This is a genomic window from Methylobacterium sp. E-046 (assembly GCF_022829625.1).
GTDB lineage: Bacteria > Pseudomonadota > Alphaproteobacteria > Rhizobiales > Beijerinckiaceae > Methylobacterium > Methylobacterium longum.
The window spans coordinates 1-53,293 of record NZ_JAKSYP010000251.1 but is presented as its reverse complement, the minus strand read 5'-3'; the positions used below and the strand labels follow the sequence as shown (position 1 = coordinate 53,293).

The following is a 53,293-nucleotide window of genomic DNA, read 5'->3' as shown; positions in this document are numbered from 1 at the left end:
CGCCCCCTGCGTGACGGGGACCGGCGACTGATCCGACGCGATGGTGACCGGCGTTGAAGCCGCCATCGCGGCCTGCCCCTTGGCCGGAACCTTGCCGTCGATGTTCGAGAGGCTCGTGTTGCCGGCGGTCTGCAGGGCGCTCGTGGATGCGCCGGCCGCGAGGTTGCGCACCTGCTCGATGATCGCGCCCGCTGCCGGGGCTGAGGCCAGGGCCGCGCCCGTGGTCAGGTTGTGCCAGTAGGCCGCCGCGATGGTGTTGGTGCGGGTGTCATAGACGATGACGCGGGCGACGATATCGCCCACCGACGTGCCGGTGCCGCCCGTGGTCACGTCGAACAGCGCGGTCTCGACGACCCGGGTATTGCCGCTCGCCGCCGGCACGAGGTTGGCGACGACCGGGCTGGCCGCATTGCCGGCCATGTCGGTGAAGGTCACGGTGATGACGCCCGTGCCCTCGTTGGCCGTCTCCCGGCGCACGTAGAAGCTCGCGCCATCGGTGACGAGGCTGCTCTCGAAATCGACCTGGGCGAGCAGCGCGGCCTTGATCGCCTGCAGGGTCACCTCGGTCGCCGCGCCCGATGCGAGGACTGGGGCGCCGAGCGCCGTCAGGATCGACTGCAGCGTGGCGTCCTGCGCACCCGTGTTCGGCGCATCATAGAGCACCATCATCGCATCGCCGTTGGCGTGCGCGCTGGTGTCGAAGGCGAGCGTGACCACGCTGCCGGTGAGGGCAGAGTACCCGAGCCCGGCGGTGCCGACGGCGTAGACCACGGCACCGCGGGTCAGGTTGAGCACGGCGAGCAGGCGCCGCACGTCGAAGCCGGTCGTGCCGGAGAAGTCGAGGGTCTTGGCCGACGCGGTGAACGTGTAGCCGGAGGTCAGGACGGTCTTCATGGGGCTGGCCTCAACCGAAGATCAGGGCGTTGACGATGGCGGTGCTGGGGCTCGGGCCGGAGCCGCCGGAGCCGCCGCCGCCGGAGTTGCCACCGGCGCTCAGGAAGGCGGCGAGGTCGGAGACGGTGAAGCTGCCGGTGACGCCGCTGCGGGTGCGCCCGAGGACGTCGTTGGACTGCACGGCGGGCGGCGTCGGGATCGCGGTACCGGCGTCCACGAGGCGGACGACACCATCCCGGGCGAGCGCGAACGTGAACTGGTCGGCCGGCCACAGCGCGGTGCCGTCGGCGTTGAAGCCCGTGCCCTCGGGCTGGTGCTTGAGCGTGAGGTAGCGGGCATCGGTCGCCTGGACGGAGACCAGGGCGGGATCGGCCATGACGAGGGCTCTCCTGGACGGCGGGCTGTAGGGTCCGGATCGGCGTGCGGGTCGGCGCTCAGCCGAAGATCAGGGCGGTGACGATGGCGCGTTGCGCCGCCAGCGTGTCGGGCGATCCCGGCGGGCCCTGCGGACCGGTCGCGAGTGCGGTCGCGGTGATCGGCTGAAAGCCCTGTGCGGACAGGACTGCCTGGAAGCTGCTGGCGGCCGCGGCCACGGCGGGCGAGTCCGTGCCGGGCACGACCGCGAAGCTCGCGCGAGTGAGCAGCTCGGGGTCGCGTGCGGAGCCCGCCACCGTCCGCTTCACGTCAGCGAACAGCGTGACCAGCCCGGGCAGACCGTTTGGGCCGGCGGCGAGCCAGGATCCGCGCATGGCCCGCGTGACGGTGAGCACGAGGCGGTCGGTGAGGTGCGTGACCGGGTCGGCGGTCCAGGCGATCTGGTGGGCGCCGTCGTATCCCGGGACCTCGACTGCGCTGTCCAGCGCCACCACCGCGCCGCCGAACCGATCGGCGAGGGCGGCGGTCAGACGCGAGCCGGTGAGATCGAGCGCGGGCTTGAGCGGGACGACGACCTGCCAGACCGCGGTGTCGATGACCGTGGTGGCCATGGCTGGAGACCTCGTTGGCGCGAGCGGGCGGCGGGGAACTGGGGCGGGCTCCCAGCGGGTGAGGTCGGCGGTGCGGGCGGCGCTACTCGGCCGAGAGCAGGAGGGCGCCGGCGGCGGTGAAGAAGGCGACCAGCGACGCGGCGGTGAGCCCGTGAGCGCCGGAACTCGTCGCCACGACCTTCAGCCCGCCCGCCCCGAGGTTCTGCGTCGCGAAGGTGAAGCCCGACTGCGCGGCGCCGTTGACGGCCACGCCGTAATCGGTGCCGAGCGTGCCGACGAAGGCCGCGCTCGCGGGCGCCGCCCGCATCGGCGCCGGGTACGGCACCGCGAAGGTCAGGGTGTTGGCGGTGAACGCCACCAGCGTGCCGACGACCTGGTTGGCGCCGGCGGGGTCGCCGATGCGCTGCAGGTGCTGCCGGGCGATGGCGCGCTCGATCGCGGGCGGGCGCCGGTCGAACTGCGTCGGTCGGTAGCCGCGCTCGACCTGCGGCTCCTTGAACGCGGCCGCGCCGCTGGTCGGGGCCAGGGTCACGGCCAGATCGCCGGTCAGGGTGGTCGGGATCTGGAACACCGCGCCCACGCCACGGCCCCGAGCCGCCTGGAGGGTGGACTGGAACTGGGTCGGGTTGCCGGGCGGTCCGACGTAGACGTTGAGCGCGCCGACGAGGTTGGCCACCGAGACCACGAGGGCCGATCCGGCGACTGCGGAGCCGAGATCGCGGACCGTCTGGCGCAGGAAGCCCGCCGACAGCGTGATCGTGCCGTCGGCAGCTCGCGTCACGCTGGTGGCGTCGGAGGTCGAGACCCAGCCGTCCCAGGCGCCGACGCCGGTGGCCGCCGCCCCGCCCGCGAAGCCGCGGGTGTTGAGGGCCATGTCGGCGTTGTACAGCAGGTTGACGAGAGACTTGCCGGCGAAGGTGGTGGTCTCCGCTGGGGGGCAGAGCCAGTAATCCCGCACGTAGCCGCCGAACGGCGTCCAGGTGCCGTCGCGCAGCTTGAGGCTGTTCGGATCGTGGACACCGAGGCCCGGCACGTACCACGAGCCCGAGAAGAACGTGATGCCCGAGAACGCGGTCTCGCGGGCCATCCGCCGGGCCCAGCCGAGCAGGTCGATCGTCCAGTTGTAGTGGCTCGCCAGCACCGAGGGCGAGGACACGGGATAGGTGGTCGTGTTGGCCGTCGGATCGAGCGCGGGATCGCGGATCGTGCCGTCGTGCGACAGCCCGACCTCGTCCATGATCAGCGGGAACACCCCGGCATAGGCCACCCACGCCGCCTGCAGCGAGGCCAGCCGTTCGGCGAAGGTCGCCTCCGCACCCTGGTAGGTGTGCACGCCGAGGATCAGGTTGGGGTCGTTGGCGAAGGTCGCGGTGTTGAACAGCGCGCTCGCGACCGCGTTGACCGCCTCGCCGTAGTTCGTGGCGTTGAGCACGATCGGGCCGGCGAACCCCGCGCCACGGATGGCGGCGACGTACTGGGCCTGCTCGGCCGCCCACACGGTCGGGTTGGTGCAGTCGGCGCCGCCAGTCGAGCAGTTGATCTCGTTGGCCGGGTTGATCCAGACGTTGCGGCGGCCGGCGTACCGCGCGGCGAGCTGCGCCAGGAAGGCGACGTTGAGCGCGGTCGGGACCGCATCGTTGCCGTTCTGGAGCTGGACGACGAGGCCGAGCTTGTTCGCCTCGTCGACCACGATGTCGAGCATGGCCCAGTGCGACGAGTACCCGCCGGCCGCCGTGGTGTAGGCCACCGCCGGCTCGATGCCGACGCGCAGGAGGTTGACGCCGGCGGACGCCCAGGCGCGCATCCGGGCGCGGACGTCGGAGCCGTCCGGCGCACCCCACACGGTCGGCTCGTAGCCGGTCTGCGAGGACAAGCCCGAGGTGACGGTCTGACCCGGCACGGCGCGGTAGTGATAGTCCGTCCGCGTCTCCAGGCTGATGAACAGCCCGTCGAGGAAGGTGATGCCGCGGGCGATGAACCGCTGGCCGTCCGGCCCGCGGATCGAGCGGTCCGGCTGGACCTGATAGCCCGCGCCCGCAGTGCGCAGGACCGGCTGGCCGGTGCTGGTCAACGCGGTCAGCAGATCGCTCGCCGGCTGGAGGCCAGCGATCGCGGCAGTGAACACGCTGGAGACGACGGCGGGGTCGGAGGCCGGCGAGGAAGGCTGCAGCCCAGCCGCTAGCGCGGCCACGCGCGCCTGCAGGGCGGACGTAGAGGACATCAGGTGCCTTGGGCTGAAGTAGACTTCGGAGCGCCCTGCAGCGTGTCAGCGCAGGCGGTGAGCGAGTGAGCAGCCGGCGGTCAGCCCTTGATCTCTTCGGCCACGAGCGTGGCGGCCCCGGACCCGCCGAAGAGGCGCCCGATGCCCGTGCCATTTAGGCGGGCTGTGCCGCTGTCGGGTCCGATCCGCACCGTGTACGTCACGGCCGCGGTCGTGGCTGGCGCGTCGTCGACCTCGAGCGCGATCACTTGGATCCCATTATTCGCGACGATCGACACCGCTCGGGCGCGGATCGCGTCGGATTGGCCCACGCGGAAGATCGCCACGATGAGCGTGCCCGCCGAGGCCATCGTGCCATCCATGACGAACCGCAGCCGCACCTTGCTCGTCGTGCTAACGGGCGTGATCGGCACCGAGAGGATCTGCGTACCCTCGGTGATCTGCGGGATCGTGTCGTCCAGCGGGATCGCGGCGGTGAAGTTGGCGTTCGCTGTGTAGGGCGAGGCGGACTGTGTCTGGAGCACCCGCCCGGCCTCGGCGCTGTAACGGCCGGCTAAGCCGACAGCACCGGTCGAGACGATCGTGCCGCCGGGCCCCTCGTAGTACGGCGCCGATCCTGCTCCGACGCTCACCACGTTCGCGTTCGCGGCGTCGATGCGCCCGGCCGCGCTGGCCACGAAGCCGTTGAACGTCGGCGCCGTGATCGTGAACCCGCCGTTGGCGTCGGTCTGGCCGCCGTTGATGGTGACGACCGCGTTGACCTGCGCACTCGTGGACGACCCCGCCGTGATGATCATCCGGCCGTTGTCGTTGTGGAAGTCGATGATGTTCCAGGCGGCGATCGCGCCCTCGTCCTGCAGGAAACCCCACAGGGTGGCGAAGCCGCGGACGTTGCCGACCGCGCGCGCGGACTGGCCGGTCTGGTTGAGGATCGTACCGCCGGAACGTGCGAACTGGCCGTAGCCGGCGTTGCCGTAGGCCTCGAACGAGACCGCGTAGACCGAGGAGGTGTTCTGGCTCAGCAGGCCGTTACCGCCCCCTGCCGGCAGGTACGTGCCGTTGCCCGATGCGAGGCACCCGAACAGGGCCATCTGGCCCTGGTCGCGACCCATGAAGCCGTTGTTGCCGTTCGAGGACGAGACGACGCCGGTGGCGTCGATGCCGCCGACGTAGTTCGAGCGCACGCCCTCGGCGCCGAAGCCGCAGACCGCGAGGTTCGGCCCCAGGATCGCGCGACCTTGACCGCAATTCTTGGTCGACTTCGACCAGAGGCCGATGGTGTTGTCGTTGGCGAACTGGCCGAGCACCGCGACGTTGGTGATGCCGCCGAGCGCGGCGACGTCGAACGCGTTCACGCCCGTCGCGAAGCGTAGGTGCGACTTGTAGACGGTCGCCGTCCCGGTGATCGCCCCCGTGGGCGGCGTCAGGTTGTAGACCGTGCTGGTCAGGACGGCGGTGGTGCCGTCCGTGATCGCGGCCACCCGCCACGCGCCGCGGTGCAGGTCGTGCAGCGGCGACGCGCCCGCGGTGCCGGTAAGCTGCACGATCCCGCCGACCAGCATGCCCGCTATCGAGCCGAAGCTGGCGGTAACGGACCACGCGCCGGCCGAACCGGTGACGCCCGAGATGCCGGTGAGCGGTGTGGTGCCGGGGGTCTGGCCCTGGATGACGATACGCGCGGCGTCGGGCCGGTCGCTGAGGACGGTGGCCGCGTGGTCGATGAAGCCGGCTGCGAGTTGGATGGTGACCAGCCCGGTTCGGCCGACAAACTGGCCGTCAAGGCTCGCAAGCGCGGCTTGGACCGTCGGATAGGACGACGGGGCCGGTCCGACCGTGAGCGTGATGCCGGTGAGGAGTGCGTCCAGCTTCCCCCCGAGCGCCGTCAGGGTGTCTTGCGCGATGCCGAGGAGGTCGCCGGCGCCGGCGGCGCCCATGGCTTGGCGCTGACCGGCCGCATCCGTGTTGAGCGCCTTGAAGCCGGGGGTGGCATCCGTGAGCGCGGAGACTGTCGATGCGCCGTTGGTGCTCTTTTGCGCCGCCACGAAGTCGGCGAGCGACCCGACATTGCCGAGCGCGAGCCACGCCGCGTAGGTGCTCTGCCCAGGCAGGCCCGCCGGGCCACCGACCGGGATACTCGGGCCAGCGAGCGACGAGGCACGGATCGCCATGGTTCAGGCTCCCTGTCCGATCTGCGCCGGCACTGCGGTGTGGTGGATGAGGCCGTAGAAGGCCGGGACCGCGAGGCCGGTCGCAGGGTCGGTCGCCGTGATGCCGTAGGCGTAGCCCTCGGACTTGACCGGCAGCCGGGCCATCGCCGCCCGGGTGACCACCATGGCGATCGTGCCGAGCGCGCCGCCGTTGGCGATCGCCGGGTTCGCGCCGCCGCTCGAAGCCTGCAGCGCGATCGTCGCCGCCCCGACCGAGGCGCGCGCGTCGAGGTCGAAGCGCAGGCCGGTGATGTCGATCGCCTGCGGCACGACGCCGATCGCGAAGCTGTCGCCGATCGCGAACGGGATGGCGCCGGGCGTGAGCAGCAGGGTGATCCCGCCAGCGTAGAGCGGCACGCCCGCCACCCCTTGCGCCGTCACCGTTCCGCTGGGATCGGTCACGCAGATGTAAGTGAGGCCGCCACCGATCGCGGTCACCGCCGCGACGTGCGCACCGAGCGCCGCGCCGGGTGCGACGCCCGGGACCGTCAGCGAGCCGTTGCCGACGTTGCCCGAGCCGGCGAGCGAGCCGGCGAAGCCGGGCGTGCCGATCATCGGCAGGCCGTCGAGCCAGTCGGTCCCCTGCGTCGTGTCGAAGTCGACCCGCTGCGGTTGGATCAGGGCGAGGTTCGACACGAGCAGCGCACCTCAAGCGGGCATGAAAAAGCCGCCCGTGGGCGGCGCGACGGTCGTGGTGCGGGGCGGGCGACGATCAGTCGAATTTCGGCCACACGATCCCGCCGAGGACGGCCTGCGCGCCGCGGGTGTCCGTCTCCGCCTCAACCGCTGCCTTGGCCGCGAGCCGGGCGCCGCGGATCGCCGCCCCGGCCCGCTGGTAGGAGTCGTAGGCGGCGAGCACCGCGCGCGCCTCACCGGCGATGTCGGTCGTTGGCCCGCCCGTCAGCGGGTCGTCGTCGTAACCGAGCGAGGCGGCGAGCATCGGGTAAGCGGGCGGATCGAAAGTCGCGCCCGGGTTGGCCTTCACGGCCGCGTCGACCTGCACGGCCTCGGCGTAGGCCTCCTGGTACTCCATCGCCTGACCGGAGCCGGGCGTGATCAGGGTCAGGCGCAGTGCCTCGGCCCGGGCGTCGATCTGCGCCTTCAGGTCGGCCTTCAGGCGCGGGAGAGCGGCGGCGACCCCATCCGCGTAGCCCTCGGGGCGGCCGTCCTCGCCCAGCGTCAGGTCCGGGCTGATCTCCAGGGCGGTGAGCACGGACCCGTCGTAGACGTGGCCGATCCCGAACCCGTCCGGGTGCTGCGCGCGTCCGAGGGCTCCGATTACGCCCTCGTCGAGTGTGGCGGGCAGGCGCATCACGAGGTCTGCTCCAGTTCGTCGGCGTCGAAGCGCGAGGGGTTGGGGGTCGGCAGGCCGGACAAGTCCGCGCCGGTGGCGCCGAAGATCGTGGTCCACGTCCCGCTGTCGTCGCGCTTGAGCCCGATGGACAGGCTCAGCGCGCCCGCCGGCACGCCGGTGAAGTAGAAGGTCGGGCTGTTGCCGCCGGAGCCCGCCGCGCCGCCGCCGGAGACGAGGAACGTCGAGTTGACGATCGCGTCTGAGGTGAAGGTCGCGCCGGTAGCGACGACCGTCACGGTGGCCCGCACGGTCACCGCGCCGTTGCCCTGGCCCGGGATCGTCGGGGAGTGGCAGTAGTAGCTGCCCTTGATCCGCAGGAGCGAGTTCGCGCTCTTCTTGACCCAGGGCTTCCCGGCGGCGTCGGTGGTCAGGCCGGAGACCACCGGGACCACCGAGCCCGCCGTCGACGCGCTGGCGCTGAACCGGGCGTTGGTCGGGAGCGCCGTGGTGTTGAACGGCGCGCCGGCGGCCTTCACGATGGTCAGGCTCTGCCCGGGTGTGGTGCCTGCGCCCGATGCGATCTTCGCGATCGCCTGCGCGAGCTGCGTCAGGTCGTCGTTCGAGGGGGTGAGGCCCGCCGCGGTGATGGCGTTGACGATCTCGCGCTGAGGATATTCCAGGCCCTCGGCGCACGGGATCGAGCCGGCCGTGTTCGTGGCCGGGTTGCCGTTGACGTAGCCGGCCGCCGGGCTCGTCTGATCGAAGGGCTTGTTGTACTTCACGAGCGGGCGCTCCGGACGCGCGCGGCCGCGCCCGGCCCGCGCGGCGGGTCAGCGGCGGCCGAACGATCGGTTGAGGGGCTAAGGCTAGTAGAGGGGCACGCTCTCGGCCGGCAGCGGGTCGCCGCCGTGGTCGATGATCTTCAGGAGCGGGTCAGTGCCACAGTGGTTCACGCCGGCCCGGAAGGGCACGTACTCCTGGTACTTCGGCGTGACGTTGGCGTAGTCGAACAGGATTTCGGTGTGCGCTGGCTTGTACCGCCGGAACAGGCATTCGAGATCCATGGCCTGGCTGAAGCGCACCATGGGGTCGACGCCGCACTGGCCGGCGCCAGCCCGAAACCACGACACGCGCGAGCCGTAGACCCGCACGGTCCAGTAGAACCGGATCTCCGGCGGTCCGACCTGCCAGCGGTACTGCTCGCCGTTCACGCCGGTCGCCCGCGTGTCGCCACAGCGCGAGATCCCGGCCATGAACGGCGAGTACTCGACGATCCGGATCACGTAGCCGAGGCGCGAGGCGATGTTGTAGAAGTAGGCCCGGCTCTGGCCGCCCTCGGCCACGATGCGCTCGAGGAGGGCGAGGCGGCGCTCCTCCAGGGTGTACTGCTCCTGCACGCACGGATCGGGCAGGCCGAAGGCGCGCTCCCACTCCGGCAGCAGCTCGATCGTGAACCGGGGGTCGAGCTCCAGCTCCAGGAGGTCGGCGGCGCGCGGGTCGACCACCGCGCCCCAGATCTCGGCTTGGGCCCGCACGAGCCGCATCAGATCGCTGTCGGGATCGCGCGACCACGCCTCGCCGGTGGGCAGCAGACGGGCGAAGGCCTGCGCGTAGTCCTCGCCGTCGCGGCGGATGAACCCGTCGCTCATGGGTACGCGATCCCGCCGCCGGCCGAGGCCGCGAGGCTCGCCATGTGGCCGGGCGAGGCCATGACGGCGTCGGCGAAGTCGAGGTCGAAGTAGCCGTCGCCGACCACCTCGGAGATCGCCGCTGACACCCATGCCGCGTAGATCGTCTGCCCGGGCGCGGCGCGCTCCAGGAGCAGCATCTGGAGCGCCGCCTCGATGGCGAGCCGGGTCGAGGGCGTGTCGTCCGACAGGTTGCGGATCTTGATCGCGAGCCGCTGCGGGATCGGCGCGACCACGAAGAAGTCCTTCACGCAGACCGGGCGGACCGTGTCGAGGTAGGCGCGCACCGCCGCGAGGTCGGCATCCGTGGGCAAGCCAGCATTGCCGGCCCGCAGCGCGTCGCACAGGAAGCGCACCACCACGGTGCCGATGCCCATGCCGTTCGGGCTCGACCAGGCGCGGGTGACGCCGGGGACGGCGAGAGCCCACTGCACGTAGTCGTCGGCGTCGCCGCCCTGGGGTGGGCGGCGCAGGCGCAGCAGCACGCGGGTGCGCAGGTCGTCGTCGCTCTCGGTATCCGCTCCGCCATCGATCCGAACGACCTTGGCGTCGGCGTTGACGTTCGAGACGGCGACCGAGAGCGACAGCGGCGCGCCGGCATCGCGGTTGCCGATCGCCCCGGCGGTCAGGCAGGCGACCGCGACCTCGGTGGCGAGGCCTGAGAGGTAGACGTCGGCCTTGGTCTGGTACTCGACGGAGTCCGAGGTCGCGAGGATCGACTCGGCCGGCAGGAGCGTCCCCTTGACGCCGGTGACCGCGATCGTGCCGGAAGCGAAGGTCGCCGCCTTCGGGCCGCCGAACAGGATGTAGGCCCAGCGCAGCAGCCAGTCGCCCTCGGCCTTATCTGGCAGGGCGTTCTTGGCGATGTAGGCCAGGTACTTCAGGTTCAGGAACGCGCCGCCGGCGTTCTGGTCCGAGAGCACGCGCAGGGCGTTGTTCGGCACAGAGGCGTCCGCGCCCTTCAGGAAGGCGGCCAGGTTGTCGCGATTGGTCCGCCGGACGGTCGGCAGGTCCGGCAGAGCGAAGGGCATGGATCAGCCTCAGGCGCGCCGCGCGTGCGGCTTCCGGCGGGACGGCTCGGGCGGTGGTTGAGGTGGCGGACGGTCAGCCGGTCGGCGCGGACACAGCGACCCCAGCCCAGAGGTCGGAAAATCTCAAGTCGAGGAGGATCTCGTCGCCGCGATACATGACGATGGTCGCCGCGATCCGCTCGACACCGGCGCGCACCACGGTGACGTCGAGGCGGGTGGCGATCTTCCGGTCGAGAAACGGCTGAAGCGCTTCGCGGATGTCATCCTCGATCTGGACCGTCGTCGATCCCTTCCGGGCGGCCGTGCCGGTGATCGTGGTCCGGGATCGCAGCCAGAGCTTCGAGCCGATCGGCCAGCCGTCCCAGATCTCGGCCGCGTCGACGTCGCCCCACCAGCCGCGTCGGTCGGTGTCCCGGCTGTCCGGCAGCTCGTCGTCCGGGCCGGCGAGCGCGTCGGTCATCAGCGCGATCGTCACCGCGGTGGCGAGCTCGTCCGAGGTGTCGAGCTGACCGGCCGGGGTGAGCAACAGATCGAGGTCGACAGCCTGGAAGGGCTGGCCCGCGGCCGAGCCGCGCTGGCCGATCCGGACGTCCGTCATACCGCGCCTCTCAGCCCGGGCCGCCGAAGCGCATCGACTTCGTCTGGCCCTGCACGAGCCGCTTCTGCGGCTCCAGGAAGTTCAGCGCCGGCCCGGCCTGGTCGGCGAGCCGCTGGAGCTGACCGCGCAAGGCTGCGATCTGGCCGATCACCGGGTTGGCGCCGGTGAGCTGCTGGATCCGGCCCGTCAGCTTGGCGGCCTTCGCGGCGATCGCCGCCTCAGGGCCGCCGCTGGAGCCCAGGGCCTCCAGCTCGTCGACCAGGTCGTCGACCGCCGAGATGATCGGATTGTTGGCGATGAGGCCGGCGATCTGCGCCTCCAGGCCCGCGATCAGCCCCTCGACGTCGCCCGACAGCAGGCTCGCCATACCCATGAGCCGGCTCGGGTCGAGGAAGGCCTTCAAACCGCGCTGGATGGCGTTCTGGAGATAGCCGGTGAGCTTGCCCTCGGCGAGCTGCTTCATGGCGTCGAGGCCGGCCGGCAAGCCGCTCAAGGCGTCCGTGACCTTGGTGGCGAGGTTGAGGGCCTTCAAGCCCGGGACCAGCTGCTCGACGTTGTCGCGCAGCATCGACGCCACGTTGTGCATCGCGTGGTGCGAGTCCTCCATCTGGGACACGCGGGCCGCGAGACCCTTCAGCTGCTCGTTGAGCTCGAAGTCCTTCGTCGCCGGCTTCGGCCCGGCGGTCAGCGTGAGCTTCTTGCCGGTGGTGTTGATGCCGTCCCGGGTGAGGTGGACGTGCTGCTTCTGATCGTCGTGGTGGGCGCTCTCGCCCGGCTTCATGTTCTTTGGGCGGTGGCGCCGGTCGGCCGTGGCGATCACGACCGGGTGGTCGGGATTGCCTCCCACGGCCGCCACCAGGACTTCCGCCTGGCCTTGCTCCTGATCGGTCGGCTTCAGGGGAACGCTGCTGAAGCCGTAGGGGTGCCAGTGCTCGACGTTGGTGAACTGGTCGCCGAACCATGCTCGGACCGTGTGCTCCTGGAGCTTGGTCGAGTCGTCGACGGAGACGAGGGTGCCGCGGGCGATGCCGAGGTAGGCGCGGCGGGCGCCGTCGTCGCCTCCAGCGCGCAAGGTGCTCATGCGCTGCCCCCCTTCATGTGCGCGCCTCGGGCTGCGCCTGGGTCACGGGTTGGTTGTAGAAGCCGTCGGACGCCTGCCCGTCGGGGTTCTTCTGCTGGAACGCCTTGGCGTTCACGAGCTCGATGGCCGTCGTGGTCTGGCCCTCCGGCGTCTGCCCGTAGGTGTAGGCCCACAGCTTCAGGTCCATCAGCGGATCGGCCAACGGGAACAGCATGGCCGAACGGACGCTGACGAAGTCTGACAGCGCCCACAGCTCGCCATTCGGGTTGAGCCAGCCCTGGTAGGCCAGGGTCACCCGCAGGAGGTCGGCCTCGATCGCCTGCGCCTCCATGTTGGTGCGCAGCTGCAACTCCTTCTGGGCGAGCGGCATCTCGGCCAGCACCTTGCGGGAGAGGCCGGACACGCCGTTGCCCATCTGCGCCTTGGCGGAGATCTCGGCGGCCTGACGACCGAACAGGCTGTCGGAGCCCGCGACCTGCGAGCGCGCCACGATCTCCTGGACCGAGGGCATATCGATAGAACAGTTCGCCGAGAGGATGTTGACCCCCTGCTCGAACATCGCCGCCTTGCCGCCCTGGCGCGCGCCGGCGACGAAGTCTCCGTTGGCGTCAGCGCGCAGCCACAGGCCGCGCTGGCGGCATCCACGCGAGATCGCGTCGAAGGGCGTCTCGCCGTGCCGGATCGTGAAGTTCGGGAACGGGGTTTCCCACCCGTCCGGACCGCCCTCCACGCGGAACTTGAGGCCGTGCGGCTTCAGGAGCCTGTTGGCGATCGCGTCGAGCTTGTAGCCGCGGAACTGCCCCGTACCCCCGTCGGCGGATGCCTTGCGGGTGAGCTCGGCCTTGGAGAAGCCCGACACTTGCACGCCGTGCCGATTGGCGTCGAAGGCTACCTGCCGGTTGCCGATGTAGCCTTCCTGGATGACCACCTCGCCCGCGAGCGCGATGTCCACGCGCATGCCCGGCAGGAGGCGCTGGGCGGCGATCTGCGCCGCCTCGCCCCAGGAGGAGCCCGACGTCGTCTGCCGGCGGCTGTTGGGATCCTCCGGCTCCGCGCAGGTCAGGCGGAAGGTGCGTTGCCATGCGGCGTCGAACGACTGGGCCACCTGAACGGTCAGCCAATCCTGGTAGACGCCGCCCTCGGTGCGGACCTCGCAGATCAAATCGGGGTTGGGCACCGGACGCTCTCAGCCGGAGAAGGCGTTGCCGGAGGCCGGCATGAACAGGGGATGGACCGTGTCGCGGTTCTCCGCCAGCAGCTGCTCGGCCCGGCCTGCATCGCCGAACAGGCGGTTGGCGAGCGTCAGGAGCGGCATGCGGGTCGCGAAGGTGTAGGGCACGATCCGCGGCAGTGGCCGGGCCCGGGCGGTGAGGTCACGCACGCACGCCGCGTGCAGCGCGGTGAGCGTGCGCCACGCGATGTTGTCGAAGCGCTCGGCCGCGAACTCCTCGGCCGGGGCGAACGCGAGGTTCACGCGGGCGAGCGCCGCGTCGACGTCCTGCCGGGACGCGAAGGCGGTGGCGGCCAGGATGTTCACCATCTGGGAGAGCGCGAGACGCGCCGCGATCTGGGCGACGCGCTGCACTGGCAGATCCAGGATCGTGACGGCCTGTGCCTCCTGCCGGACTTGATCCATGCCGACGAAGGTGGCGCCGGCCGCGGTGGCCGTGGCGAAGCAGGCCCGCAGCGGCGTCCCGAAGGTGCCGGACTGAACTCGGCCCACCGCGTCGGCCGAGAGCGTGCCGCAGAGCTGTCGGAGCGTCGCCCCCTCCTGGCTCGCGGCGTCGACGCCGGAGGAGAGAAGGGCTTCGAGGACGGCCCGCAACGCCGCGACGGCGACGCGGCGCTGGGCGAAGGTCATCCGGCTCTAGCTCCAGTCGTCATCGGTACCGGCGGACAGCTCGGCTGCGGAAGCGTTCTGCTCGGCCGCCGTGCGTGCCGCAGCCTGCGTGTTCTCCCGGCCCGACGGGGCGGCCGCCCCGACCTGGGATCGCACGAAGGTCATCTCAAAACGGGCGAGGCCGCCCTGATCCTTCGTCTCGATGCGCTGGTAGGTCTCGCAACGCATCGTCGCCTGTCCCATCGTGGACAGGACGAGGAGGCCGGCGCCTTCCCGCTGAAGCGCTGCCTCCAAGTCATCGGCCTGATCGAGGTAATTTTCGCCGATGACGTAGGCCGAGATCGCGACGCGGGTGACGCGGCGCCCGAGATCCTCGTCCGAGCTGCGCTCGGACTTGGCGAACTCGTAGGTGAAGCCACGCCGCCCGCCGAAGCGGGTGTTCGCCTCGATCTTGAACGGCACGCCGCGGAACGACGACGGGCGGAGCTCGTCGCGCCAGGACATGGATGAAGCCTCGGTTCGTCGGTTGGGCCGGCCGCTACGCTCGGTCCATGTCCATCTGCGACCGGCCCTTCGACACGGTCGTGTCCCGGAACAGGCCCGCCGTGTCGGCCCGGTGGGTCATGCCGGCGGGCGCATTGTCGAACTTGATGTGCAGGGTACCTTTGGGATCGGCCGCAACGCCGGGCATCTGCATGCCCGGACCGCCGCCGGGCGTCCCTCTGCCGTAAAACCGATCCATCAGCGCGTCCCCGACCGGGGTCTTCGGCCTCGCCGCGGCTTCCTTGGCTGCATCGGCCCGATCGACAAGGCCATCACGGTGGGCCCGCCGCACCCAATCAGGCGCGTTCACGGAGCGGCCGCCGGCACCCCACGCCATCGACGGACCACCGCCGATGTGGATGCCGTGCTCGCCCATGTAGCCAGGCCCCGCCCCAACACCCGTCGCACCGTGGCGCACGGTCCCGCGGATGAAGCCCTCCATGACCTTGCGGTCGGCGGGGTCGTTCATTGATAGGTAGCGTCGCTGGCCATCGGGCCCGAGGGTGTAGAGCCTGACGTCGGCCGAGCGGCCGCCGTCGTGGCGGTGGCTGCCCGTCCGGTGGGAGCCGTGCTCATCCTGACCGCCGGAGTAGATCTCCGCGTTGATGCCCGCGGCCTTGGCGACCTTGGCCAGCTGGTCGCGCAGCTCGTCCGTGATCGCCTGACGGCGGATGCCCCCGCCCTGGCGCTGGTCGACGCCGCCGGCGCCGTCGACCGGCGCCACGTCCGCGCCGCTGCGCGACATCGGACCGGAGCCCTCCCCCCCGCCTCGGCCGAGCGCGGCCTCGGCGGCCCGTTGCAGCGTGTCGTCCTTGTAGAGCAGGTTCGACGGTCCGTGCTCCTGCCACAGCAGGCCGCGCAGGAACTTCTGCATCTGTCCCGGGTCGCGCAGGTCGAGCCTGTCGTTCGGCCCGATCCCCATCGTCTTCGCGATGTTGGCCGGTGCGGTCGGGTGACCGGGCGTCCAGCCGCCGGCCCCTGCGATGATCTTCTGGAGCGTGTCAGCGCCACCGTCGAACTTCGATAGGGCGAGACGGGCCGCGGCTCGCATGCCGGCTTCGGGGCTGTTGAACACGATCTGGGGCGAACCCTGATCCGTGTTCTGCGACGGTCCGACCATGCCCGGGAAGTTGCGGCGCTGCCACTCCGAGCCCGAGTATTTCAGGTTCCCGGGGTTGTTGTTGCGCATGCCGGCGGGAAGGCGCGAGACGTCGACGTCCCCACCGAAATACTCCTTCGGGTCCTGCGCCTGAGGCGTGTCGCCCAGCGGCCCAGTGCCCGACGTGATCGGGCCGCTCCCGCGCTGGATCACCCCGGCGTTTGGGACCGGCGCGCGTGGTGAAGCCCCGCCGGAGTAGCCGCTTCCCCCAACGGCGGAACCGCCGCCGCCGAAGCCGCTACCGCCACCAGCGCTGCCGAGGCCGCCGCCGCCCCAGCTGGCTTTCTGGATCAGCGAGCCGCCTCCACCCATGGAGCCGCCGAAGCTCGATGGGCTGACACTCGCCCCGCCGTTCTCCCGGACCTTCTGCAACTCGTCGGCGACGCGCTTCAGCTCCTCGACCATGCGGTCGTGCTTGCGTTGGTAGTCCGCCCCGCGCGGGCCGGACTCCAGGAGCTTCAACTGCTGCTCGACCTGCGCGCGGCGCCCCTCCAGCTTGTCCCGCGGGGAGGCCTCTGGCCCGCCGAACGGTGAGATCTGGTTCCGGAGCGCCTGCTCGCCGTCGTTGCCGCGCAGGCCGTTCTTCTCGGCGTCCTCGATGAGGTCGGCCGTGCCCTTGAGCATCGGCCCGAGGACCTTGAGCTTCAGCCGCTCGGCCGCGGCGCCGATGCGCCCCATGCTTTGCTCGAAGCGGGCGGCGGCCTCCTCAGTCTGCTTGTCGAGGTGCCCGACTTCCTTCTGGACCTGTGCCAGCGCCTCGGAGAACTTGCCCGTCATCGACCCGGCGATGCGCGCGATGTCGTCGGTGCCGAACAGCATCCGGGACACGCGCCGCCGCACCTCCGGCTCGGGGATCGCCTGAATGCCGTCGACGGCGCGCTTGAGCGCCTCGTCCATGTTGGGGGCGTTGACGAGGTCCTCGGCCAGCTTGCCGAGGTTCATCGCCTGCAGGCCGGAGTAAGCCTCGCCCCAATGCCGACGCAGGTCGAACATCGAAGTCGCGAAGGACGCGACCGAGCTCTTCATGCTGTCCGCCGACACGCCGAACCGCTCGCCGAGCGCCCCGAACGCGCGCAGCTTGTCGACAGCCACGCCCGTCTCCCGGGACAGCATAGACAGCTGCTGCGTCGAACCGCTGAAGCCGCGCAGCGCCGACACCATGCCGGTGATCGACATGGCCGCGCCGAAGCCCGTCACCCCGACGGCGGCAAAGATCGGGTCGAAGCCGCGCAGGACGCCCTGGAACTTGCTGGCTTCCTCTCGGACGCCAGCCCAGTCCTTCTTCCAAGTCGCGCCCTGCTTAGCCGTCTCGTCGCCGACCCGCTTGATGCCTTTCTCAAGCTTGGACAGCGGCCCGGTGAACTGATCCTCGACGGTGGCGACGATCTTGAGCTTGTCGTCAGCCATCCTCGTCCTCGCGCGGAGCGGGGCGCGGCATCAGCGCCAGGGTGCGGCCCATCAGGTGTGTCACGGTCGCCGCCGGCATCGCAGCCGGCGGATCGCGGAACGGCCACGCGTGGAACGCGAGGCCTAGGCGGAGGCAGTCGTCGACGGTATCGGCGGCAGGGCCGCCCAGACGAAAAAACGGCTGAGGATGGTCCCCAACTGCAGGATGTCACGGGCGCCGATCTTCATCAGCACCGGGGGCGGCGTCGCCGACAGGCTGGCCACCAGCGGGAAGAACTGGTCGGCCGACAGGCCCTCCAGAAGGCCGAACTTGAGCACCTCCTCACCGGTCGGCTCGCGCAGGATCAGCACCTGCAGCGTGTCCTGGCCGACGACGATCGGCTTGGCGAGCGGATGCTCCAGCGGCCAAATGATCTCGTGCGGGTCGCGGGTGGGGGCGGCAGCGTCCGTCATCGTCGGGCTCACAGCTCGTCGCAGGAGAGGCCGCGCCACTCGACGGCGACCTTGCCGTCCGCGGTGCCGATCTCGTGCGCGCCGGCCGACCACGCGCCGGACAGCACGTAGTTCTTGCCGTTGGCGAGCTGGGCGGTGACGGTGATGTCCACCATCGCGTCGAGTTCGGCGACGGTCAGACTGTCGGTGGTCGACAGGTCGGCTTTGATGAACGGCACGAGCTGGGTCTCGATGAACCCGTGCACGCCGTCCTGGCCGGCCACGGACTCGCGCTTGATCCGCGAGGGCGAGACGATGAGCCCGCCGCGCAGGTCGTACATCCGGCCGCCCGCCGTCAGGTAGGCGGTGCCGGCAAACCTCTGACCCATGGTCGGGCCTCCAAAGAAAAACCCGCCACGAGGGGCGGGTCAGATGGCGGGAATGGGTGGAGGTCCGATCAGGCCGTGGCGGCCAGCGGGAATTGCAGGCGGAACTGCGCCTTGATGTTGAGCCGCCGCAGCTGGTTCACGACATCCGGCGGATCCAGGATCTCGACGGTGTTCTGCTCGTTCGCGGACCGCGTGACCGACAGGTTCGCGATGTACAGATCCGCGTTTTCGACCAGACCGTCGAGCTCCATCGCCCGGTAGTCGGCGACCATCTGGCCCTTGATCATCAGGGGCGTGACGATCGGCTTGCCGGCGCCGAATTTGGTCCCGTCGTTGGCGAGTGCGTGGCGCGGGAACTTGTTCGTGAGCGACTGCCGCACCCGGGTGTAGCGCTCGTCGAGGGTGGCGAGCGTGGTCACCAACTCGTAGGCGTTGTCGGCCTGGCCGTAGCTGTTCTTCTGGTAGTTGGTCTGCTCGCGCAGGATGATCGGCTGGCCCGTGGAGCCGCCGTAGACGTCCGTGCCCTGGATCGCGATGCCGACCTGGGCGAGCGAGTTCAGCTGCGCCTTGTTCCAGCGGTAATCCGCCGGCGCCGGCAGGACGCCGAACAGCGGCAGGGTCTGGAGCGGCTGCGCGGCGTACGCGTTGATCGAGAACGCCGCCGCGGCGGTGTAGGCCGCCGTCCACTCCCAGCTCGGGGACGGGGATTGCACCTCGAAGCCCATCGTCGAGATCAGCGCCGAGTTGTTCGACTGCCCCCACAGGAAGGTGTCGGCGTAGGTGCCGCGCCGCGCCGAGAAGATCTGGCCGTAGCTCTGGCGGTACGGGCCCCAGCGCCCGCTGTCGGAGAAGCCGTACTCCTGATCCCAGACCGCGTAGGAGCCGCTGTCGTGGAACGGCAGGCCGACGAACTTGAACGGCCGGTCCAGCAGCGCGGCGATCGCGTTGGTGAAGTCCGGGGTGCCAGTCCCGCCCGAGAGCAGGTTGCCGGTGGGATAGGTCAGCGCCAGGCCGGCCGGCAGCTGCTCGCCGCCGTAGGTGCCGAGGTAGCTGTCCAGCACCGTGATGCCGGTGCCGGTCAGACCCTTCCACTTGCACGTCAAGGTGACGACGGCAGCCGCCACGGTCGCGGTGACGGGCAGGTCCGGGGTCGCGTTGATCGCCGCCGCGATCTTGGTGGCGACGGTCGCGGTCGTGTCCGCCGAGACGATGCCGACCGGGACCTTCTGGCCGGCGATGTACAGCGCCAGCGTGCCAGCCACGGAAGGTGCGTTCGTCACGGTGATCGTGCCGGTCGCCGCCACGCCCGCGGCCGGCTCCGGCACCGGTAGGCAGATGATCGGCACGCTGGTGACGCCCTTGAAGGCGGTCTTGAACATGCGCGCGAGCATCGAGCCCGGCCCGAAGGCTGCGTCGGCGTCGTTGTTCGTGCCGCAGGCGACCGCGACGTTGGCCTTCACGGAGCCGGCCGCGGTCGCGTGCCCGACGAGCAGGATCCACTTCGGCGAGACCGGCGTGCCGGCCTGCGAGGGATCCATCTGAACGTTGGGGCCCGGGAGCTTGTAGTTGTCCGGGATCGTGGTGATGCCCATCGCGGCTTACTCCTGGGGCTCGGTGGCGGCGGGAGCGCCGCTGTCGTGCAGGTCCTCGAGGAGGCGGATGGCGCCATCCCGGGCGAGCGCGAACGTGAACTGGTCAGCCGGCCACACCGCGGTGCCGTCGGCCTCGAAGCCGGTCTGCGACGGGTAGTGCTTGAGCGCGCGGTAGCGCTCCTCGGTCGCCTCGACGGCGACCGTGGTTTCACCGGCCATGGCTGGATCCTCGGGGGTGGAGCGGCGTGGGCCGGCTCAGGTCGTGGGGATGTCGATCGAGAGCCCGATGCCGGGTGTACCCGGGCCGGCGCCGGCGGGCCGGGCGGTGATGACGACGTGCTCCAGCACGTCCGGGATCACCGGCTCGAAGGAGACGCGCTTGGTGAAGGTAATCTCGACGCGCAGCTCGCCGAGGTACGTCTCACCGTCCTGCGGGAAGAGCCGGCGGCGCTGGAGGCGGGTGACCGCTTCGAACAGCGGGTACCGCTCGGGATCGTCCTCGGGCTTCGACGGGTCTACGCCGCGCACGAAGGTCGGATCGGTGAGCAGCGCGGTCTCGATCAGCGTGATCATCTCGTCGATGTCGCCGTCGATCCGCTCGGGCGTGTCGTAGCCCTCGACGAGGGATATGCCGATCATGATGTCCGCCTCGAACCGGGGTGGGCCGGCGTTGGCATCGCCGTCGGGCGAGAGCGTCTCGCCCATGATCACGACGAGGAGGCCCGGCAGCTCGTCCTCCTGCAACTGCGGCACAGGCTGCGTGCGCAGCGTCATCACCGGCAGGCCGGGGAGCGCCCGCAGTCGCTCTACGATGCCATCGCGGATCCGCAGGGCGTCCGTGCTCATGGGGCGGTCGCCTCGTTCTTCGGTGGCACGCCACGCTTCAGGAACAGCGTCGCGCCGCCCTGGCCGTCGAGATCGACGTCGTCGATCCACAGCGTGTTCTCGGCCGGCAGGCTGCGGTAGGCCGGCACGTCGATCAGATCCCGGGTCTTGGGCGGGACAGTGAACTCGGAGAGCCGGATCCCGAGCGAGAGGGTGCGACTGTTGAGGAGCCGGTTGTCTTCGGTCGTGACTTCGAGGTTGCGCGAGTTCCAGACGCCGCGCGCCAGGTAGGCGGGCTTGCCCGGCTGCGAGCGCACGGGGCGCACGCTGATCGGCCGCGCGAACGTGGCGATGCCGGGTCCGAGCGCGAGGGCGGCGAAGTCGATCACGCGGCAGCCTGCGACTTCGGCTTCGCGGGCTTGGCCTCTGCGGACGCGTCGCCGGCGTCGGCGTCCGCCTCGAACCGGCGGATCACCTGCTCCTGCAGGCGGCGCTCGGTGAAAGCGTCGTGCGTCCAGTCGCTGCCTTCGGCCGCCAGCGGGCCGTCGTGGGGATGGACGAGCCCGACCTCGGCCTCGGTGACGGGCAGGACCTTGATCTGGACCGACATGCGGGCGGCTCTCGTGAGGGGGCGGCGATCCGACCCGCCACCGCATGCGCGCTGGCGGGTAGGCTCCAGTAGCGGCGTCAGGACGCCGCGCGGGCGAGCAGCACCAGGCCCACGGACGAGGGGTTGGCCGCGACGTCCGCCGCGTAGCCCACGAACAGCAGCGAGCCGGAGTTCACGTTGGTGACGACGGAGTTCGCCGCGTCCCAGTACAGGGCGTCGCCCTGCGCCCAGGCCTGCGCGTAGGTCTTCGGCAGGGTGAAGACGCCGGTCAGCTCGAAGGCGAACGGCACGCCGGCCGGAACGGTCACGTTGGCGACGCCGAACAGCTTGCCGATCGGAAGACCCTGGCCGCTGACGACGCCGCCCGCGGGGGCGATGGCGGTGAGGGACTTACCCCTCTGGACGTAGTTCTGCATGGTGGCGGTTTCCCGGGGGAACGAGGTGCGCGGCGACCGGCCCGCGGATCGGGCCGGCCGGGTGGCGTCGGGGATCGCGTCCCGCGAGGCCGGCGACCGCAGGTCTCACCCGCAGCCGCACGAGGCGGGGTCGATTACTGCGGCAGCGCGCCCGGGTTCCGGTAGGCGCCGCGGAAGTCGACCGCGCCGCAGGCGAAGTCGTGCTCCAGGGAGATCTGGACGCCCTGCGTGCCGAAGGGCTCGAAGGTCTTCACCCGCGGGCCGTTCGAGCCATTGAGGAAGCCGTGGACGAAGCACGGCAGCTGGGCCGGGTCGGCGAGCAGCGTCCAGCTGTTGTCGGTGATGTTGGCGTCCGAGACCGACTGCAGTTTGCCCGAGAACGGGTTGACCGAGGACGAGAGCTGCGGGGTGATGCTCGCGACCAGCTGGTCGGCCGAGGTCTCCTGGTTCGGGCCGGTCAGGATGATCCGCGGCGGCACGTTGAGGAGGAAGCCCGAGAGCGACTTCATCCCGCGAAGCGCCGCGCGGCCCGCGCCGACGTTGGCGACGGTGATCGCGCCGGCGGCGGCCGCGAGGTTCTTGTGGTTGGCGTGCCAGACTGCGGTGCCATCCTGCTTCAGCACCGGGTTCGCGTTGAACATCGCGAAGAAGGTGGCGTTCTCAAACAGCCGCACCGCGTCGCCGGACGAGCCGAGGATCTGGTCGATGGCGCCGAGCTCGTCGTTGACGATCATCTGCCGCGAGATCGGGAAGATCACGCCGTAGGGCACGAGCGTGATGTCCTCGCCGCTGTCGGCCGACTTGCCGACCTTGATCTCGCCGGCCTGGGTCACAGGCTGCAGCATCGGGAACTCGCCCGCGCGGATCTGCGGGTGCGGGCGGAAGTCGTTGAACTGCCGCTCGATCGAGATCTGCTTGTAGGTCGGCTCGGCGAGCTCGTAGCGCGCGAGCAGGCTCTTGTTGAGCACGTTCTGGAAAATCGCCGGGAAGTCCGAGGTGGACTGGAAGGCGCGCTCCACGATCTCGATGGCCTGGTGGGAGGTGCGGATATTGCCGCGGTGGCCGATGCACTCCGCGGCGATCTCCACGAAGCCCATTCCCATGTAGCTCTCGGCGCGGGCGGCGTGCTTCTCGACCCACCGCTTCTCGGCCTTTCGCTTCGGCGCGTAGTCCATGCCGTCCGAGCCGCGGGAGGCCAGCACCCGGCTGGTGAGCGCGAGCGTCATGGCGTCGGCACGGCCCTCACGCTCGTCGCGACCGACCTGGATGCGATCGTGGGCGGAACCCGGCTGCGAACCCCTCACGGCGGTCTCCTTGCTCTTCTCGGCGAGCTTGTCGAAGGCGATCTTGCGGAAGGCGGCCGGGCTCAGGCCGCGGTCGATCGCGCTGGCGAGGTTCAGCTCGACGCCGTGGGCGCGGGCCTGGTTGGCGATGCTGGCGAGTTCGGACGCCTGCGCCTGGCTGAAGCCGGGCTTGGCGCCGCGGGCGCCGGCGGCAGGAGTGGCGCGACCGGCCTTACCGGAGGCGGCGCGGCCGCGGGGCGCGGACCGGGCTTCGTCCATGTCCTCGTCGCGCGCCTTGACCGGGTCTTCGCTCGGCTCGCCGTTCTCGTCGACGTAGTTGCCCTCGCCATCGACGTAGTTGCCGTCGACATCGACCTCTGGGGCGGCGCGCTCGGCCTTGACCGGCTCCTCGACCTTGTTGCCCTCGGCGTCAACGTAGTCGCCGTCCTCGTTGACGTAGTAGCCGTCGGCGTCGACGGTCGGGGCGGCGCGGCTCTCCGCTTTGACCGGCTCTTCCACGAGGTTGCCCTCGGCGTCGACGTACTTGCCCTCGTCGTTCACGTAGTAGCCGTCGACGGTCGGCTCGGCGCGAACCTGCCGCTTGCCGGGCGCATTCTTGCCGGGGGTGTGCTTGGCCATACGCTTGTCCTCTCTGGGTTCGGGCCAAGCCCGCTCGTGCGGCCCGGTGGAGCCGTACCGGTAGGTGATCGAGGCATCGCCCCGGGTGACGGTGATCTCGCTGGCGCCGCGCCCCATCGGGCCGGAGCGCAGGTCGGGGGAAGCCCCCAGGCCATCGGCGGCGTCGTGCGCGCGGACCATCGCGGACGGATCGGCGGGCACCGACACGAGGGAGGCTTCCAGGAGCTCCCAGCGCTTGCCGGTGAAGGTCAGATCGTCGAAAGCCCAGATGTTCTGGGTCTCGGGGTCGATGACCTCGCCGGCCGCGTCGGTGATCTCCCAATCGTCGATGCGGTAGCCGATCGAAACGCCCTTGACCTCGCCGCGCGCGACCATGCCCTCGATGGTCTTGCCGGCGTCGGTGGCGGCGAACTTCGCCCGGCCGAGGATGCGGCCTTCGGCGAACCACACGTCGACGATGCGCCCGAGCACGGCGCCGAGGCCGTAGCTGTTGTGGCTGTCGAGAAGCGGGATGCCAGAGGTGGCCAGCCGGTCGATGCAGACCGCGGCCTCGTCGGTCGACAGGCGCTCGGTGCCGTACCAGCGCTCGACCGCCGAGCCCTCGGAGAGGATCATCTCGACGGTGTGCTCGTTGGCGTCGTAGCTCGCCGGCGCGACCTCCAGGAAGCGGCGCCCGCGGGCGCCCAGCGTCTTGAGGTCGACCGGGCGCGCGGAGCCGCCCGGGGCGGCGCGCCGCCCGGTCTTCGAGGTTGCCATGTCGGGTTCCGTCAGCTGAGGGCGGGTGCCGCGATGGGCTCGCCGGTGTCGTCCTTCGGCGTCTGCGTCCCGCCGGCGGGAGGCTGTTGCTTGCCGGACTGGTCGGTGCGGCGCGGGTCGATGTCGAAGGCCAGCCCCATCGCGTCGGCGCGGCGGTAGAACGCCCGGGTCTGATCCTGGACCTTGCGCCAGTCGTTGCCCCACGCGGCGACGAACTCCTGCGGCGGCATCCGGCCGGTTCGCACCGCCTTGATGTCCGCCTCGATGTCGTCGTTCGGGTTGATCGGCTCCCAGGCCGGGGTGACCCACTGCGTCCGGTAGCACTCGGGGCTGTCGGGCAGGATGCCGGCGAGGATCGCGCGGGAGACGAAGCGGTCTCTGGTACGCTGGCACAGCATCGGGACGACGGCGTGGTTCTGGAGCTGCTCCACGAGCCGCCGGAAGTCGATCTTCCCGGCCTTCATGCTGGAGAAGGTCGCGCCCTTCAGGTCGCCGGTGGCCTGGTCGTAGGTGCAGCCGACCCCGACCGCCATGGCCTGGAGGTTGTACATGATGATCGGCGAGACCTGGCTCGTCGAGGTCGGGGCGGCGAACTTGATGTCCTGGCCCTGGCGCAGCTCCTTGAGCATGCCGGGCTCGATCGAGGTGAGCTGCGCGTCCGGGTTGGCGCCGCTGCGCCCGGCGAGCCCAGGGTTGGCTTGATCGAACAGGTCGCCGCCGGCCTCGTCGTTGTTGGTGATGAAGCCCGAGAAGCAGGCCTCGACGCGCGCCTTGACGTTGACCGCGTCCATGAAGTCGGCGAGGTCGCGCGCCGTCATCAGGATCGGCGCGAACCACGACACGCCGCGGACCTGTCCGGGGCGGAGCACCTTGAACAGGTGGATCAGCTCGTCGGCCGGCACGAAGGTCGACACGCCCGGCCGGAGGTTCGCGGTGTTGATCTCGCCCGGGTGGTTCGGGTTGAGCCACAACCCGACGCGGCGGTCGAACTCGCCGAGGCCCACGCCGAGGCGGGAGTGCTCCAATCCCTCGGTGCCGGGGTGGCCGTCGTTGCCGTAGATCCCGTCCCGCCACTGGTCGATGAAGTCGCCCTCCAGCAGCTGGAGCTGCAGAGGCACGCGCCGGTGATCGTCGAGCGGCCGGTCGATGAACCGGATCACGCTCTCGCCCGACTCCATCATCGCGCGGACGGCGAGGGCCTGCATGCCGCAGAAGGTCAGCTGGCCGGTGACGTCGGCACGAAGGTCCCACTCGCCCCAAATATTCTCCAGACGATGGTCGAGGACGTCCGAGCCCGTGTCCGGCACCGGCGTGATGCCGGTGCCGACCGTGTGGGCGACCATCACGTCGAGCATGCGCGCCGCGTAGGGCGTGTTGCGCGCGAGCTCCCGGGCGCGCGAGCGGAGCGGCCGCAGCGCGCCCTGGATCTCGGCATTGGCCGAGGTGTTCAGCGCCTTGAACGAGGACGTGCGCCGGCCGACGCTCGCGCCCTCGTAGATGCGCAGCGCGTGGCGGGCGCGGGCCCGGGACAGCGCCGCGCGCGGCGCCACCCAGCCGATGGCGCGGTCGAGGGCGTTCATCGGGGCGATCCGCTACCAGCCCGAGCGCAGGCAGCCGTCGGCCGAGATCCCACCCGGGAAGCCGCGGTCGTGGGCCACCAGGATGGTCGCGGACTTCTGCGGGTCGAGGCCGAGCGCGCGCCGGATGATGGCGCGGATGCGCAGCATCTCGTCGATCGACCGATACGAGGCGGACTTCCCCTCGTAGGACACGGAGGTCACGCCGGCGGCGATGCCCTCCTCGATCGCGTCGAGCTGCGCCAGGGTGAAGGCCATCAGTCTCTCCGGCTCATCCAGCCCCCGGGCCGGCCATGGTTGATGAAGCCCGAGTGCTGCGGGCGGGCGTAGGCGGGCGGCACAGGCGGTGGCGGCGGCGCTGTCGGGACGGGCGCCGCCTCGGCGGCCGGGGGCGCCAGGGCGTCCGAACCCGTCGCGGGATCCGCTTCCTCGTTAGCGGCCGCGTCGGACCCGGCCTCGGCCTCGTCGGCCTCGTCCCGCTCTGGCATGCGCCCGAGCGCCACGTACTTGCCGCTGGAGGCCTGCAGGCCGCACATCGCCACGTAGGCGTAGACGAAGCACACGCCGGCCTCGCGCGGGACCTTCGGTTTGTCCCATTCGAGGTAGCCGCCCGGGCGGCGCACGAGCTGCTCGCGGGTGAGCTGCGTGAAATACTCGGTGTCGATCGGGCGCGAGCCTTCGGCCGGCTCGATCGGAAAGTGGACGTAGCGCGGGCCCGGCTCGATCAGGGCGAGCGATCCGTAGGCGAAGTCGCGGGCGGCGTTGCCGCCGATCATGTAGAAGGCCGAGCCGAGCTTCGAGGACGGCAGCCGCGGCCAGACCTTGGTGCGCGAGCCCCGCGCCTCGTTCCGCCCCTTGATCGCCCAGACCTTGCGGCGGCGGCGCTCGTTGCAGAACGCGTAGACCTCGGACGTATGGTGGCCGCCGGAGTCGATGGCGGCCGCGCTGATCCGAAGTGCGACGCCGTCGCTGCGCTTGAACCCGCGCAGCAGCAGCCGGTCGAGGTTCTGCCAGACCTCCGGCTTGGCCGGATCGCCCGGCAGCACGAAGTGGCCGATGAGCGCGCACTCGAGCCCGGGGCCCCAGCCCCAGACGCCGCCCTCGATGCGGGCGTTCGCGCCGGACTGGACGTCGCCGCCGAGCGTGAGCGTGCGCACCCAATCGGGCACCTCGGCGCCGTAGGCCTCGCACCGGTCTAGGAAGGTCGCCGGCTTGATCTCCTGTCCCAGCGTCTGCCGGTACGGCCGGCCGAGCCGCAGGTTCACGAACGGCTGGACGAGGCTCGCGGGATCGTCCTGGGCCTCCAGCCACTCCTGCGCGATCACGGGCCAGGCCGCGTTCGCGTTCAGCGACATGCCGGTCCAGAGGTGGAAGCCGGCGTGCGCGGGCGTCTTCGGCGTCGCCGTCGCGCGCCACTCCCCGTGGGCGTCCATCCAAGCCTTGCGGCCTTCGTCGATGATGCAGCCGCAGGTGCCCTGGTACCAGACGGACTTGAGCGAGCCGTCCTCGTCGAGGTCCCACTTCAGGCCGTGCGGTGTGTCCTTGCCGCCCCAGTCGAGGTACTGCCAGCCGTCGAGCTCACCGGCTGCCTCCGAGCACTGCGGGCAGGGCACGAAGTAGCGCCGCTGATCGGAGGCCAGCCAGAGCTTCCAGACCCGGCTGGTCTCCTCCAGGAGTGGTGTCGAGCCCCGGACTTGCTTGCGGTTGTAGAAGGTCTCGCCGCGGGTCCAGAACAGCTTGAGCTTGTCGCCCTGCGTCTTGGCGCCCGGCGTCCAGCCGTCGCCATCGATCTCGTCGGCGAACATGAACCGTGCCGAGTAGCGCCGGAACGCATCGTCCGAGGCGGCGCCGACGACGCGCACGAGGGCGCCGTTCGACATCTGGTAGAAGGTCGCCGAGTCCTGCTTCTCGCCCTTGCGGACGGGTCGAAGCATGCGCGCCAGCACCGGGGTCTCGCGCAGCATCGGCGCGATCTCGGTGGCGCCGAACTCCTCGGCGTCGTCCTCGACCGGCTGGGCCACCGCGCAGAGCGTCGGGTCCTGATGCAGGTGGTAGCCGATCGCCAGCGTGGCGAGACGCGTGTAGCCGACGCGGGCGGCCTTCAGCACGGTGACCAGCGGCACCGTGGGATCGCACATCGCGTCCAAGAGACCGCGCTGGTACCCGTAGAGCGTCACCGGGCCACTCTCGGCGCCGGTCGATTTTGGAATACGCCCGTAGGTCTCGGCCCACTGCGAGCCGGTCAGCTTCGGTTTCTGTGGGACCGCATCGACGCCGATGCACCGAAGGCTGCTCCGGAGCGGCCGACGGCCGAGACCGTACTCACTCCGCCGGTGCTGGCTCAGCCGCTCGGCTGCCGTCGTTCCAGGGTTCACCGGTACCGGGCCATCGCTGGGCGAGCTCGGCGTCCGCAGAAGCGTAGCCGCGGTTGAGCTCGGCGTGGATCATCACCTCGATTTCCGAGGCGCTGCGCATCGTCGCCGCGCGCGCCGCGATCTTCGAGGCCGTGTTCGAGAGCCCGGTCTTCAGGACCTGGCAGAAGCTGGCGATATCCGCCTCGGCGTCGGCCCGGGCGACGACGGCGCCGAGCGCCTCGTCCGCCGAGATCTCCGCGGTGATCGCGTTGGCGACCGCGCGGCGGCGATCGGCCTCTTCCTTGGTGATTTGTCCGGCCTCGCCCTGGTAGCCGGCGACCGCGTTCTGCACGGACCGCGAGATGCGCCACTCGACGACCTCGGAGAGCACGAGCGCCCACTCGATGCCACGGTCGCGATCGGCGCGCTGCAGGACGGGGCAGCCCTCGTCGATCCACTTCGAGACCGTGTTGCGGTGGACGTCGAGGAGCGCCGCCACCCGCGTCAGGCTGAAGGGCCCGCGTGCGCTCTCGGCGCCGCCCGGCGAGGGGGGTGCTGACGCTGCCATCGATCTCAAAAATTCTCAGAGGGTGAGGACCTGAGGTCGGGCGTTCCCGCAAGGCCTCCCCCCTCTGGAAGGACCCGGGGATTTTGGCAGGGGAACCCATCCCGATGCGCCTCGGCCCGCCCTCCGGAGGAGCACAGCGGCCGCGGCGGCATCCGGGGTTCGTCCCCCTACCGCGCGGTGCGCAGAGCCTCCAGGAGCCTCCTGTCGAAGTTCGACCGCATCTCGCGCCGCACGACCTCGTTGAAGGTCCGATGAAAGGGCACGCGCGCCCGCACGTTCGCGCTACTCTGGAGCTTGTAGAGCAGCCGCAGCTTCTGGTTCTTGCCGCGTCCGACGCGGGTGAAGAGCAGGTTGCCCTTCTTGACCACCTTCTTCGGGTCGAGGGCTCGCGGCTTCTGCCCGCGAACGACCGCGCCGTTCGAGCCACGCCGCACCGCCCGGGTGGGGACGGCCAGCATGCCCGTGCCGGGCCGCTTCGTGCCGCCGTCCTCGAGCCGCGTCAGCGGCACGCGACCGATGCGGTCGTAGAGTTCGACCCGCAGGTTGCTCTTCGTGGCCCGCTGGCCCGCGGTGGTCAGCGCCGCGGAGATGAAGCGCTGGTTCTTCACCGCGACGGCACTGGGCCAGGTCGAGGTAATGACCTCCTGTCGCGCCGCCTCGGCGCTGTCGTTGAGCGACCGGGCCATCGCGAAGGAGGCCTGCTTGGCACCCTTCTCGAACCGGCCTGCGGCCTTCTCGAACTCGCGTGCGTCGAACGAGATCACTGGCTCAGCGCCCGACGGTGATGGTCTTCACCTTGCCCGAGACGGGATCGAGGATCGTCAACGTCTGGGCGGCCATGGTCGTCTTACGCCTCGGAGCCACGATCCACGAGCGCCAGGAAGCGCGCGTGCAGACGGATGGCGAGGCGCTCGGCAGCCCAGACATCGAGCTCGCGGGCGTTCACCGCGCGGTGGGCATCGCCCAGCTGATCGATGGCGTCGCGGTGCGCCTTGCGAGCGGCCTGCAGGTCGCGGCCAAGGGCGGCGATCTGCTCGTTCGTCACTTGGTCCGGCATGATCAGCAGGCCTGCATCGGTTGCGGCACGTCCCGACACTGGTGCACCAGGCGCGTCTCCGGACGGGCGACCGAGATCTCGGTCGCGTTGTCGAGGATGAGCACGGTCACGTCCGTCACACCGGCCTTGCTGCACATGCGGATCAGCTCGTCCTGCCACTTCTCGGCCGTGGCCGGCTGCAGCTTCTCGGACGTGCGGATCACGAGGATGTCGCCGTGCCGAACCTCAAGTCGGTCGAGCTGGCGGTCGATCTCTTGGGCCATGATCTCACTTCACGATGGCTTCATGGTCGCCATCGGCGAGCACGTGGGTCTCCTGCCCGTTCCAGCGGAACAGGTACTCGATGGCGCCGCGGTACTTCATGTTGTCGGTCACGTAGGCGACCGTCGAGATGGACCAGCGACCGCCCTTGGGCGCCGGAATGCTCTCGGCGTTGAGCATCGCGGCGATCGCCTTCAGCGTCGTTTTACGTTTCCGAGCCTCGAATATGCGCCGGACTATGCGCGCCTGCGCCGGAACGATCCGGAGGCCGCCTTCGAGATCGCGCTCGTAGCCGTAAGGCGCTTGGCCGCCGGCGAAGCCGCCCTTGCGGGCTTTCGTGGTACGGCCGCCGGCGGTGCGGTCGCGGATGACGTAGCGCTCCTGCTCCGCCATGCCGGCGAAGAATGTGAAGAACATCCGTCCCATGGGGTTGGACGTATCGATCACGGCCTCGGTCACAGACCGGAAGGCGACGCCGTGCAACTCGGCGAGGTCGGAGACCGTCGTCAGCGCGTGCCGCAGATCGCGGGAGAGGCGGTCGATCTTGGCGACCAGCAGGATGTCGAAGGCGCGAGCCTCCGCCATCGTGAGGATGCGGCCGAAGCCCGGACGATCGGCCGGGCGTACCGCGCCGGAGACACCGGGGTCAGCGATCACATCGACGAGTGCGTAGCTCTGGCTCTCTGCGAACGCGCGGACCGCGCGCTCTTGATCGGCGAGGCCGTTGCCCGAGGCGACTTGCTCATCGGTGGACACGCGGACGTAGACGACGGCGCGGGTTGCCGCAGTGGCTTTCGCCTCGGCCTGGACTTTATTCCGCGCCCGCAGGCGGGCCACGCGGCGCGAGCCCGAAACCGCCTGCAAGCTCATGATAATGCTACGCTTTTAGCCTCTAATTGGCGGAACATTCCAAGGTCTTTTAAGACCTTGGAAATCGCCCGTTTCGGCCTGCGGATGGCAGGATCAAATCCCGGTCAAATCAGCTGGCGAACGCCTTGGCGATGCCGAGCGCGACCTTCACGTACCAAGCGCGGAACATCATCGGTCCCGCTGGATCCGGCCCCACTCGGCGAGCAGGGCCATCGGCAGCTGGTAGTTCGCCTCGATGACGATGGTCACTGCTGCCGCGTAGATCGCGACGAGCGACCAGAGGTCGAGATGGGCGGGCGGATCAGAGCGCATCGTCGCCCACCAGGTCCTCGACGATCGCCTCGCGCTCTTCGTCGGAGTCGGCGAGCGTGTGGGCGTGGATCTCGGTGGCGCCGTCGGCTCGGGCGAGCGCCTCGGCCTCAGCCATCGTGCCGGCCCAGCCGGCGCCGACGATGCGGGCTACGCCCTCATCGCCACGGCGCACGCCGAGGAAGACGGCACCGGGGGCGTCACCGGCCTCAGCTTGCTCCAGCGTGTAGACCGCCACGACGTAGCGGCGACCGGACCGGCCGCGCCAGGCGGACAGGCCGACGGTCGGCGAGCGGGTCGCGCGCAGGCGCTCCTCACGGATCGGGTTGCGCACCGTGCGGTCGCCCCGGGCCCGGTCGAGCGCTGCGCCCCAGGCGAGGCGGCGGCGCGCGCTCACGGCCGGCCGCCGCACACCACCTTGGTGTAGCGGCCATCGCCGAGCAGCTGCTCGCGGGCGACGCTCGTCTGGCCCACCAGCAGGCAGGCGAAGACGGAAGGCGTTTTGGCGGTGATGACGTCCAGCGCGGTCTCGCGCGTGCAGTCGGGCTGCGCGGTGGTCGCGGCGCACACCAGGATCAGGGCGAAGACCGTGTTCATGCGCCGGGCATCCCTTCGACGGGCAGGCAGCGGGCGGTGATCCGCGCTCCGGCCGGCAGCAGCTTGGTGAGATCGGCGAACTCGGCGATGCGGGTCGCGCGCGTCATGCAGGTGTATTTGCCCTCGGGGCGCTCTCGCCCGAGCATGACCCGGCAGGTCTTGGTGCAGGCCTGGACCTCGATGCGCCAGGCGATCGTCGCGGCGTGGCCCAGGCTCATGGCGCCGAGCAGGATCGCGGTCGCCAGCGCCATCTCCAGAATGAGGAGCGCCAGCAGGCCGCGGATCGTCATCGCCGAGGGCCTTTCGCTGGGAAGAAGGTGTCGCGGCAGGCGACGCACACCAGCACGACCAGCGCGATCGCCAGGACCTGGGCGGTCAGCGGCGACAGGCACACCGGCGGCACGAAGGGGGCGACGTGCTCTGGCGCGGGGACGTTGAGGATGAGGCCGTCCATGTCAGGGGGCCTCGCCAACGGATAGAGCGCGGCCGGCGTGCACCGGGCGGCCGACGCAGAGCGCCGGAGCCGGGTCACGCCAGGAGCGGACCGGAGCAGGATTGGCGTGGCGCAGTCCGATGAGCAGGGCCAGACGCGCAACGAGCCGGGGCATCAGAGCCGCCACGCCTGCATCACCGCACGGGCGTGCTCGCGCTGCTCGTCGACGAAGTGGTCGCGGAACACGGGCAGGCTGATGCCTGCGGACACGCGGCGCTCATCGGCGACCGTCGGCGCGGCCACGACCCTAGTCTGAGCGGCGACCTCGGACCCGCGCAGCTCGCGGATAGCCTCACGGATGAGGATCACAGCACCTGGCGAGTGAACGATGACGACGGCGCCGTCATTGGGCAGCGCCTGGACCATGCGAACGGTCCGGTCCGCGCGGCAGAGCTCGGCTTGCGTCGGGGCCGGGTCGGCCAGGCGGTCGGCCATGGGCCTGGGCGGCATCGCGGCCGGCAGGCCGATGCGAAGCGACGTGTCCTGCAGCAGCACTCAGATCACCACGATCACGAGGGTGCCGAAGCTCACCCGGGAGTAGTCTCCGGAGACGCGGGAGCGCAGACGCTCGGCCCGGCGCCGCAGATCCGGCGTGCAGGCCTGGCAGGCGAGCACCGCGTCGCACATCGCGACGGTGGCTTGGCGCTGACGGAGCGACATGGGCGGTCCAAATGAAAAACCCCGCTCGATGGCGGGGTGTGGAGCGCTGGGCCGGGCGGACGGTCAGGCGCGGATGACGCGGGCGGCCCGGGTGCGCTCGCGGTGGCGCAGGAGGGCGGTCGGATCGGGCGGCCGCACGTGGCGCGCAGGACCGGCCTGGTCAGCCTCGTGGCCCGGCCAGCTGCCGGTCAGGTCCTTGTAGAGCCGCCGGGCGTGGTCGCGGATCTCGTCACGGTCGGCGACGTAGGCTTCGGGCGTGTGCCGATGGCTCGGCGCGCGCAGGCGGTCCGCCAAGAGGCAGAGGCCGTGCAGGCGCTCGATAAGCTGGCGCTCGGTCATCGCCGGGCGCTGTGCGCGCGCGTCATGGTGGGGATCATACCCGATCGCCTCCTACGCTGCATCGCTGAAACGGGGCCGCCCGATGACGCCCGGGCGGGGGCGCGCCTTCCGGCGAGATGTAAGGGTGCGCCTCCACAAAGGGAGGGTCGACCCATCGGCCACCCTAGACGTGTGGCCATCCCTCCATTCGGAGGTGCGGGGGATCAACGGTCGTCGTGCGGCAAGCTTGTCCAGGGGCTCTAGGCGATACCCGGACCCGGCTTTGCGGGGCCGCTATAGGTCAGACTGTCTGGAGTAGAGCGGGCACGAAGCCCGCCTCAGAGGAGATGTGCCTCGGCGGGGTCAGAGCTTCATGTCCGACCTCCCCGAAACGACGAAGGCCCCGCGCGGGTGTCCGCCGGGGCCTTCTAAATCTCTGCAGGGTCCGAACTACCGCAAGCCGTTCTCCCGGTCAAGCTATGCCTGCCCTAGGCGCGCACCGCGGTGTCGATCAGGCAGCGGTGACACTCTGCGGTGCGCCACCCAGCCGACGCGCTTCGTGCTGCTGTGCGCGCGACGAGCCTGCGTCGCTTCGCAAATCCTGCAGCTCGTCAGCTTCCTGAGCCATGGCGTCCGCAAGGAGGCGGGCCCGCTTAGCCCACAGATCGCGCTCCGCCCGCATAGCCTCGAGGCCGACCTCGCTCGAGGCCAATGCGATTTGCAGGGCGTCGATTTCCGTTCTGAGCTCTGACGTGCGCTCGCGCTCGCTGACCAATGCCGCCTTGAGTACGCAAATGGCGGCATTGGTCACCTCTCGTGAAGAACTGTACGCATCTTTGGCGACCTCTGGCCGTTGCCCTTGGTTTTCTCCCGCCTGTGCGGGCTGGATGCTCACGACTGACGTCAGTGGCACCACCGAAGCGTTCGGCCGCAGGTTTGTGATCTCCGCGCGCACCTGCTCGACGTCGAGCGCCGCTGTGCCGCGCGCCTCGACTGCCGCAGAGGTAACTTCCACGCCAGTTATCCCCTCTTCGTCCATCACGAGCTCGTGCAGCATGGCGAAGACCCTGTCGCCGCTGAGGCGGGCGAGATCGAACCCGCTCTCGGCTGCAAGGCTGCTGAACCGAGCCTGTCCATGGGCAGACCTGCCCGCGAACGCCATGGACCAATTCGCGAAGCCGCGGCTGTCCGTCTGGCCGCCCTCCAGAACAGTGACATCGCTGTGACGCAGATCACGCTGGATCCGCTCGAAGGTCTCCTCGACTGCGCGGCGCGGGCCTTCGAGTACCTGCGCGAAGGCGCCCGCGTTGAACATCAGGGCGCCGGTCACACCGACCTTCGTGTTGTTCCGCTGGGACGTTTCTAGGATCTGCGTCACGGCCGCGGCGATCTCCGCCTCCGTCCCCGCAATCAAGTTCTTGCTGGCGTAGACGAGACGGTAGAGGTCACTCATGGCACGATGGCCCCGGGTTAAGGCCGCTGAGTAGCAAGCAGCCAGGGAAACAATCTCTTCTTCGTCTCAAAGGTCTTAAATAACCGTTCGATCCACCGCTGCGATCTGTACATAGGCAGCCTTGATCAAAAAATTATTATGGATCAGTTTTCCAGCCCAACGGCTATTAGGTCAAAGCTACATCGGGTTGTTTCAGGCGGCCTCGCTCAGGCTGTCCGCTCGCCTGGAGGTACCCACGTTGTCGGATCGATGCGCCTGACCTCCGACGCCGGCCTTCGCACAGTCCGTCGACCAGCGGGCCGGCGGTCCTTGAGGTTGACGATGCGCGCTGGGCGCAGGTTCGGCAGCGGCGCGCGCTCCTGTTCCTCCGGCTCCAACCATGGCGCGATCGGCGCCTGCGGCGGCAGGACCTCGATGCTGGTGAGGAACTGGAGCGCCGGCACGAGGTAGACGAGCGCTGCGTGCCAGTAGGCGTAGCGCAGCTGCTCCTCGAGGACCTCGACGCCCGTGCGGGTGTAGTTCAGCTTGCAGAACAGCCCGGTGTCGCGGCCGTCGCCCTTCGAGGTCGCGACCTCGTCGTGGCTGGTGAACCACGGCTTGCCGTCCGGCCCCTCGCCGCAGGAAGTGTGCACGGTGCGCCAGAGCGTGATCTTGCCGTTGGCCGACAGCACCGGCTCGACCTCGATGCCGCCGCAGACCTCCGGACGGCTCCGGATCGCGCCGGTCACGAGCCACGAGGGCGTCGCGTGCATCGCTGTGGAGATCATGACATCGAGGCTCGCCTTGCCGCGCAGCTCGACCTGGATTGGGTACGGCGTCAGGTCGAGCGGGCACACGGCCGAGCCGGCGGCCGCGCGCTGCAGCGTCTCGCTGAGGACCTGGAGGTGCGCCTCGATCGTGATGGCGTCCGGATGGGGGTCGCCCATCGCCGGCGGCATACCGGGCTCGCGCGACCAGTTGTCGATCGGGCCGCCGAACACGCCCATGCGCCAGATTGGGTCATGGGCGCATTGCGGTCCGCGGATCGGCCGGTCTTCCCGCCGCTTCGGCAGCTCGTCGCGGATCGCCCAGCGGAGCGCCTCCTCGATCGTCAATTTACGGCGCTTCGGTGAAGTCTGGGTGGTGCTCTGCGTCGTTGCCGGCACGGTGGTCCCCAATGCTGTGCCGGTTCGATACGAAGCAGCAACCCGCCTGTGGTCCGGCGGCGGTTTGGACATTGTCAAGCTGTTCGCACGCGGCATCTCAGCCGCGGCCGTCGATCTTGTTCTTCTCGGCCGCGATCTTCTCGCAGGCGCGCACGCGCTTCCTGTCGAAGGTGCGTCGCTTCATGTCCCTTGCTTGGCAGAACTGCGCGACCGACCCGCCGATCTCGCCCTCGGTGACGATCGCCCGCGCCCAGACCAGCAGGATTTTCCGCTCTTCGGACCGGTCGCCTAGCACGGTGCCGGTGAAGGCCACGATGTCGAAGGTGGCGCTGGGCTGATCGTGGTCGACGCTCTTCAGCGTGTTGCCGCGGGGCGCGTAGATCGGGGTGTAGGGCATCGCCCGGAACGCGGTCTTGAGCCAGCGCTCGACATCGGCGCAGGTCCAGGGCTCACGAGGGGGATCAGGACCTTCCGGGCGGGCAGGCATCGAACGCGGTGGCACGGCCCAAAGCGCCGCCTCCCGTTCCTAGCATGTTCTAGGTGGCTTGGCCGTTGCTCACGAGCCTCGAGAGGCTGCGTTCTAGTGCTGCCCCTTTAAACCTATCTGGGCCCACCGCCCGCGATCACCACGACCGCCGCAATAAGGCAAACGGTGGCCCCAGCTCCCCAAAAACCGCCGATGCGAGGATTGTCGTAAGCAGTCCAGCCCGCGCGTGCGGCAAAAACGAACCAAAGCGCGAAAAATAACAGACCCGTGCCCCACGCGTCTGGCATTGTCATGTCTCCCGCTCTTCGGTCTATCGCCTCTGCCACAACTCTGCGGCGAGCCGTGTCGTGTGCTCACCGAACCGGCATGCGAAGACAAAAGCTGACAGTGCCGCCACCGTAGCGGCGAGGCCGCCCGGCGGCACCCCATCGAGCCACGCCCAGAACACCGCCACTCCAGCCGCGCCGTATCCAATGGAGAACAGTAGGCCAATGATGACAGCGGCGGCTTGGTAACGGCTCATATCGTCTCCCTTTGTGATGCTGATGGAGTTAATGTCTGGTTTTACTTGGTGAGCTCGTCGAGATCATTACCGTTGTGTTCCGCGATCGGCGGATGCTCGCTGCAAATTGCAAAGATCGCGACGTCCTCTGGGCCGACATCCCAGCACGCCCCTGGTCCCAGCGCCGATGGATGAAGCGTGGACCGCCAAAAATCCGCTAAGCGTTCCAGTAGCGCTCGTTGCGGATGCCGACGTAGTGGACGCAGCGAGGCGAGTTGGCGGGCGGGGCGTCCACGGATCCCTCACTGCATTCTCACGACGTTGTCGTCCGCATCCACGGTGTAGCCGGGCGGCCGACCGCCTTCCGAGATCACCTGCGCGACGCTGAGCCCCTTTTGCGCGGCGATCTCCTGGGGGATGTCCGCATGGTTGAGTCCAAGGTTCTAGGCGAAGACGCAGAGTACCGCTTGGGCGATGTTTTCACGCGTGAAGCCCGAAGACGTGCCACCAGCGGTGAGATCCCGGCCGAAGGCATTGCCCTTTGCATGCTTGACGGCGCCGATCAGCAGAACGGCGTTTATGATATCGGACCGTTCCACGTACCGGTCGCGCTAAATCGTGAGGTGCTCGGCTGCTCGGCAACGCAAGCGCGAGCCGTCCTTTAGGCTAACCTTGTTTGGGCTTCCGGTTACGAGCTCGCTTGGCGACGATCCCGTTGCCCGTTTCCACCACAAGCCAGTCAATGACGGCCTTCAGCGCTGCATCGTCGCTCGCTCCGCGGTCGATGGCGGCGGCGTAAGCGGCGAGTTGGCCGGCCGCGCTCGAGCCGGTGCGGACGATCACCTTGGCATGCGCGACCTGCGACATGCAGCCCAGCGCGGCGGCGTCCTCCGCGATCAGGTCGAGTAGCGCGTCCACGGCCTCGGCTACGGGGACGGCTCGCTCGGCCGTCTCATCGATCATAGAGGCATCCGTCCCGTCGCGCTCCGCACGCCATAGGTTCTCCATCACGAACCCTCGCGAGGCGCCGGTCAGGCCCGCGTGTATGTCCGGACGCCGGTCCAGCAGGCGGACGAGGCAACGGTAGAGCTGGGCGACGGTCAAGGTATCGTCCAGCCGGGTGCAGCTGTCAGCGACCCGCAGCTCCAGGGTCGGATATCGTATCGAGGGGCGGATGTGCCACCAGAAGTACGTCGGGTCGGGAACGGCACCGGCCGCGGTCATCACCTTCACGTATCGGGCGTAATCATCGGCACCGTCGAACAATTCCGGGAGGCCGGTGCGTGGCAGCTCGGCGTAGGCTCGTAGCCGGTAACCGTGCAGTCCGGTCCGGCGACGATCATAGAACGGCGACGACGTCGAGAGAGCGAGCAACAGCGGCAGGTACGGGTAGATCCGCCGCATGATGTCGACCCGCGCCTCCGGTCGCGGCACCTCGACATGGACATGCATGCCGGCAACGACTGAGCGACGTCCCGTGATCTGAAGGTCATCCATCATCCCGCGGTAGCGCGGCTTGTCGGTCTCCTTCTGAGCAGACCAAACGGCGGTGGGATGCGTGCCGGCAGCGAACAGCTTGAGTCCGTGCTCGCGTGCGGTCGACTGTAGCTTGTCACGCAGATCGCCGAGCGTCGTGCGTGCCTCGTCGACGCTTGTGGTCGGCTTCGAGCAGATCTCGACCTCATTTTCGAGAAGCTCTCGCTCGACCGAACCCAAGCGCTTCGCCTCGTCATGGAAGGCCTGGATCGAGTTGCGCGGCGCACTCCGCGATCGGGCGCTGGCCAGGAAGAACTCCTCCTCGATCCCGAATTTGAAGTCGTGCCCAGACCGCTGCGCCATCGTATGGTCCCGATCTCCAGAGGTGCGGCCACGAGCCTACCTGCCGCGTGCACCACAAACTTCCGACGCGGTAGTGAGCAGATCAACTTCCGCTATGCTCGATCTGGGCCAACCTGAAACGGAACGGAGCGCTCCCCTAAGTCAGGGTGCCGGCTCAGACATATTCCGAATGCTCAGGTGTCATGCTTCCGCTGGGTCGAGAAGGGGGCGAGGCAGATGTTCAGGATCATCCCCCGCGGCTACTTTCCCACGTTCATCATCGGCAGCGCGCCACCCGGCACCATCGTGCTCGGCAGCTTACCGTCCCACCGCTCGGCCTGCGTCAACGCAACCAAGCCGGGGTTTGAGCCTAGCGCTTCGGCGCGGGCCCGGATCGCGCTGGCTTCCGCGTCGCCTCGCAGCTTGGTCGCGTCGGCTTCGGCCTGTGCGCGCTGGCGGATCGCGTTCGCCTCAGCGCCGGCCTTCGTGCCGACGATCTCGGCCTGGACCTTTTCGCGCAGCGCGTTCTGCTTGAGCCGGTCGACCTCGACAGAGGCCTGCATCCGCTGCTCGATCGAGCGCATGTACTCGGGGGAGAACTGGATATCCTCGATCTGCACGGCCTCGACCACGATCGGCGCGTTCATGCCGCCGATCGCCTCGTGGATGGAGCTGGCCATCTGTGCGTTGAGCCGCACTCGGTCCTGTACAGCCGTGACGGCGTCGAACTGACCGAAGACGTTCTTGGACTGCTCCAGCACCTTCGGCTCAACGATGCGATCCTCCAAGTTCGCCGTCGAGGTGAACCGGCTGTACACCTCGGACACCCGGTCGATCGGCACGTGGTAGAGCACGGACAGCTTCATCACCGCCGGCTGCTGGTCGCGCGAGTAGGCCTCCATCTTGTCGAACTCGACCCGATGGGACTCGACGCTGATCGACACGGCCGACTGCACAAACGGCAGCTTCCAGTGCAGGCCCGGGTCAGCCTCCCCCACCACGGCACCATTGGTGAGCAGTACGACGCGCTCGCGTTGGTCGACCGTGTAGAATGAGCCGCCGACTATGGAGAAGGCGACGATGCCTGCGACGCCGATGAGGCCGAGCCTGACGTAGTTCATCTTCCGCGCTCCCCCGCACCCCGGCTCGCGATCATTACGTTGTCGTTCGAGCTGTGTGCCCTTGGCCATCGTCTCCCCAATGCATCCGCATGACGCTGCCGTCAGCCTCTACTGTATAGCGCAGCGGACCGCCGCTCCTGTCGCCTGCGAGCGTCGAAGCCTTCCTACATCCTGGTCTCACGGCAGAAGCCTGTGTCGGGCAGACTTGAATTTGCGGCCTGGAAAGGCGGCATGGCTTGGGCAAGTTCGTGCGGGTCTTACCGTGTAGCGTAGATCAAGTCGTTGGGAATCGCCCAGAATGCGGCCTTGAACCAGTGCGCGACGTCGGCGCAGGTCCAAGGCTCACGAGCGAGCCGGGATCTTCCGATCGGGCGCGCATTGAACGCGATCGCGCGGCCCAAAGCGCAGCTCGGCGTTCCTAGCATGCCCTTATCAGCTTGGCCTTTGCTGGCGAGCCGGTGTGGGGTCGGCAGCGGTGAGGCTGCCGGCCAGGTATTTTGATTAGGCAGCCTTGCGACGTCCTCTGGTCTTAGCTTCAACCCTGCCACCTGGGCGGCCCAAGCCGATGGCTTTGGCGAGGGCGGAGCGCCGCTCGGCGTAGCTCGGAGCGACCATGGGGTAGTCGGACGGGAGTCCGTAGCGCTCGCGGTAGCTCTGCGGATCCAGGCCGTGCTTGGTCAGGTGGCGCTTCAGGGTCTGGTAGGACTTGCCGTCGACGAAGCTGATGATTCCGTCCGGCCGGATCGACTTGCGGATCTGAGCCGCGCTTGGCTTTTCAACCTCCTTGGCTGTTCCGGTTGACGCAGAAGCGCCGCCGGAGGTCAGGCCGGAGACCGCGCTATGCACGCTCCCGATGAGGCTCGGAAGCTCTGCCGCCGGGATGGGGTTATTCGAGACGTAAGCGGCAACGATCGCGCAGGCCAAGTCGGTAAAATTGGTCACCTGCCTCGGGGAATTTTCTGTCATTTTATTCTTACCTCGGTCCTAATACTATAGCGAATATGCTTAGCATAATTGGTACGTCAGTCGTTCGATGACGAAAACAAGGTCCTGCGACAGATAATCTCAATTTGTGTCGCGATTTCCGTTCGGCCTGCCGCAATACGCAGCGTACGGTGGCTGTTTGTAGCTTTCGATGGCCGGAGGCGGCCGTCACCTCCATCCGATTGTGACCCCGGAAGCGCTCAAACTTGCAATCACGCCGTCAACCGCGGCCGGCTCTGAACGTCGCTCACCGGGGTACTCGTCCCGTAGAGTTGCGAGCCGATGCGCAGCTCGGCGACGTCGGTGGTGTGCTGCACGCCTATCAGTGCACGCCGGCCTCCTCGTCGTCGGGCACGGGGACGCGCAGGCCGATCTGGCGGGCGAGCTCGTCGCTGATCGGGATGCGGCCCCACATGGCCTGGCCGCGGCCCTGCGCCTCGGCCTCTCGCCGGGCGCGCTCGCGGAAGCGCTCGTTGGCCAGCGCCATGGACGTTCGCTCGGCGGAGATCTCCTCCTCCGTCTGCTCGGTGATCACGGACTCGCCGCGCATGTCGGCCTTGACCGTCTCCCAGTGGGCGACGGCGTTGGCGCGGTCGTCGTCGGTGGCGCCGGTGTCGTAGAGCTCGGCCTCAAGGATGCGCTCGATCCGGGCGAGCTCCGTCTCTGTCGGCAGGAGGATAAACCGGCACTCGGCCACGATGTCGGCGCGGCCGGGGACGCCCTTGCCGTCCCACAGCGAGCGCCATCCCGGATTGCCGAAGGCATCCCGCGCTTTCTCCAGCGCCCAGATCGGGAGCGCCGCCTTGGCGATCGTCTCGCCGTAGATCGCGGCCTTCATGCGCATCTCGTCCTTGGACGCGCCGTATTCCCGCGAGCCGCCGAAGAGCAGCAGCAGGCTCCCCCGCACCTCATCGGCTGTCGCCGCGATCAAGCTGCGGCGCAGGATGTCTCGCCGCCCCTCCAGCCACCGGCGCTGCTCAGCATTCGGCGCCGAGCAGACCGGCAAGCGCTTCCGCCCGGAACCGAGCGGCGAGTCCTCCAGCCGGTTGTGGAACTGGCCCACGAAGACATCCATCTCTCGCGTCATCGATGACGGGGCCGAGATCGAGGCGGCTGTGACGATCGTCGTGGGCGTCATGGTCGGCTCCGTGCATGTCGACGAGGAGGGCGAGGGCGCCGTGGGTCGAGGCGCGTTGGGCGGGCGGGCGCGAGCGGGCGGCTTCGCGTCGGCGGCGCTCGGCAGCCTCGCGGAGCGCGGTCTTCAGGATCCCGTCGAAGGCCAGCGGCCAGTCAGTCTTCCGGGCGAGCGGGCGGTGCGCGTTGGCCTGAGACCACCGCCGCATGTCGTCGGCCTTCTCCCGGACGAAGCGGCGGTCGAATCCGGCCGTCTCCGCCGCCGCGTAGTGGCGCCCCTCCGGCTCGAAATCGTCAGGGCACAAAACAGCCTGAGGAGAGCGAGCCCCCTTGGGGGCCGTGGCCGCGTCAGCGGACGCGGGGGGGCTGGTGCCAGGTGAATCTCTCTTGGGGGATTCCCTCAGATATTCGTCTGGTCCTTCCCCTGGTCCTTCAAACGGAGTGGGCCCGGAATCTCGCGGTCGTGCGCCTGCCGTAGGATTCCGGTTGTCCGGCATCGACGTGCCGGCGGTGGCGTCCGCCCCCGGCGCGTCCTGCCCTGCGGCTCCGCGCTTCAGGCACAGGATCAGCCGATCCGAGGTGCGCGATCCGTCCCGCCGGAAGCGCTTCTCCCGGCGGAGGTAGCCCTCCTTTTCGAGCCATGTGAGCGCCATGCGCACGGCCCGCACGCTGTAGCGGGCGAAGCTCGCGATGCGCTCCTGAGAGGGGAAGCACACGCCCTGGCGGTCGCTGTCGATCGCAATGGCCAGCAGGGTGTTGGCGTGCACCGGGTTCCTGATGCCGGACTGACCTTGCGCCCAGCGGATGTTGGCGAAGGGCTTGGCGCTCACGACTGACCTCCGGGGGGGCAGTCGAATGCGGTCTCTGTTCTGTCGTGATAGGGTACTGATCTGCACATGCGGGCTGTCTTTCTGGGCAAAGCTTCACCGTCGCCTCGCGAGGCCATTTCAGGCCTCGGGCGTTGAGGGCCCTTCGCCGAAATCGCTGGGCAAGCGCGGCGTTGGGTCAGCAGTGGTGGAGAGCTCGCAGCGCGGGCCGGCCGCTCGATCCCGCCGAAGAAGACGGCTTTGGGGTCGAGCGGTACGGGCCTGCGGGTCGGGCGGGATGGCTCGGCCGGACCGGGCGGCAACAGTCCTAAAGCCGACGCTGTGGTCCCGATGCAGGGCGCGCGAGGATCTGAGAGGCCGGGCGCGGGGGGGCCGCGGGGCAAAGGCCAGAGCTGGAGGATCATGGTGGTGCCCTCAGACTGACGTGGTCGACGGGTTGGCGGCCGCCGGCGCCGACGGGATCGCCGGCGCGGCTGCCGCGAGCGCGGGATCGACGCCGGCGGCGGGGTTGGGCGCCACCGGCGCGGGCACGGCGCCGGCGCCGATGCGCGGTGTGCCGCCCGGGCCTTGATCAGGGCCGAGGAGGTTGAGGCGCCGCAGCGTGTCGCTCTGCCGGACGCCAGCCAGCGCCAGGCAGTCGATGATGCCGAGGTTGTTGATCCGGATCGCCTTCGAGGTCGGCGAGGCGTCACCCTCCAGGCGGTCGTTCTTTGCGCGGAGGTCCTGGGCGATCTGCGCCAGCAGCTCCTCGAGCTTCCAGCCGGCCGGGTTGTCGGCCGACATCAGCACCTTGGTGGTGGTCGTGCTCATCGATGACCTCGGTGGGGTTGCCGCGCGCACGCGGAGGGGCGGCCAGGCGAGGCCGGGAGGGGATTCAGAGTCCGAGTCTGGTGGGAGTCGGGGCCGCTCCGCGGCCTGCTCCCGGGCGCCACGCTAGGCGTCCGGTCCGGGCGACGCCGGGGGCGTCGGCGGTAAGTCGGTCGGTCGTAGTTCGACCGAGGCACGCCGCGTGGGCCTCGCGAGGACCTGGTCCTGCAGGATGTGGAGACCGCGGCGAAACTCGCCGACCTCGTCCGGGTGATCCTGCGGCAAGCGGAGGAACGCGGACCACGCGGCCGTGAGACCCTCCAGGGCGGCCACTTCGTCGGCGATCAGTCCGGTCCGCTGGGCCCAGTCCCGCATCGAACCGCAGCCGATGGCGTAGACGGCCGCCATGTAAGCGACACTGGCGTAGTCTGCGAGGCGGCGCGGAGCGTCCGTGGCCGGATCCAGCACTGTCCCATCGCGCAACAGGACGACGAGGTGCGAGCCCATGCCGTGCCCGGCGTCGACGGAGCACAGGTGCACGTCGGCCCACGGCGAGAGCGGCCAGACCTCACGCTCCACGCGGGCGAGGTGGTCGATCCGGTGGAGGTGCCGGACCGCAAAGCCGTGCCGCGCGAGGTACTCCTGCCAGACGTCGCGGGTGAAGCCGCGCCCGGGAGGGCCGAAGGACGCCCGCGCCTTTGCGTAGCTGACACCCTGGATCATGGCGCAGCAGGCGACGGCGCATCCGAAGGCTTCCTCCTGGCGGACGTGCGCGATCACGGCGCGTCCTCCCGTGGCGGAGATGGACTGGCGGCCATCAGGCGTGCGGATTCGCGGGCGATCAGCTCGGCGTAGAGCCGGCGGCGCATCGGGGCGCCGAACGAGCGATAGGCCGCGATCTCGGGCGGGAAGACGACCACCAGGGCGGTGATCATGCGGGCCTCAGCAGCCTGCCGCGCGAGGATACTGGCGGGATCCGAATCGACGCTGGTCGCGAGCTCGGTGAGCTCAGGCGGCGTGTCGGGATTGAGGGGATGGGCGCGTTCGATCGCGGCGCCGATTCCGGGGATACCGGCGCCGCGCACGTGCTCCGCCATCCGCCCGAGTGTCGCCGACGCCCGGTCCTCTGCGCCCACGCTTAACGACAGCATCCGAGCTCGGCGCATGGCCGATGTGGGCGTGACCCCGGCGACCCCGGCGAGCGAGGCGCTGGCGAAGAGGCCGATGAGGCTCCGGCGATGCGGATTCGTGCTCATTCCGCGGCCTCGCTCATTGATGGCGGGGCGGCGTACAGATTTGCGAAGTCCGGCCGGGCGAGGCGCTGAAAGGCCTCGCCGTAGGGCGGGTAGCTGCAGGCGCGCACCAGGTCGTAGAAGCCCTCCGGCTTCTCGCTGTTGGCGCCCACCGGCCAGTCGTGGTCCGTCCGGGTGGAGCGGCCGGCCGAACGGGTCTTGAGATCTCCACGCACGGCGAAGATCACGTGCTCGGTCGTGTTCCGGAAGTAGCGGCCGAGGCCCAAGCGAGGCTTCGTCCACGTGTGAATCGTCTTGTGCTGGAAGCCCCAGCACTTGAGCAGATCCGCCGCCAGCAGGGCAGTGTTGTTGGTCACCCACAAGTAGAGGTGACAGTTGTCTTCCGACCAATCTGGGACGGGTAGCGCCTGAACCTGTGCGAGGGACATCAGGGCGTAATCGTGCCCGGCAGAATCGGAGATGTTGTCTTCGTTCCACGGGGGATCGAGCACGAGCGTCCGGAAGCGCCCCTCGACAGGCATGAGGTCGAACACGCGCGCCTCGTCCCGGAACCGCTTCAGCTTCGTGAAGGGACCGTCGATCTTGCCGGTCCGGTCCATCTCTTCGCGCAGCGGGCCGAAGCGGTCCGGGTCAGCCTCGGCCGCCTCGACGATCAGCCGGATCTTCCGGAGCTGCTCGCGGGAGATCCCGACCTTCCGTGCGACTGCCTGCAGGGCCGTGGAAGGTAGACAAACTTTGTCACCCTTGCCGGCGGCCGACATGCGCTGCCGCGCGCATTCCCGTGCGCGATCCAGCAGGGGCCGAGTCATCAGCTCGACCTCGCTCCAGGGCAGCTCTTTAGAACCCGGACGCATGAAGCTCGCCTGGAGTGGACTTGGACTACGAGTGGGGGTGGCGCGCGGTATGGCGCGCCGGGACGTCATGCTGACGATGAGCCCTGCGCGGCCGCACGGGCGATCGCCTGCCGCACGAGCTCGCAGCCCTGTGCGATCAGCCGCTCGCCCTCGGCGAGGTCGGCAGCCCCTGCGATTCCGCTCAGCTCGCCCAAGAGGGCGATGTTCTGAGTCAGCTCGGCTTCACGACTGCCGAGCATGGCCAACAGCCTGGGCGCCAGTTCCGCGAGCTTGTCCGGGGTCAGGGCAGCCATCAGGCGCATCCCCGCTTCAGCGGCACGCGCAACGCCCGCTCCTCAAGCTGCCCTTCACGGCGCGCCGCCCAGCGAAGGGCGACGATCAGCGCTAGGTCGACCGGCACGGTGAACAGCGCGGCGAAGCTCGGATGCACCATGATCGCGGTCACCACGACCACGGCGATCAGGAGCCAGAACGAGGGGGAGCGGGCGGCCACCGGGTCAATCCTGCGGCTGCGCAATGGCCTGGATCTGCGGCTTGGCGGCCGTGAAGGCGCGCAGCAGACCGTCGTAGGCGCGCTCGTTGGCGTTCACCCACGGGATCGCGGTGACGAACAGGGCGTCGACCGCGATGGTGTCGAGCGCCTTGGTGCCGAACACGAGGCCGCCGGGCTGGATGCGCGGGTACGTGCCGGCCGGGATCGCGCCGTAGCCGTAGACGGGCTGGCCGCGGGCGTCCTTGGCCGAGCCGACCATCTCGCGGTCGTCGGAGCGCACCAGCACCACGCGGTCGCCCTGTGCCTGCGCATCGTTCTTGATGAAGGACGCGTTCAGGGCTCCGACCCAGAGCGCACACTGCACCTGGCTGCCGTCGGCGGCGGCCGACAGCGCGCGCACGCCGGAGCGGATGTCGAGGTTCACCGGGCCGAAGCGCTTCTTGTCGGCCAGCACGAAGGCGTCCCAGGTGGTGCGGCCGCCCGAGCCATCCGGGCCCACCGCCACAGTGTTGGCCTTGCCCAGATCCGTGATGCGGCTGACCCCGGCCTGCCGGTTGCACAGGAGGTGGACCTGCTCCTGGTAGAGCACGCCGGCCCGCTCGATCGTGGAGAGCGCGGCCGCGTTCTTCGACGAGTAGACCAACAGGGCGTCGGACTGGACGAAGGCGCCGTCGCACTGCCCGGCGGTGAGCTTGTCCAGGTTGTCGAGTGAGCCCTGCGTTGGGACGACGTCGAGCTTCAGGCTGCCGGCCTTGCTCTTCAGGATGTGGCCGGCGCGGAAGTAGTTGCCAGATTCCGAGCCGGTGCACAGGCGGAAGGTCGGGGGCTCGGCCGCGAGGGCGGACGAGCTGGCGGAGAGGACGAGGGCGAGGGCGGCGAGCGGGGCGCGCATGGACGGGTCTCAGGCGTGGGAGGGCTGGGCTTCGGAGGCGGTGTCCGGCTTCACATCACCGGCTAGGTCGGCGGGCTCGTCGTCGGCCGCCCGCTCTGGAGCGTCGGGCGCGGCGGGGCCGAGGCCGAGGTCGAGGCCGCGATCGGGAGCGCCGAACGTGCCTACTGCGGCGATCGCCGTCTCGCCCCACCAGCCCTCTGTCAGGCACCCGTCGCCGGTGCGGTAGCGGACGAGGTAGCTGCGCGAGCTCTCGGCGTATTCAGCTCGGCCGATGACGGTGCCGTGCTCGTCGCTGCCGACGAGGCCGACCGCTTGGCCCAGCCCGAAGCCGAAGACGCTCACGAGGTTGGCGTGGCCGTCGCTGACAGCGCCCGCCGCGGTCTCCGCGACGACGATCGACGCGCCGTCGTGCGGATGGAAGTACCGGCTCTCACCGGCCTTCACGGTATCGGTCCAGGCGGCCCGAACCCGGCCCCCAGCCTGGCGCTCGACGCTCGTCACCTCGGCAGACCAGGCGACGTCTTTCGGGACGTCGACGTACACGGTGATGGTCACGGACTGCTCCTCAAGCTCCAGGCGGCGGGTGAAGGTCGTCGTGCTGGCCGCGGGACCAGAGGCGCCACAGCCACTCGCGCGGGCGCCAGATGCTCTCCGGCATCGCCGGGTCAGCGCAGTCGGCCGCCACGGCGATCACCTCGGTCAGCCAGAGCGGACCGCGCTGGATCGCGCGCAGGAGCGCGGCGAGGCCGATGTGCAGCAGGGTGAGATAGCCGCCGCTCTTCATCGGCCGCCCCCGTCGAGGCGGGCGCGCAGGTCGGCGATCTCCCGCTCCAGGCGCTCGCGTTCCTGCTGGCGGGCGGCGGCCACGAGCCAGGCCGGCGGGCTCTCAAGCGCTGCGCACAGCACCTCGGCGTCGTAGGCACCGATCAGCTTGCCGAGGGCCCAGAGGCTCGGCGCCGAGCCCCGGTCGAGCCAGCGCTGAACGGTCGCGACCGGCAGGCCGGTACCTGCGGCCACGTTGTCAGCTGTCTTGATCGGGTATTTATTGCGTAGGAAGTTCGAAAATCGATCTGCAACAACTGTTCGATCTTCGCACGCACCTGTTCGGCCATCCGCCACAACTGTGGTGGAGTTCCTGGGCGACTGTTTCATCGCTTTCCTCGATGCTGTTGGCATCGAGGTGGATCGGCCGAGAGGTCCGGTCGGGAAGAGCGAGGCGGTCATCGATCGGACCTCGCCAGGAGGTCGACGGAACCATGCAGACGGTCACGCGCCAGAGCTTCCAGGCTGTCGGGCGCGTGAGGGATGGCGGGGGCGGTCCGCGTCATGCGAGCCGCCCCGTCGCTATGGTGGCGAGGGCGATCGCGCCAGCGGCCGCGCAGGCGCTGAAGAAGACATGGCGCACGACGTCGCTCGGCAGACCGCCGTCGAGATCCTTCAGGGCTTCGACGATGCCGCCGAGGGCCGCGGCTCCCAAAGCGATCGCGGGTATGAGCAGAAGCACCATTCAGGCGCCTCCCAAAGGGGCCGGAGCCCGAAGGCCCCGGCCAAGTCTTGGGAGGAAACGCCCACTGCGGGCGGGGGAACGGCTTGCACGGTCCGTGCCGGCCGAAGGACGTGCACAGGCACGGACGGGACACCGGGCGTGGCGCTCGACAGTCCCGTCCGGCCCCCTACCATCGGAAGTGCGAAGACCGATGGAGCTTGAGATATGTCCGACGAAGCTACGCCGATCATCAGCATGCTCTCTGCTGAGATGGTTGAAGTCCGTGCGCCCGATGTCGGTGCGAAGATCCGGTTCGGCCTCTGGTGGGAGAGCCTGGACGCGTACTGCGAGATCGCGGTCCGGGTCCGCAGCCAGTCCGTTGAGGAGGCCATCCCACTGGCGAAGGAGGAGCTGCATCGGATCACAGCCCTCCTGGCGAAGTCAGATGGAGCGGCAGATCCAGCAGCGCGCGCAGCCGAGCCGCCGGCGCCGTTCTTCCGTGCTTGGCCACAGCCAGGCTCGGGTGAGGCGTCGTAGCGTCGAGTTCGTTGGAGTTCCGGTCGGAGCGCATCAGGCGGCCGCTCCCTCGGTAGGGACGGCGGGAGCGGTGGACTTCGGCGGCCGAGGGACCGGATCTGGCCACTTGGCTTTCTCTTCGGGCCAATGGTCAGAGAACCACTGCATCGCCAGCTCAAGGCGGCGGGTGGTGAGATCGCGACCATCGGCGAGCCGTGTCAGGACCTTCCCGTCGCCGAAGACGAGAGTTGAGGTTCGCGCGGCGCTGATGCCGCGCGCTTCGCAGAACCTTGCAGAGACAGCCAGCAGGGCGTCGAGAAGCGTCATGTCGAGTCGGACGATGCTGTATGTTTACCGCACGAGTCAACGGTAAATATACAGCTCCGCGTCGCCGTTCCATGCGGTTAAAATACCGCGTGACCCAGGCCAGCTTATCTCAGCGCGTGCAGCAGCGCCTCGATGCCCTCGGAATGAGCGCTCGCAAAGCGTCTCTCGATGCGGGGCTCAGCAGCGCGTTTGCCCTAAATATCCTCAACGGGAAGTCGCAGTCGCCGCGGTCGGAGAACCTGCATAAGCTCGCCGCTGTCTTGGGTACGACCGTTGACTGGCTGGTTAGCGCCCAGGGCCCCGAAAGCCTCGAGACGAATGGTCACGCTCGGGCCGATGATAGTCTTCAGCGAGCTATGGAAGAGACGGCGCAACGTGCCGGACAGCTGATGCCTGTACTCGGAGAGGTGGCTGCCGGCCGGTGGCTTGAAGTCGAACAGCACATTGACGAGTCGCGATATGAGCCGGCGCCAATCACGCCGGACCCGCGATGGCGTCTCGAGGCGCAGTACGGTCTCGTTGTGCGAGGGACATCGCTCAACAAATACGCCACCGACGGTGACACGCTCCACTGCCTCGACATCGGCCTAAGCGGTCGCCTTCCCGCAAATGGTGAGCTTGTCATCGTGGAGAAGATCCGAGATGGCGGTCAGCTGCGCGAGCGTACCGCGAAGGCCTACCACGAGGGCGAGAACCAGTTTGTCGAGCTGCGCGCCTACAGCGACGACCCGCGTTGGGACGAGCCGATCCACGTTCCGCACCGCGTCTTCAGTTACAATCTTGAGAAGGGGCTCAGCGTCGAGATCGTAGCCATCGTGCTCGGCGCTTATCGCCCGACGCCGAAAGTGCCGCGTCGATGACCGAGCCCGCCGCCTTCCGCCTCGATCAAGCCGAAGACGCTTTGCCGGAGCGCGAGGGCGACTTCCTCCTCCCGCTTTGCGCGGACAAACCGAACCTCATGTTGGGCCGGGAGATCGCCGTCCTCGTGTTCAACAATGAGCTCGGCCAGCGGGTTGGCGTGCCGATCCGACACCAGGCGATGTCGGACCTGCGCGAGCTGCTCACGGAAGCGCTCCGAATGCTGCAGGCGGGAGACGGGGAGGCTGTTCAGTAACGCGGCGTCGACCCGTCCTGGGCGCCCACAACAATAAACCGGAGGAAACACGATGATCCGCTATTTTACGGCCGCCCTCGCGATCCTTCTTGCCGCGGCTGGTGTCGGCGGCGCCATGGCTCAGGAGCCGAAGGCCAACCCCGACAAGCCCCCGGCCACCAACGACACCTCCAGTATGGCCGGTGACAAGGCGAAGAACGCCGAGAGCGCGCCACAAGCATCGGGGGCGAAGAGGCCTGACACGAAGGACACCGTGGACGTCTCGCCGGGCGTCGGTGCTGTCGAAGGTGCGGACGGCAAGCCGCCGCTGCCAGGCGGGGACCGCAAGTGACCGGCCCGGCGGCTCCGGGCACGCAAGCAGCCCGCGGAGGCGGTGGTTGCGTTGCGCACTGTCTTGCGGTGGCGTTTCTTAGTCTCTGCGCTACCAGCACCGCGCTCGCGCAGAGCCATGCCGAACAGGTGAACGTCTACGCCCGGGTGCTATCCGCCATCACCTTCGCGGAGCAGGCCTGTCCTGGCTTTCGAGCGAACACATCGCAGCTCGCCCTCATTCGCACGAAGGCGCACATCTCCGACGCCGACGATGGGACGATCGCGGACAAGATGCGGGACAACACCACCTCGACCACCTCTGCTTATTCGCGGGTCGGACAAAGCGCGTGGTGTGAGGAGACCTACCGACAGTTGGGACCGCGCGGAACGCTAGCAGCAGACGCGCTCGTGAAGAAGCCATGACCGAGTCCGCAATCTTCCGCCCTGACATTGCGTCCGAGGCTGACCTCGCCGTCCTGATCGTGACCACCGTGGAAGGACAGCGTGTCAGTGTGCCGTTCGGAGTGAATGCGTTCACGCATCTGCGGGGGATCGTGGAGGCAGGGCTGCGGGTGGTGAGGGCGCGGGATGGGGAAGAAGCACAGTGATAAGTATGATCGTACGCCGGCGCTATATCAGCGGACGCACGTTCGCTGTAGAGCGTCATCGCCATGCCTGGTCTACCGAAAAACCTCGAATTTTCTCGCTTAGAATTCGTGCGGCAACGGGTGCATTACCCATTGAGCAGATTGGGTTGTTCAAAGCGCGCAAGTCATGGGTCAGGTATGGCGATCGACGTTGACTATCCGCAGCTTCTCAGAAATTTCCAAGAACATATAGATCCGAAACGCTCGGAAAGTGCAGCGTTTCTGATTTGGTATCTTGAACAATATTACCGTCTTGATCCTGTCGACGCGGTCGATGCCGTTTGCGATCAAAGCGGTGATAAAGGCGTTGACGGCATATTCATCAATGATAACGATTTGACCATTACAATTTTTCAGTCAAAGATATCACACAAGACAAATACCGCAGTGGGCGACGCAGCGCTGCGGGATTTTCTAGGTACGCTCGAGCAGTTTTCGTCAGTAGAGGCTGCTACACACCTAATGAACACTGCCGGAAATGCTCAAGTGGCAAATCTTATACGGCATAGCGGCTTGCTCACAAAATTGGACTCCCACCAAATCCAGGGCGAATTCGTTACAAACATTGATATTGATAACAATGGCGCAGCATTCTTGCAGCACCACGGTGATAGAATTTCGTTTGTCGGCAAATCGAAATTGATTGGCAATTACATCTCTGATGAGAGGGATCTGCCACAACAAAAGCCCGCAATCTTTGATATATTTGGCATCAGGTATGCTGAACATATCGTGGACGGTGATCGGAAGGCCGTTATAGCGCCCATTAAAGCCCGTGAATTAGTACAGCTTGATGGCATAGAAGATCAGTCACTTTTTGCATATAACGTTCGTGGGCCGCTGGGTCGGACCAGTGTGAACAGAGATCTGGTCAAGAGCATCAACGATCAGCACCTTCATAAGATTTTCCCGCTCTTTCACAACGGAGTGACGGTGATTGCGAAACGCATCGACGTTGCTGATGATAAAATTAAGGTCTCGGATTATTATGTTGTCAATGGGTGTCAAAGCATAACTTCTCTCCATGGGCATCGAGACGTGGTAACGGATGATCTGAAGCTATTGACTAAATTCATCCAGATGGATCCGGCCTCTGAAGAAGCTAAAATGATTACAGAATTTTCTAATAATCAGAATGGCGTTCGGTCTCGTGATTTTAAATCAAACAGTCAAACTCAAATAAGACTTCGTACTGAATTCGTTCAGCACTATAAGGGTTTGTATAGCTACGAGATTAAGCGCGGCGAGACCGGTGGCCAAGGCGAGCCGATCTCTAACGAAGAGGCCGGTCTCTACCTGATGGCGTTCGATTATAGGGAGCCTTGGGGTACTTTTCGGAAGTACGAGGTATTCGAAGACAAGCACACTGCGCTGTTTGCGCGTCCAGAGGTAAGTGCAGACAGGATAGTTCTGCTCCGGGTTGTTGACGAGGAGATTGTGGAACAATTACCAAAACTCAAAGAGCAGTTGCTTGCGAAGTACAGTCTTACAAAGTATATGATAATGTATATCTTGAGGGAATTGTTTTCTGACGACAAAACTTTTGAGGAGATTTTGGCAAACGCGCCTGAGTACATGCGGAACGCCGTCCAGCGCCACAGATTTCGCAAAGTCATCAGCGGTTTTATAGGGAATATAATAATTGATATCAACATTGAAAGCGGCGATTTTGGTCCGGAGTTTGATTATAGAAGGGCGCTAAAAGACGCAGATTGGGTAAGAGGGCTTACGCGAAATATTAAGCGCGACTTTCAAAAGAGTATTCTACGCGAAAAGCAGGACACCTTCGAAGCGGAATGGAAGAGGAGCGCCCTAGCGTGATCGGCCCTCTGCCTACGTCAGCGCCGTCGGATGGAGCGAGGGTGCGCCAGAGTAGCGCTTCGGATCGCGCGGGCAGCCCGTATGGGCTGCCCGATGCGCGAAGGACTGACGCACTCCAGTCGTGAGCATGCCGTACAACATCACCGCACCATGGCAGTCCGGACACCGTTTCGGCGCCAACGCGTAGACGCCCTTGGCCTCCTCGATGTGATTAGGCGTGGAATAAGGACCCCGTTTTCGGGGTGATCGGCGTCCAAACGGGACCCCCAGGACAAGTCATCCACACTGCCTTCCGGCTCGAACGGGAGGCTTGCGCGGGATGTTGGTCGTGGAGACGGTCGCAAA

The 53,293-nt window shown here is 68.5% G+C and carries 69 protein-coding genes (1 of these 69 cut by a window edge); 8 read left to right on the top strand and 61 right to left on the bottom strand.

Annotation, left to right across the window (positions count from 1 at the left end; translation table 11 throughout):
• The 44 genes from MKK82_RS27045 to MKK82_RS26830 form a co-directional block, all read right to left on the bottom strand.
• Positions 1-894, bottom strand: the 5' portion of a protein-coding gene (locus tag MKK82_RS27045) for a hypothetical protein (protein ID WP_243987439.1). 267 nt of this gene lie to the left of the window's left edge; 894 of the gene's 1,161 nt are visible here — the first part of the coding sequence; the start codon lies at positions 892-894; the stop codon falls past the left edge of the window.
• Positions 895-904: 10 nt separating this feature from the next.
• Positions 905-1,270 carry a hypothetical protein gene (locus tag MKK82_RS27040; protein ID WP_243987438.1) on the bottom strand — a complete coding sequence of 122 codons (366 nt, stop codon included), beginning with the start codon at positions 1,268-1,270 and terminating at the stop codon, positions 905-907.
• 58 nt (positions 1,271-1,328) lie between these two features.
• Entirely contained in the window at positions 1,329-1,880 is a 552-nt protein-coding gene (locus tag MKK82_RS27035) for a hypothetical protein (protein WP_243987437.1), read from the bottom strand.
• Positions 1,881-1,962: 82 nt separating this feature from the next.
• Positions 1,963-4,101 carry a cellulase family glycosylhydrolase gene (locus tag MKK82_RS27030; protein ID WP_243987436.1) on the bottom strand — a complete coding sequence of 713 codons (2,139 nt, stop codon included), beginning with the start codon at positions 4,099-4,101 and terminating at the stop codon, positions 1,963-1,965.
• 80 nt (positions 4,102-4,181) lie between these two features.
• Entirely contained in the window at positions 4,182-6,269 is a 2,088-nt protein-coding gene (locus MKK82_RS27025; protein ID WP_243987435.1) for a hypothetical protein, read from the bottom strand.
• Positions 6,270-6,272: 3 nt separating this feature from the next.
• Positions 6,273-6,944 (bottom strand): hypothetical protein, encoded by a 672-nt coding sequence (locus MKK82_RS27020; RefSeq protein ID WP_243987434.1) that lies wholly within the window; start codon positions 6,942-6,944, stop codon positions 6,273-6,275.
• 76 nt (positions 6,945-7,020) lie between these two features.
• Positions 7,021-7,620 (bottom strand): hypothetical protein, encoded by a 600-nt coding sequence (locus MKK82_RS27015; RefSeq protein ID WP_243987433.1) that lies wholly within the window; start codon positions 7,618-7,620, stop codon positions 7,021-7,023.
• Positions 7,620-8,384, bottom strand: coding sequence for a hypothetical protein (locus tag MKK82_RS27010; protein WP_243987432.1), 765 nt, complete (start codon positions 8,382-8,384; stop codon positions 7,620-7,622). The genes MKK82_RS27015 and MKK82_RS27010 overlap by 1 nt, the downstream gene beginning before the upstream one ends.
• 84 nt (positions 8,385-8,468) lie before the next feature.
• Positions 8,469-9,251: a YmfQ family protein gene (locus MKK82_RS27005; protein ID WP_243987431.1), complete on the bottom strand. Its 783-nt coding sequence runs from the start codon at positions 9,249-9,251 to the stop codon at positions 8,469-8,471.
• On the bottom strand, positions 9,248-10,321 hold the full coding sequence (locus tag MKK82_RS27000; RefSeq protein WP_243987430.1) for a baseplate J/gp47 family protein: 1,074 nt from the start codon (positions 10,319-10,321) through the stop codon (positions 9,248-9,250). The genes MKK82_RS27005 and MKK82_RS27000 overlap by 4 nt, the downstream gene beginning before the upstream one ends.
• Positions 10,322-10,394: 73 nt before the next feature.
• The gene (locus MKK82_RS26995) at positions 10,395-10,919 is read right to left on the bottom strand and encodes a phage GP46 family protein (RefSeq protein WP_243987429.1); all 525 of its coding nucleotides are present in this window, start codon (positions 10,917-10,919) and stop codon (positions 10,395-10,397) included.
• A gap of 10 nt (positions 10,920-10,929) precedes the next feature.
• Entirely contained in the window at positions 10,930-12,000 is a 1,071-nt protein-coding gene (locus tag MKK82_RS26990; RefSeq protein ID WP_243987427.1) for a phage baseplate assembly protein, read from the bottom strand.
• Positions 12,001-12,013: 13 nt separating this feature from the next.
• Complete coding sequence (locus tag MKK82_RS26985; RefSeq protein WP_243987425.1) at positions 12,014-13,177, bottom strand: phage baseplate assembly protein; 1,164 nt, start codon at positions 13,175-13,177, stop codon at positions 12,014-12,016.
• Between the two features lie 9 nt (positions 13,178-13,186).
• The gene (locus MKK82_RS26980; RefSeq protein ID WP_243987423.1) at positions 13,187-13,861 is read right to left on the bottom strand and encodes a hypothetical protein; all 675 of its coding nucleotides are present in this window, start codon (positions 13,859-13,861) and stop codon (positions 13,187-13,189) included.
• A gap of 6 nt (positions 13,862-13,867) precedes the next feature.
• Positions 13,868-14,344, bottom strand: a complete 477-nt coding sequence (locus MKK82_RS26975; RefSeq protein ID WP_243987421.1) for a DNA circularization N-terminal domain-containing protein — start codon at positions 14,342-14,344, stop codon at positions 13,868-13,870.
• Positions 14,345-14,378: 34 nt separating this feature from the next.
• Positions 14,379-16,949 (bottom strand): hypothetical protein, encoded by a 2,571-nt coding sequence (locus MKK82_RS26970; RefSeq protein ID WP_243987418.1) that lies wholly within the window; start codon positions 16,947-16,949, stop codon positions 14,379-14,381.
• A gap of 123 nt (positions 16,950-17,072) precedes the next feature.
• Positions 17,073-17,402 carry a phage tail assembly protein gene (locus tag MKK82_RS26965; protein WP_243987416.1) on the bottom strand — a complete coding sequence of 110 codons (330 nt, stop codon included), beginning with the start codon at positions 17,400-17,402 and terminating at the stop codon, positions 17,073-17,075.
• Positions 17,403-17,410: 8 nt separating this feature from the next.
• Positions 17,411-17,770 carry a phage tail tube protein gene (locus MKK82_RS26960; protein ID WP_243987414.1) on the bottom strand — a complete coding sequence of 120 codons (360 nt, stop codon included), beginning with the start codon at positions 17,768-17,770 and terminating at the stop codon, positions 17,411-17,413.
• 68 nt (positions 17,771-17,838) lie between these two features.
• Complete coding sequence (locus tag MKK82_RS26955) at positions 17,839-19,362, bottom strand: phage tail sheath C-terminal domain-containing protein (RefSeq protein ID WP_243987412.1); 1,524 nt, start codon at positions 19,360-19,362, stop codon at positions 17,839-17,841.
• A 6-nt stretch (positions 19,363-19,368) separates the two neighbouring features.
• Complete coding sequence (locus tag MKK82_RS26950) at positions 19,369-19,581, bottom strand: hypothetical protein (RefSeq protein WP_243987410.1); 213 nt, start codon at positions 19,579-19,581, stop codon at positions 19,369-19,371.
• A gap of 36 nt (positions 19,582-19,617) precedes the next feature.
• The gene (locus MKK82_RS26945; protein WP_243987409.1) at positions 19,618-20,208 is read right to left on the bottom strand and encodes a hypothetical protein; all 591 of its coding nucleotides are present in this window, start codon (positions 20,206-20,208) and stop codon (positions 19,618-19,620) included.
• Entirely contained in the window at positions 20,205-20,576 is a 372-nt protein-coding gene (locus MKK82_RS26940; protein ID WP_243987408.1) for a hypothetical protein, read from the bottom strand. Before MKK82_RS26940 ends, MKK82_RS26945 begins: the two co-directional genes overlap by 4 nt.
• A complete protein-coding gene (locus MKK82_RS26935) occupies positions 20,573-20,797 on the bottom strand; it encodes a hypothetical protein (RefSeq protein WP_243987407.1) in 225 nt (74 codons plus the stop codon). The genes MKK82_RS26940 and MKK82_RS26935 overlap by 4 nt, the downstream gene beginning before the upstream one ends.
• 77 nt (positions 20,798-20,874) lie before the next feature.
• A complete protein-coding gene (locus MKK82_RS26930) occupies positions 20,875-21,213 on the bottom strand; it encodes a DUF2190 family protein (protein WP_243987406.1) in 339 nt (112 codons plus the stop codon).
• 134 nt (positions 21,214-21,347) lie between these two features.
• Positions 21,348-23,891 (bottom strand): HK97 family phage prohead protease, encoded by a 2,544-nt coding sequence (locus MKK82_RS26925; RefSeq protein ID WP_243987405.1) that lies wholly within the window; start codon positions 23,889-23,891, stop codon positions 21,348-21,350.
• Positions 23,892-23,902: 11 nt separating this feature from the next.
• On the bottom strand, positions 23,903-25,471 hold the full coding sequence (locus MKK82_RS26920) for a phage portal protein (RefSeq protein ID WP_243987404.1): 1,569 nt from the start codon (positions 25,469-25,471) through the stop codon (positions 23,903-23,905).
• A 12-nt stretch (positions 25,472-25,483) separates the two neighbouring features.
• A complete protein-coding gene (locus MKK82_RS26915; protein ID WP_243987403.1) occupies positions 25,484-25,726 on the bottom strand; it encodes a phage head-tail joining protein in 243 nt (80 codons plus the stop codon).
• A complete protein-coding gene (locus MKK82_RS26910) occupies positions 25,726-27,843 on the bottom strand; it encodes a phage terminase large subunit family protein (protein ID WP_243987401.1) in 2,118 nt (705 codons plus the stop codon). The genes MKK82_RS26915 and MKK82_RS26910 overlap by 1 nt, the downstream gene beginning before the upstream one ends.
• Positions 27,791-28,390: a hypothetical protein gene (locus MKK82_RS26905; protein WP_243987398.1), complete on the bottom strand. Its 600-nt coding sequence runs from the start codon at positions 28,388-28,390 to the stop codon at positions 27,791-27,793. Before MKK82_RS26905 ends, MKK82_RS26910 begins: the two co-directional genes overlap by 53 nt.
• A gap of 167 nt (positions 28,391-28,557) precedes the next feature.
• Positions 28,558-29,154, bottom strand: a complete 597-nt coding sequence (locus MKK82_RS26900; RefSeq protein WP_243987397.1) for a hypothetical protein — start codon at positions 29,152-29,154, stop codon at positions 28,558-28,560.
• Between the two features lie 83 nt (positions 29,155-29,237).
• Positions 29,238-29,447, bottom strand: a complete 210-nt coding sequence (locus MKK82_RS26895) for a hypothetical protein (protein ID WP_243987396.1) — start codon at positions 29,445-29,447, stop codon at positions 29,238-29,240.
• Positions 29,448-29,449: 2 nt separating this feature from the next.
• On the bottom strand, positions 29,450-29,710 hold the full coding sequence (locus MKK82_RS26890) for a hypothetical protein (RefSeq protein WP_243987395.1): 261 nt from the start codon (positions 29,708-29,710) through the stop codon (positions 29,450-29,452).
• A gap of 4 nt (positions 29,711-29,714) precedes the next feature.
• The gene (locus tag MKK82_RS26885; RefSeq protein WP_243987394.1) at positions 29,715-30,578 is read right to left on the bottom strand and encodes a recombinase family protein; all 864 of its coding nucleotides are present in this window, start codon (positions 30,576-30,578) and stop codon (positions 29,715-29,717) included.
• Between the two features lie 168 nt (positions 30,579-30,746).
• Positions 30,747-30,890: a hypothetical protein gene (locus MKK82_RS26880; RefSeq protein WP_243987393.1), complete on the bottom strand. Its 144-nt coding sequence runs from the start codon at positions 30,888-30,890 to the stop codon at positions 30,747-30,749.
• Positions 30,880-31,284, bottom strand: coding sequence for a hypothetical protein (locus MKK82_RS26875; protein WP_243987392.1), 405 nt, complete (start codon positions 31,282-31,284; stop codon positions 30,880-30,882). Before MKK82_RS26875 ends, MKK82_RS26880 begins: the two co-directional genes overlap by 11 nt.
• Positions 31,281-31,484 carry a hypothetical protein gene (locus tag MKK82_RS26870; RefSeq protein ID WP_243987390.1) on the bottom strand — a complete coding sequence of 68 codons (204 nt, stop codon included), beginning with the start codon at positions 31,482-31,484 and terminating at the stop codon, positions 31,281-31,283. The genes MKK82_RS26875 and MKK82_RS26870 overlap by 4 nt, the downstream gene beginning before the upstream one ends.
• Complete coding sequence (locus MKK82_RS26865) at positions 31,481-31,774, bottom strand: hypothetical protein (RefSeq protein ID WP_243987389.1); 294 nt, start codon at positions 31,772-31,774, stop codon at positions 31,481-31,483. The genes MKK82_RS26870 and MKK82_RS26865 overlap by 4 nt, the downstream gene beginning before the upstream one ends.
• Positions 31,771-31,938, bottom strand: a complete 168-nt coding sequence (locus MKK82_RS26860) for a hypothetical protein (protein ID WP_243987388.1) — start codon at positions 31,936-31,938, stop codon at positions 31,771-31,773. Before MKK82_RS26860 ends, MKK82_RS26865 begins: the two co-directional genes overlap by 4 nt.
• Positions 31,939-32,091: 153 nt before the next feature.
• Positions 32,092-32,472 (bottom strand): hypothetical protein, encoded by a 381-nt coding sequence (locus tag MKK82_RS26855; protein ID WP_243987387.1) that lies wholly within the window; start codon positions 32,470-32,472, stop codon positions 32,092-32,094.
• On the bottom strand, positions 32,473-32,637 hold the full coding sequence (locus MKK82_RS26850) for a hypothetical protein (protein WP_243987386.1): 165 nt from the start codon (positions 32,635-32,637) through the stop codon (positions 32,473-32,475).
• Between the two features lie 63 nt (positions 32,638-32,700).
• A complete protein-coding gene (locus MKK82_RS26845) occupies positions 32,701-32,976 on the bottom strand; it encodes a hypothetical protein (RefSeq protein WP_243987385.1) in 276 nt (91 codons plus the stop codon).
• Between the two features lie 490 nt (positions 32,977-33,466).
• Entirely contained in the window at positions 33,467-34,408 is a 942-nt protein-coding gene (locus MKK82_RS26840) for a BLUF domain-containing protein (RefSeq protein ID WP_243987384.1), read from the bottom strand.
• A gap of 206 nt (positions 34,409-34,614) precedes the next feature.
• The gene (locus MKK82_RS26835; protein ID WP_243987382.1) at positions 34,615-35,502 is read right to left on the bottom strand and encodes a hypothetical protein; all 888 of its coding nucleotides are present in this window, start codon (positions 35,500-35,502) and stop codon (positions 34,615-34,617) included.
• Between the two features lie 148 nt (positions 35,503-35,650).
• Positions 35,651-36,040 (bottom strand): hypothetical protein, encoded by a 390-nt coding sequence (locus tag MKK82_RS26830; protein ID WP_243987380.1) that lies wholly within the window; start codon positions 36,038-36,040, stop codon positions 35,651-35,653.
• Positions 36,041-36,967: 927 nt separating this feature from the next.
• Between MKK82_RS26830 and MKK82_RS26825 the strand changes: the two genes are divergently transcribed.
• A complete protein-coding gene (locus MKK82_RS26825) occupies positions 36,968-37,207 on the top strand; it encodes a hypothetical protein (protein WP_243987379.1) in 240 nt (79 codons plus the stop codon).
• 1 nt (position 37,208) lies between these two features.
• Here the strand turns inward: MKK82_RS26825 and MKK82_RS26820 are convergent, their stop codons facing one another.
• The 16 genes from MKK82_RS26820 to MKK82_RS26745 all read right to left on the bottom strand — a co-directional run bounded on the left by MKK82_RS26820 (position 37,209) and on the right by MKK82_RS26745 (position 48,232).
• Entirely contained in the window at positions 37,209-38,381 is a 1,173-nt protein-coding gene (locus MKK82_RS26820; protein ID WP_243987378.1) for a carboxylate-amine ligase, read from the bottom strand.
• 239 nt (positions 38,382-38,620) lie between these two features.
• Positions 38,621-39,481 carry an SPFH domain-containing protein gene (locus MKK82_RS26815; protein ID WP_243987474.1) on the bottom strand — a complete coding sequence of 287 codons (861 nt, stop codon included), beginning with the start codon at positions 39,479-39,481 and terminating at the stop codon, positions 38,621-38,623.
• A 501-nt stretch (positions 39,482-39,982) separates the two neighbouring features.
• Positions 39,983-40,447, bottom strand: a complete 465-nt coding sequence (locus MKK82_RS26810; protein ID WP_243987377.1) for a MucR family transcriptional regulator — start codon at positions 40,445-40,447, stop codon at positions 39,983-39,985.
• Positions 40,448-40,787: 340 nt separating this feature from the next.
• On the bottom strand, positions 40,788-41,396 hold the full coding sequence (locus tag MKK82_RS26805) for a hypothetical protein (protein WP_243987376.1): 609 nt from the start codon (positions 41,394-41,396) through the stop codon (positions 40,788-40,790).
• 46 nt (positions 41,397-41,442) lie between these two features.
• A complete protein-coding gene (locus MKK82_RS26800) occupies positions 41,443-42,429 on the bottom strand; it encodes a helix-turn-helix domain-containing protein (RefSeq protein WP_243987375.1) in 987 nt (328 codons plus the stop codon).
• A 411-nt stretch (positions 42,430-42,840) separates the two neighbouring features.
• Positions 42,841-43,236 (bottom strand): hypothetical protein, encoded by a 396-nt coding sequence (locus MKK82_RS26795; RefSeq protein ID WP_243987374.1) that lies wholly within the window; start codon positions 43,234-43,236, stop codon positions 42,841-42,843.
• A 123-nt stretch (positions 43,237-43,359) separates the two neighbouring features.
• Complete coding sequence (locus MKK82_RS26790; RefSeq protein ID WP_243987372.1) at positions 43,360-44,013, bottom strand: hypothetical protein; 654 nt, start codon at positions 44,011-44,013, stop codon at positions 43,360-43,362.
• Positions 44,010-44,489: a hypothetical protein gene (locus tag MKK82_RS26785; RefSeq protein ID WP_243987370.1), complete on the bottom strand. Its 480-nt coding sequence runs from the start codon at positions 44,487-44,489 to the stop codon at positions 44,010-44,012. Before MKK82_RS26785 ends, MKK82_RS26790 begins: the two co-directional genes overlap by 4 nt.
• Positions 44,486-45,340 (bottom strand): MT-A70 family methyltransferase, encoded by an 855-nt coding sequence (locus MKK82_RS26780; RefSeq protein ID WP_243987368.1) that lies wholly within the window; start codon positions 45,338-45,340, stop codon positions 44,486-44,488. The genes MKK82_RS26785 and MKK82_RS26780 overlap by 4 nt, the downstream gene beginning before the upstream one ends.
• Positions 45,341-45,405: 65 nt before the next feature.
• A complete protein-coding gene (locus MKK82_RS26775) occupies positions 45,406-45,633 on the bottom strand; it encodes a hypothetical protein (protein ID WP_243987366.1) in 228 nt (75 codons plus the stop codon).
• A complete protein-coding gene (locus MKK82_RS26770; RefSeq protein WP_243987364.1) occupies positions 45,633-45,833 on the bottom strand; it encodes a hypothetical protein in 201 nt (66 codons plus the stop codon). Before MKK82_RS26770 ends, MKK82_RS26775 begins: the two co-directional genes overlap by 1 nt.
• Before the next feature lie 4 nt (positions 45,834-45,837).
• The gene (locus MKK82_RS26765; protein WP_243987362.1) at positions 45,838-46,725 is read right to left on the bottom strand and encodes a TAXI family TRAP transporter solute-binding subunit; all 888 of its coding nucleotides are present in this window, start codon (positions 46,723-46,725) and stop codon (positions 45,838-45,840) included.
• Between the two features lie 9 nt (positions 46,726-46,734).
• Positions 46,735-47,280, bottom strand: coding sequence for a hypothetical protein (locus MKK82_RS26760; protein WP_243987360.1), 546 nt, complete (start codon positions 47,278-47,280; stop codon positions 46,735-46,737).
• Positions 47,281-47,290: 10 nt separating this feature from the next.
• On the bottom strand, positions 47,291-47,509 hold the full coding sequence (locus MKK82_RS26755; protein ID WP_243987359.1) for a hypothetical protein: 219 nt from the start codon (positions 47,507-47,509) through the stop codon (positions 47,291-47,293).
• Entirely contained in the window at positions 47,506-47,742 is a 237-nt protein-coding gene (locus MKK82_RS26750) for a hypothetical protein (RefSeq protein WP_243987358.1), read from the bottom strand. The genes MKK82_RS26755 and MKK82_RS26750 overlap by 4 nt, the downstream gene beginning before the upstream one ends.
• Positions 47,743-48,049: 307 nt before the next feature.
• A complete protein-coding gene (locus tag MKK82_RS26745) occupies positions 48,050-48,232 on the bottom strand; it encodes a hypothetical protein (RefSeq protein WP_243987357.1) in 183 nt (60 codons plus the stop codon).
• A gap of 204 nt (positions 48,233-48,436) precedes the next feature.
• Between MKK82_RS26745 and MKK82_RS26740 the strand changes: the two genes are divergently transcribed.
• Positions 48,437-48,748, top strand: a complete 312-nt coding sequence (locus MKK82_RS26740) for a hypothetical protein (protein ID WP_243987356.1) — start codon at positions 48,437-48,439, stop codon at positions 48,746-48,748.
• A 33-nt stretch (positions 48,749-48,781) separates the two neighbouring features.
• On the opposite strand, the gene MKK82_RS26735 is transcribed toward MKK82_RS26740, so the two are convergent.
• Positions 48,782-49,054 (bottom strand): hypothetical protein, encoded by a 273-nt coding sequence (locus tag MKK82_RS26735; protein ID WP_243987355.1) that lies wholly within the window; start codon positions 49,052-49,054, stop codon positions 48,782-48,784.
• Positions 49,055-49,143: 89 nt separating this feature from the next.
• Between MKK82_RS26735 and MKK82_RS26730 the strand changes: the two genes are divergently transcribed.
• From MKK82_RS26730 to MKK82_RS26705, 6 genes are all read left to right on the top strand, one after another.
• Complete coding sequence (locus MKK82_RS26730) at positions 49,144-49,914, top strand: LexA family transcriptional regulator (protein WP_243987353.1); 771 nt, start codon at positions 49,144-49,146, stop codon at positions 49,912-49,914.
• Positions 49,911-50,168: a hypothetical protein gene (locus MKK82_RS26725; protein WP_243987352.1), complete on the top strand. Its 258-nt coding sequence runs from the start codon at positions 49,911-49,913 to the stop codon at positions 50,166-50,168. The genes MKK82_RS26730 and MKK82_RS26725 overlap by 4 nt, the downstream gene beginning before the upstream one ends.
• Before the next feature lie 52 nt (positions 50,169-50,220).
• Positions 50,221-50,499, top strand: a complete 279-nt coding sequence (locus tag MKK82_RS26720; RefSeq protein WP_243987349.1) for a hypothetical protein — start codon at positions 50,221-50,223, stop codon at positions 50,497-50,499.
• 128 nt (positions 50,500-50,627) lie between these two features.
• Positions 50,628-50,903: a hypothetical protein gene (locus MKK82_RS26715; RefSeq protein WP_243987347.1), complete on the top strand. Its 276-nt coding sequence runs from the start codon at positions 50,628-50,630 to the stop codon at positions 50,901-50,903.
• Positions 50,900-51,088, top strand: a complete 189-nt coding sequence (locus MKK82_RS26710) for a hypothetical protein (RefSeq protein WP_243987345.1) — start codon at positions 50,900-50,902, stop codon at positions 51,086-51,088. Before MKK82_RS26715 ends, MKK82_RS26710 begins: the two co-directional genes overlap by 4 nt.
• 177 nt (positions 51,089-51,265) lie before the next feature.
• Entirely contained in the window at positions 51,266-52,948 is a 1,683-nt protein-coding gene (locus MKK82_RS26705) for an AIPR family protein (protein WP_243987343.1), read from the top strand.
• Positions 52,949-53,293: the final 345 nt, after the last annotated feature.

Bases quoted from the DNA above. Each gene is read 5' to 3' on its own strand.
- MKK82_RS27040 (WP_243987438.1), bottom strand. From the start codon at position 1,270: ATGGCCGATCCCGCCCTGGTCTCCGTCCAGGCGACCGATGCCCGCTAC.
- MKK82_RS27035 (WP_243987437.1), bottom strand. From the start codon at position 1,880: ATGGCCACCACGGTCATCGACACCGCGGTCTGGCAGGTCGTCGTCCCG.
- MKK82_RS27030 (WP_243987436.1), bottom strand. From the start codon at position 4,101: ATGTCCTCTACGTCCGCCCTGCAGGCGCGCGTGGCCGCGCTAGCGGCT.
- MKK82_RS27025 (WP_243987435.1), bottom strand. From the start codon at position 6,269: ATGGCGATCCGTGCCTCGTCGCTCGCTGGCCCGAGTATCCCGGTCGGT.
- MKK82_RS27015 (WP_243987433.1), bottom strand. From the start codon at position 7,620: ATGCGCCTGCCCGCCACACTCGACGAGGGCGTAATCGGAGCCCTCGGA.
- MKK82_RS27005 (WP_243987431.1), bottom strand. From the start codon at position 9,251: ATGAGCGACGGGTTCATCCGCCGCGACGGCGAGGACTACGCGCAGGCC.
- MKK82_RS27000 (WP_243987430.1), bottom strand. From the start codon at position 10,321: ATGCCCTTCGCTCTGCCGGACCTGCCGACCGTCCGGCGGACCAATCGC.
- MKK82_RS26995 (WP_243987429.1), bottom strand. From the start codon at position 10,919: ATGACGGACGTCCGGATCGGCCAGCGCGGCTCGGCCGCGGGCCAGCCC.
- MKK82_RS26990 (WP_243987427.1), bottom strand. From the start codon at position 12,000: ATGAGCACCTTGCGCGCTGGAGGCGACGACGGCGCCCGCCGCGCCTAC.
- MKK82_RS26980 (WP_243987423.1), bottom strand. From the start codon at position 13,861: ATGACCTTCGCCCAGCGCCGCGTCGCCGTCGCGGCGTTGCGGGCCGTC.
- MKK82_RS26975 (WP_243987421.1), bottom strand. From the start codon at position 14,344: ATGTCCTGGCGCGACGAGCTCCGCCCGTCGTCGTTCCGCGGCGTGCCG.
- MKK82_RS26970 (WP_243987418.1), bottom strand. From the start codon at position 16,949: ATGGCTGACGACAAGCTCAAGATCGTCGCCACCGTCGAGGATCAGTTC.
- MKK82_RS26965 (WP_243987416.1), bottom strand. From the start codon at position 17,402: ATGACGGACGCTGCCGCCCCCACCCGCGACCCGCACGAGATCATTTGG.
- MKK82_RS26960 (WP_243987414.1), bottom strand. From the start codon at position 17,770: ATGGGTCAGAGGTTTGCCGGCACCGCCTACCTGACGGCGGGCGGCCGG.
- MKK82_RS26955 (WP_243987412.1), bottom strand. From the start codon at position 19,362: ATGGGCATCACCACGATCCCGGACAACTACAAGCTCCCGGGCCCCAAC.
- MKK82_RS26950 (WP_243987410.1), bottom strand. From the start codon at position 19,581: ATGGCCGGTGAAACCACGGTCGCCGTCGAGGCGACCGAGGAGCGCTAC.
- MKK82_RS26945 (WP_243987409.1), bottom strand. From the start codon at position 20,208: ATGAGCACGGACGCCCTGCGGATCCGCGATGGCATCGTAGAGCGACTG.
- MKK82_RS26935 (WP_243987407.1), bottom strand. From the start codon at position 20,797: ATGTCGGTCCAGATCAAGGTCCTGCCCGTCACCGAGGCCGAGGTCGGG.
- MKK82_RS26930 (WP_243987406.1), bottom strand. From the start codon at position 21,213: ATGCAGAACTACGTCCAGAGGGGTAAGTCCCTCACCGCCATCGCCCCC.
- MKK82_RS26925 (WP_243987405.1), bottom strand. From the start codon at position 23,891: ATGGCAACCTCGAAGACCGGGCGGCGCGCCGCCCCGGGCGGCTCCGCG.
- MKK82_RS26920 (WP_243987404.1), bottom strand. From the start codon at position 25,471: ATGAACGCCCTCGACCGCGCCATCGGCTGGGTGGCGCCGCGCGCGGCG.
- MKK82_RS26915 (WP_243987403.1), bottom strand. From the start codon at position 25,726: ATGGCCTTCACCCTGGCGCAGCTCGACGCGATCGAGGAGGGCATCGCC.
- MKK82_RS26905 (WP_243987398.1), bottom strand. From the start codon at position 28,390: ATGGCAGCGTCAGCACCCCCCTCGCCGGGCGGCGCCGAGAGCGCACGC.
- MKK82_RS26895 (WP_243987396.1), bottom strand. From the start codon at position 29,447: ATGCCGGACCAAGTGACGAACGAGCAGATCGCCGCCCTTGGCCGCGAC.
- MKK82_RS26890 (WP_243987395.1), bottom strand. From the start codon at position 29,710: ATGGCCCAAGAGATCGACCGCCAGCTCGACCGACTTGAGGTTCGGCAC.
- MKK82_RS26885 (WP_243987394.1), bottom strand. From the start codon at position 30,578: ATGAGCTTGCAGGCGGTTTCGGGCTCGCGCCGCGTGGCCCGCCTGCGG.
- MKK82_RS26880 (WP_243987393.1), bottom strand. From the start codon at position 30,890: ATGCGCTCTGATCCGCCCGCCCATCTCGACCTCTGGTCGCTCGTCGCG.
- MKK82_RS26870 (WP_243987390.1), bottom strand. From the start codon at position 31,484: ATGAACACGGTCTTCGCCCTGATCCTGGTGTGCGCCGCGACCACCGCG.
- MKK82_RS26865 (WP_243987389.1), bottom strand. From the start codon at position 31,774: ATGACGATCCGCGGCCTGCTGGCGCTCCTCATTCTGGAGATGGCGCTG.
- MKK82_RS26860 (WP_243987388.1), bottom strand. From the start codon at position 31,938: ATGGACGGCCTCATCCTCAACGTCCCCGCGCCAGAGCACGTCGCCCCC.
- MKK82_RS26850 (WP_243987386.1), bottom strand. From the start codon at position 32,637: ATGTCGCTCCGTCAGCGCCAAGCCACCGTCGCGATGTGCGACGCGGTG.
- MKK82_RS26845 (WP_243987385.1), bottom strand. From the start codon at position 32,976: ATGACCGAGCGCCAGCTTATCGAGCGCCTGCACGGCCTCTGCCTCTTG.
- MKK82_RS26840 (WP_243987384.1), bottom strand. From the start codon at position 34,408: ATGAGTGACCTCTACCGTCTCGTCTACGCCAGCAAGAACTTGATTGCG.
- MKK82_RS26830 (WP_243987380.1), bottom strand. From the start codon at position 36,040: ATGCCTGCCCGCCCGGAAGGTCCTGATCCCCCTCGTGAGCCCTGGACC.
- MKK82_RS26825 (WP_243987379.1), top strand. From the start codon at position 36,968: ATGGTTGAGTCCAAGGTTCTAGGCGAAGACGCAGAGTACCGCTTGGGC.
- MKK82_RS26820 (WP_243987378.1), bottom strand. From the start codon at position 38,381: ATGGCGCAGCGGTCTGGGCACGACTTCAAATTCGGGATCGAGGAGGAG.
- MKK82_RS26815 (WP_243987474.1), bottom strand. From the start codon at position 39,481: ATGAACTACGTCAGGCTCGGCCTCATCGGCGTCGCAGGCATCGTCGCC.
- MKK82_RS26810 (WP_243987377.1), bottom strand. From the start codon at position 40,447: ATGACAGAAAATTCCCCGAGGCAGGTGACCAATTTTACCGACTTGGCC.
- MKK82_RS26795 (WP_243987374.1), bottom strand. From the start codon at position 43,236: ATGAGCACGACCACCACCAAGGTGCTGATGTCGGCCGACAACCCGGCC.
- MKK82_RS26785 (WP_243987370.1), bottom strand. From the start codon at position 44,489: ATGAGCACGAATCCGCATCGCCGGAGCCTCATCGGCCTCTTCGCCAGC.
- MKK82_RS26780 (WP_243987368.1), bottom strand. From the start codon at position 45,340: ATGCGTCCGGGTTCTAAAGAGCTGCCCTGGAGCGAGGTCGAGCTGATG.
- MKK82_RS26775 (WP_243987366.1), bottom strand. From the start codon at position 45,633: ATGGCTGCCCTGACCCCGGACAAGCTCGCGGAACTGGCGCCCAGGCTG.
- MKK82_RS26765 (WP_243987362.1), bottom strand. From the start codon at position 46,725: ATGCGCGCCCCGCTCGCCGCCCTCGCCCTCGTCCTCTCCGCCAGCTCG.
- MKK82_RS26755 (WP_243987359.1), bottom strand. From the start codon at position 47,509: ATGAAGAGCGGCGGCTATCTCACCCTGCTGCACATCGGCCTCGCCGCG.
- MKK82_RS26745 (WP_243987357.1), bottom strand. From the start codon at position 48,232: ATGGTGCTTCTGCTCATACCCGCGATCGCTTTGGGAGCCGCGGCCCTC.
- MKK82_RS26740 (WP_243987356.1), top strand. From the start codon at position 48,437: ATGTCCGACGAAGCTACGCCGATCATCAGCATGCTCTCTGCTGAGATG.
- MKK82_RS26735 (WP_243987355.1), bottom strand. From the start codon at position 49,054: ATGACGCTTCTCGACGCCCTGCTGGCTGTCTCTGCAAGGTTCTGCGAA.
- MKK82_RS26725 (WP_243987352.1), top strand. From the start codon at position 49,911: ATGACCGAGCCCGCCGCCTTCCGCCTCGATCAAGCCGAAGACGCTTTG.
- MKK82_RS26720 (WP_243987349.1), top strand. From the start codon at position 50,221: ATGATCCGCTATTTTACGGCCGCCCTCGCGATCCTTCTTGCCGCGGCT.
- MKK82_RS26710 (WP_243987345.1), top strand. From the start codon at position 50,900: ATGACCGAGTCCGCAATCTTCCGCCCTGACATTGCGTCCGAGGCTGAC.
- MKK82_RS26705 (WP_243987343.1), top strand. From the start codon at position 51,266: ATGGCGATCGACGTTGACTATCCGCAGCTTCTCAGAAATTTCCAAGAA.